The following is a 55,447-nucleotide window of genomic DNA, read 5'->3' as shown; positions in this document are numbered from 1 at the left end:
TGTCGACGCCGAAATCGGCCGGGCTCTTCTTGTCGAGCGGCTTCTTCTTCGCCTTCATGATGTTCGGCAGCGAGGCGTAGCGCGGCTCGTTGAGGCGAAGGTCCGTCGTGACGACCGCCGGAAGCTTGACCTCGATCGTCTGCAGGCCGCCGTCGACTTCGCGCGTCACCTGGGCAGAACCCGAACCGATCTCGACCTTGGAGGCGAAGGTCGCCTGCGCCCAACCGAGCAGCGCCGACAGCATCTGGCCGGTCTGGTTGGAATCGTCGTCGATCGCCTGCTTGCCGACGATAACAAGGCCCGGCTGCTCGGCTTCCGCCACGCCCTTGAGGATCTTGGCGACCGCCAGCGGCTCGACGGCGTCGTCCGTCTCGACCAAAACGGCGCGGTCCGCACCCATGGCGAGCGCGGTGCGCAGCGTCTCTTCAGCCTTCGCAGGACCGATCGACACCACAACCACTTCCTCAGCCTTGCCGGCTTCCTTCAGACGCAGCGCCTCTTCAACCGAAATCTCGTCGAACGGGTTCATCGACATCTTCACATTCGCAAGCTCAACGCCTGACCCATCCGCCTTCACGCGGATCTTTACGTTGTAATCAACAACGCGTTTGACGGGCACCAGCAGTTTCATGGATCGATCCTCAGGCCAGCGTATAGGCGGTTTTGACGGTGGTGTAGAACTCGGCAGCATAGCGGCCCTGTTCGCGCGGGCCGTAGGACGAGGCCTTGCGGCCGCCGAAAGGCACATGGAAGTCGACGCCAGCAGTCGGCAGGTTGACCATGACCATGCCTGCTTCTGAATTGCGCTTGAAATGGGTGGCGTGCTTGAGGCTCGTCGTGGCGATGCCGGACGAAAGGCCGAAGCTGGTGTCGTTGGCGACTGCCAGTGCCTCGTCATAGTCTTTCACTCGGATCACGGCAGCGACGGGGCCAAAAATCTCTTCACGGGCAATACGCATGTCGTTCGTCGCCTCGGTGAAGAGGGCAGGCGAAAGATAGAAACCGGGTGTATCCCGCTTCAGCCGTTCACCACCGAAAGCGAGCCTTGCGCCCTCCGCGCGGCCGACATCAATATAGGCTGCATCCTGCTTCAGTTGGCTTTCGTCAACCACAGGACCGATATGGGTGCCAGCCTTCAGCGCGTCGTCGACGATGAGACCCTTCAGGCGCTCGGTCAGCGCGGCGACGAAACGATCATGAATGCCTTCGGTGACGATCAGCCGCGAGGAGGCGGTGCACCGCTGGCCGGTCGAGAAGAAGGACGAATTGGCGGCTGCCTCGACGGCGACCGCGAGATCGGCATCGTCGAGCACGACGAAGGGGTTCTTGCCACCCATTTCGAGTTGGAATTTGCGATTGTGCTCGATGGAGGCCAGAGCCACGCGCTTGCCGGTGCCGACAGAGCCGGTGAAGGTGAGCGCTTGAACGTCCGGACTGTCGAGCAGCGTCTGGCCGACGACGCTGCCGCGGCCCATGACAAGATTGACGACACCCGCGGGCGCTCCGGCGCGATGGAGGATATCGACGAGCGCCCAGGCGGAACCCGGCACCAGATCTGCCGGCTTCAGGACGACGGTGTTGCCGTAGGCAAGCGCCGGAGCGATCTTCCAGGCGGGAATGGCGATCGGGAAGTTCCAGGGCGTGATGATACCGACGACGCCGACGGCTTCGCGCGTGATCTCGACGCTGACCCCCGGCCGGACGGAGGGCAGGACTTCGCCGGACAGGCGCAGGACCTCGCCGGCAAAGAAATCGAAGATCTGCCCGGCGCGAGTGACTTCGCCGATGGCTTCCGGCAGCGTCTTACCCTCTTCGCGGGCAAGCAAATGCCCGAGTTCCTCCTTGCGAGCGAGAATTTCATCGCCGGTCTTCTTCAGGAGGGCATGACGGTCGAGGATGCCGGAGCGCGACCATGCCGGGAAGGCGGCCTTGGCGGCGGCGATGGCGGATTTTGTATCCTCGGCACTCGCACGGGCATAGTCACCGACGGTGTCGTTGGTGTTGGAGGGGTTGATGTTCGCCGAAGCGTCGCCGGAGACCCATTCACCGGCAATCAGGTTTTTATGCAGCATCGTCTTTTCCGTTCAGTGCAGGCCGAGATAGGCCTTGCGGACGTCTTCATTGTCGAGCAGCGCAGCGCTTTCGCCGGAGAGATGGATGCGGCCGTTGACCATGACATAGGCGCGCTGCGACAGTTTCAGCGCGTGATTGGCATTCTGTTCGACGAGAAAGATCGTCTTGCCCATGCTGGCGATCTCGCGCAGCACCTCAAACACCCGCTTGACCACAAGTGGCGCAAGTCCGAGCGAAGGTTCGTCGAAGAGGATCAGCTCAGGCCGGGCCATCATGGCGCGGGCGATGGCAAGCATCTGCTGTTCACCGCCCGACATGGTGCCGGCGGTCTGGTTGCGCCGTTCCTTCAGACGAGGAAAGAGGTCGAACATTGTCGTCCGGTCTTCCTCGAAATGCGCCATGCCGATGGGCGTGGTGCCCATCATCATATTCTCCTCGACGCTCATCTCCTGGTAAATCTGCCGTCCCTCCGGCACGAGCGCGATGCCACGACGGGAAATCCGGTTGGTGGCAAGCTTAGAAATGTCCTCACCCTTGTGCAGGATCTTGCCGGCGGAGGCGCGCGGTGCGCCGAAGATCGAAGAAAGCAGTGTCGTCTTACCCGCGCCGTTGGAGCCGATCAGGCTGACGATCTCGCCCTTGAAGATGTGCACGTGAACATCCTTGAGGGCTTCGACAGGCCCGTACTGGGCTTGAACGCCGGAGAACTCCAGCAAGGGGGCTTCGCTCATGCCTCAACCTCTTCTTCGCTGACGCCGAGATAGGCGGCAATGACGGCGGGATCATTCGCCACATGCGCCGGCGTGCCGTCGGATATCACCTCGCCGTGGTCGAGCACGACGACATGGTCGGAAATACGCATGACCAGCCCCATGTCGTGCTCGATGACGAGCACCGTCTGGCCATGCTGCTTGCAAAGCCGCTGGATCACCTCGGAAAGCTCGTGCGTTTCCGCCGGGTTCAGGCCGGCGGCCGGTTCGTCGAGGCAGATAAGGCGCGGGCCGGTGCACATGGCACGGGCGATCTCGAGGCGGCGCTGGCGGCCATAGGGCAGTTCGCCCGCCAACCGGTTGGCGTCTGCCGTCAGGTTCATCTCGCCGAGCCAGTGATAGGCGCGGTCGATGGCCTCGCGCTCGGCCCGGCGGAAGGCCGGCGTGCGGAACACGCCGCTGACGAGATTGTTGGCCGTCACCAGATGCTGGGCGACCAGGAGATTTTCGACCACCGACATTTCCTTGAACAGGCGGATGTTCTGGAAGGTCCGGGCGATGCCGGCACGGGTCACCAGATGCGAACCGCCAGTGACCGGTCTGGTAATTAGCGTGCCGATATCCTGCGGCCCTGCAGGACCGTTGAGCAGGATCTGGCCCTCGCTGGCGCGATAGAAGCCGGTGATGCAGTTGAACATCGTCGTCTTGCCGGCGCCGTTCGGGCCGATCAGGGCCGTGACGCTGCCGCGCGCGACGGAGAAGCTCACATCGCGGTTCGCAACGATGCCGCCAAACCGCATGGTCACATTGCGAACATCCAGGAGCGGCGCGTTCATCGTGCAACCTCCGGGCTCGCGGACAGCGGCGCTGTGTCGTCCCGCGGCTCACTGCTTGGGAAGAAGGCCGGGCGCTGGATGCGCACGAGACCGCGGGGCTTCCAGATCATCATCACCACCATCAGCACGCCGAAGACCAGCACGCGATACTCGGCAAAATCGCGCAGCAATTCCGGTAGAATGGTGAGGACGAGGGCCGCGGCGATGACGCCGACCGTCGAACCCAGGCCGCCGAGCACGACGATCGCAAGGATCAGCGCGGATTCGAAGAAGGTGAAGGATGTCGGGTTCACGAAACCCTGGTGAACGGCGAAGAAAACGCCCGCAAGCCCGCCCGTCGATGCACCGAGCATGAAGGCGGTAAGTTTGGTGAAGACGTGGTTCACGCCGAGCGAACGGCAGGCGATCTCGTCCTCGCGCAACGCCTCCCACATGCGGCCAAGCGGCATCATGCGCAGGCGCTCGACGGCATAGACGACGAGGCAGACGACGAGGAACAGGACGAGATAGATGAACCAGAATTTGTAGTCGGCGCTGTAGGGGATGCCAAAGTAATCATGCAGTGGCACGCCGCCCTGCTTCGCCGTGCGGGTGAATTCAAGGCCGAAGAGCGTCGGGGGCGGGACGGACGCGCCATTCGGACCGCCGGTGAATTCCAGCCAGTTGTTGAGGACGAGGCGGATGATCTCGCCGAAGCCAAGCGTGACGATCGCGAGGTAATCGCCGTGCATCTTCAGGACCGGGAAAGCCAGGATCATGCCGCAGAGGCCGGCGAGAAAGGGGGCGATGATCAGCGCGCTCCAGAAGCCGAGGCCGAGATATTGCGCGCCGAGTGCAAGCAGGTAGGCACCGACCGCATAGAAGGCGACGAAGCCGAGATCGAGCAGGCCGGCAAGGCCGACGACGATGTTGAGACCGAGGCCGAGCAGACAGTAAATCAGCGCGAGGATCGCGATGCCGAGGAAGTATTTGTCGGCGAAGAAGGGGAGGGCGAGACCGGCAAGGAAAATCAGCACGAGGATGACGACGGGTGACTTTTCCGTGCCGGTCATGACGGTCACGCCGTTGCCGTTGCCGGCCACTTTGCTGGCGATCTTTCGACCGATGGCCGTCATGCCGACCAGCGACAAGGCAACCCGTCCGGCAGCGACGACCGCGGCAAGCAGCACGGCGCGCGTCAGTTCGTTGCGGAACGAGAAACCTTCCAGCACAAGGCCGGAAATCGGCGCAAACAGGATCAGCGAGACTGTAAAGGTGAGCAAGGCTTGCTTGGCGAGCGTGAGGAGGCGGGTCGTTTCCATGGCTCTTCCCTCACACTTTCTGGATTTCCGGCCGGCCGAGCAGGCCATAGGGGCGGAAGAAGAGGAGGATGATGAGCAGGGCGAAGGCGAAGACATCCTTATAGTCGGTACTGACATAACCGGCGAACAGCGCTTCCGTCAGGCCGAGCAACACGCCGCCGAGCACCGCGCCGGGCAGCGAACCGATGCCGCCGAGTACGGCCGCGGTGAAGGCCTTGATGCCCATGACGAAGCCGATGAAGAAATTGAACGAACCGTAATTGAACGTAACGAGCACGCCGCCGACGGCGGCCGTCGCGGCGCCGATCACGAAGACGGTCGAGATGATGCGGTCGGTGTCGACGCCGAGCACGGCCGAGATGCGGATGTTCTGCTGCACCGCACGGCACTCGCGACCGATCCGCGTGTGATTGATGACATAGGTCAGGATGCCCATGGCGATCAGCGAGGCGAAGAGGATTACGGTCTGCATGTAGGTGATCTGGGCAAAGTGCACACCGTCGCCGAAGCGGAACGCGCCGCTGATCAGCGTGGGTACACCCTGGTCACGTGCCCCTTGGGCGATCTGCACATAGCTTTGCAACATCAGCGAAATGCCGATGGCCGAGATCAAAGGGGCGAGCTTGGTGGAGCCGCGCAGGGGCCGGTAGGCGACGCGCTCGATGGCCCAGCCGTAGACGGCGGTGATGACACAGGTGATCACCAGCACCGAGATGAGCGCGAAGGGCACGGACTGGATGCCGAAGAAGGTAAGGACGGCAAGGGTAATGGCGGCGATATAGGCCGAGACCATGTAGACGTCGCCATGGGCGAAGTTGATCATGCGGATGACACCGTAGACCATGGTGTAGCCAACGGCGATCAGGCCGTAGATCGTGCCGAGCGTGATGCCGTTGAACAATTGCTGGATGAGGATGTAGACATCCATACGCGGACCCCCTGAATTTTGGGCACGGAGCCGACCGGACGATAGCCCGGCCGGCGTGAGCGGATCGCCCTTACTTCACGAGGACAGGGGTTCCCTTGTCGTCGAAGTTATAGAAGACGAACTTGAAGTCCTTGATGTCGCCCTTTTCGTCCCAGGTGATCTTGCCGATGGCGGAGTCGACCGTGTTGGCGCGCAGCCAGGCGGCCTGGGCATCGAGGTCTTCGCCGGCCTTCAGTGCCGCGACGACGGCCTGGGCATTGGCATAGCCGTAGAGCACATAATTGGCGGGCGTCACGCCGGCCTTGGTCAGCGCATCCTGCACGCCCTTCGTCGAGGGGTCGGCGAGCGGGTCCGGGGTCGCGGAATAGTAGACGTTCTTGAGGTTGGCCGGACCGCCGGCGGCTGCGACCAGTTCGGCCTGGGCGAAGGCATCGCCGGTCACGAAGACCACGTCGACGCCCTGTTCCTTCAACTGGCGTACCAGCGGGCCACCTTCCGGAATGAGGCCGCCGAAATAGACGGCGTTTGCGCCGGTGCTCTTGATCTTGGTGACGAGGGCGTTGAAATCGCGTTCGCCGCGCGTCAGACCTTCATAGAGGACCGGCTCCACACCGCGCTCTTCCATGGTCTTCTTGACGGCATCGACGAGGCCCTGACCATAGGTATCCTTGTCGTGGATGAGGGCGATCTTGTCCCGCTTCAGGGTGTCGAGGATGAAGCCGGCGGCGACGACGGCCTGCTGGTCATCACGGCCGCAGCCGCGGAACAGGTTGTCGAAGCCGCGGTCGGTCACAGCAGGGTTGGTCGAGGAGGGCGTCATTTCGAGGACGCCGGCGTCGTTGTAGATTTCGGAGGCAGGGATCGTGCTCGACGAGCAGAAGTGGCCGATCACCGCCTGCACCTTGTCCTGATCGACGAAGCGGTTCGCGACGGCCACGGCCTGCTTGGGTTCGCAGGCGTCGTCGCCCTTCACGAGCTCGACCTGCTTGCCGTTGATGCCACCTGTCGCGTTCACCTCGTTAACATAGGCGGACACGCCGTTATAGACCTGCTCGCCAAAGGTGGCGTTGGCGCCTGTATAGGGGCCGGCGACGCCGATCTTGATCGTATCGGCGGCAAAGGACGGTGCGAGGAACAGAGAGGTGGCGATGGCAGTCGCCGCCAGGAATTTCGAAATCTGTGTCATGTGCGGGGCTTCCCTCTGGTTAAGCCATGAATCTCTTCATTGGGATGCGGTGCGTTCCGCATCTCTTGTCATTGCAGGGGCAGATGCCGGCTTTTGCCGCGCCTTACCCCTGGAGGGACGGGAGAACAGGAGGTCGCGATGTTTCCATCCCGATCTGCGCCCCGTTCGCTTGCCGTGTGGGGATCGCCTGCAAGTTTCTTCGCCACTGGAGGGAGTATAGGACTGGCCCAGCCACGGACCTGCGTAAGAAATTCCGTCGATCGACAAGCTATCCTTGACGAAACGGCGCTATCGCGAGGCTGTAGCGACGAGCAAAAACCCGGGATATCCCGCGATGAAAGCCAGTGCGAGAGGATCGTTCGTCAAAGGATGCCTTGTTCTTCGACGGGCGGGTGCGGTTCAGTCCTTCGCCTTGGTGCCCGCAGGCTCTGCGAGCAGTGCGCGGTAGCGGTTGAGGCTTTCTTCAAGATGGGCGGAAAGCGCCTGTTTCGCGGTCTTGGCGTCGCCCTGGGTGATCGCCGCGAGGATCGCCGCGTGCTCCTTGTTGATCTTCTTCAGATAGGCATTGTAGGAGCGGCCGGATTGGCTGTGCTTGAGAACAAGATCGAAATTGATCTCGCCCATGACGGCTTCCAAAAAGCGCGGGAAGTGTGGATTGCGCGTCGCCTTGGCGATGGCGAGATGGAATTCGAAATCGGCGCGGGCCTCGACCTCGGCATCATCCGTATCGAGGTTTTCGATATGGTCGAAGGCGCGGGCGATCTCGGCCAAGGCTTCCGGTGTGCGGCGCTGGGCGGCAAGCGCAACGGACTGCATTTCCACGCCGAGCCGCAACTCCAGGATCTGCATGGCTGAGCGGATATCGTCGATGCGGCTGATTTCGAAATTCAGTGTTCTGGCATCCTTCTCCGTCACGTAGGCGCCGGCCCCCTGGCGGGTGATGACACGGCCCGCGACTTTCAGCGAGGTCAGGGCCTCCCGGATGACGGTGCGCGAAACGCCGAATTCCTCGCAGAGCTGCGCGCTGGACGGGATTTTTTCGCCCGGAGCATAAAGTCCGGAATCGATACGCTCGGTCAGCTTCGCGACGACGATTTCCCCAAGATTGCCGCGCTGCGTGATAACCGACATTCCGATACAGCCTCCGCCCTTAATCCTCTAATTTGTCATACATCATACGTCCTATGTCTCTACAGGGGAAGAGTGCGGGGTCTTGAGAGCGTTCAGGATGGTCTGAAGGGGATGGGGAAGTCTCACTCCCTCCATCAACTTAACCTGCGACCGGCAAGAAAATCCCGTGGCCATGACCAGATCGGCCCGGTCCGTCGCGGCCAGCGCGGGCTGCCAGCTCATGGCGTAGAGCTTTTCGGAAAGCGCCCGGTTGCGCACCTCATGACCGAAGGTGCCCGCCATACCGCAGCAACCGACGTCGTCGATGACGAGCTCCATGCCCAATTTCTCGAATACGACCTTCCACTGACCAACCGCCGCCGGCGCATTGGTGCGCTCCGTGCAATGGGCCATGAGACGGACGCGCCTGTGTTTACCAACAGCAGGTGAGGGAAGGCGGTCGAGGAGGTGCGCCAGCCACTCTTGCGGCAGGAGAACACGACCCTTCGCGCCGATGCCGGAATACTCGCTGCGGAAGGTGAGGGTCATGGACGGATCGATGCCGACCAGTGGCACGCCGGCCTCCGCCAGCCTGTCGATGGCTGCGGCAGTGCGTCGGGCCGCCTTCTCGAAGGCGCCGAGATAGCCGTGCACATGCAGCGCCTTGCCATTGATCAGCGGCGGCGCAATGAGGGGGATCAGTCCCAGCATCCGCGCCACTTCCACGGCATCGAGAAGCACCTGCGGGTCGAAATGCTCGGTGAAGGCATCCGGCACGAAGATAACGGCCTTGGCACGCGCCCCGGCATCGAGGCGCGCGAGCAGCGCCGGCGTGGCGACGGGCACGTTTTGGGCCGCAAGTGTTCGGCGCAACGATAGGGGTGGCAGAAGGGGCAGTGCGGTGAGTCCTGCGCGGCGCATCACGGCCTGGCCAAGCTGCGATCCGACCATGGCATTGTAGAACGGCCGCATCCGCGCCATCAGCGGCAGGGTGATTTCGATGGCGGCGACCAGCGGGTCCTTCAGTGGCCGCAGATAGCGCTGATAATAAAGCGCTAGAAACTTGGAACGGAACGACGGCACGCTGACCTTGACGGGACATTGCCCAGCGCAGGCCTTGCAGGCGAGGCAGCTATCCATCGCCGCGCGCACCTCATGGGAAAAATCGTCGCGATTGGCGGGGTTGAGGCTGTTCCACAGGCGGTTCACGATGCCGAATGGGTGCCGCCGAGCGACCTCGCGGCGCGCGTCGACACCCTTTTCGGCAAGGCGCCTCAGCCATTCGCGCATCAGCGAGGCGCGACCCTTCGGCGACTGGCGCCGGTCGCGTGTCGCCTTGTAGGAGGGACACATCAGGCTGTCCGCATCAAAATCGAAGCAGGCGCCGTTACCGTTGCAATAGGCCGCGTTGTCGAAGGCGGCGCGGATGTCATTGCCGATATCACGGTCGAGCGTGCCGCGCAGTTGGATGGCATCGATCTTCGGTAGGGTGCGGCCAGCCGGCGCGACGATCTTGCCAGGATTGAGCTGCGCGAGGGGATCGAAGGCCGCCTTGATCTCCTGCAGGCGCGGATAAAGCGGTCCGAAGAATTCCGGGACATATTCCGAGCGCATGCCCTTGCCGTGCTCCCCCCAGAGCACACCGCCATATTTGCGCGTCAACGCCACGACGGCATCGCTGATGCGGCGCACCAGTACGGTGTGTTCGGGGCGGGTAAGATCGAGCGCCGGTCGCACATGCAGCACGCCGGCATCGACGTGACCGAACATGCCATAACTAAGACCTTCCTGATCGAGAACCGCCCGGAACTCGCGGATATAGGCGGCAAGGTTTTCCGGCGGAACGGCGGTATCCTCGACGAAGGGCACCGGCCGCACCGGTCCTTCGACATTGCCGAGCAAGCCGACCGCCCGCTTGCGCATCATCCAGACCGCCTCGATTTCGGCTTTTCCCTGTGTGATCGTAAACCCCTTGCGGCCGGCAAAGGGGCGGTCTTGCAGGGCTGCCGTCACGACGGAAAGCTTTTCGGCAAGTTCCTCAGACGTATCCGCGAGGATCTCCGTGATGCTGATGCCATTGGCCGGCCCGTCGGCGTCGTCGGGGAAAAAGGTGGCGATGCGCGGCCATACGATATCGCTTTTTGCCAGCCGTAACACCGTTTCATCGATCGTCTCGACCGAGGCGACATGGAGCGCCACGAGATTGCGGGCATCCTCCAGCGCGGCGTTGAAATTGTCGTAGCGGATGTTGACGAGCGCGGCATGCGCCGGGATCGGCAACAGGTTCAGCTCCGCCTCGGCAATCATCGCCAGAGTGCCCTCCGAGCCGCAGAGCACCGCGTTGAGATCTAAAAGGCCGTCGCCGCGCCGCACGTGCGCGAGGTCGTAGCCGGTCATGAAGCGATTGAGTTTTGGGAAGATGCGCTCGATCTCGGCTTGATCGTCGTGGGTGATGCGTGCCAGCGTGCGGTAGATATCGCCGATCCGGTCACGTCGTGCCTGGAGCGCCCGCAGCTCCTCCTCGCGCACGGGCCGGGAGTGAAAATCGGTGCCGTCGGCCAGCACCACGCGCAGGCCAAGCACGTGATTGCTGGTCTTGCCATAAAGGCAGGAGCCCTGGCCGCAGGCATCGGTCGAGATCATGCCGCCGATCGTCGCCCGGTTGGAGGTCGAAAGCTCGGGTGCGAAAAACAAGCCATGCGGCGCCAGCGCCTTGTTGAGCTGGTCCTTGACGACGCCTGCCTCCACCCGGGCGACGCGGCGCACCGGGTCGATCTCGAGGATGCGGTTCATATGCCGCGAACAATCGACGACGATGCCCGATGTCAATGACTGGCCGTTCGTTCCCGTTCCGCCGCCGCGCGGGGCGATGTTGATATCGGCAAATTCCGGGCGGGAGAGCGCCTTGGCTATGCGCTTGAGATCGTTGGCATTCCTTGGGAATATGATGGCCTCGGGCTCTATTTGATAGATGGAATTATCTGTAGCAAAGACATTGCGTTCCGCCGCCGTTCGGCCAATTTCACCTTCGAGGCCCACGCTCGCCAGATGCGAAAGGAACGCCACTGTGGGGGGCGCATCAAGGTGGGCTGCGGTAAGGCGAGGGATCATCTCGACGTCCAGAAGGGGGCTTGTGCTTCATATAAGTTGGCATATAAGTGATAACATGCCAATATGGCGACGCAACCCGAAATCGCGAGGTCGGAACATGAAAAACCAGTCTGTTGTCATCGTCGGCGGCGCCTCGGGGCTGGGGCTGGTGACTGCCCGTCTGATGGTCACTCATGGTGCTGCGAAGATCGGGCTTATCGATCGCAACGAGGCACTGCTCGCCTCTTCCGCCGTGGAGCTTGAAGCGATGGGCGCTGAGGTCGCAACCGCGGTCGCCGACATTGCCCGCGCAGAGACGGCCCATGGGGGCTTCGAGGAGGTGGCGACGAAGCTTGGCCGCATCCACGCGCTGGTCAACAGCGCGGCGATTTATCCGCGAAAGCCGATCCTCGAAATTTCGGATGAGGATTGGGATCTCGAAAACGCCATCAACATTAAGGGCACCTATCACATGATGGTGGCGGCGGTGCGCCATATGCGTCAGTTCGTCAATGCACCGGAGGTGACCGGTCGCATCGTCAATGTGACTTCGGTCGATGCCTTCAAGGCTCATCCGCAGAACGCCCATTACGCCGCCACCAAGGCCGCTGTCGTCAGCCTCACCAAGTCCTTCGCGCAGGAATGTGCCGCAGATCAGATTCTGGTGAACTCCGTAGCGCCGGCAGGCTTCGCAACCGATCGCGCCAAGGAGCTTGGTTTCCTGCCGGAACTCGCCAAGGCGAGCGCGCTGGGCCGTGCGGCGGAACCCGTCGAGATGGCCGAGTGGATCGTCATGATGGCTTCTAGCCGCAACACCTATGCCACCGGCGAGAATGTCGTGATCAGCGGGGGCTACATCTATGTCTGAGGCCTACCGTATCGCCGTCGTCACCGGTGCCACCAGCGGTATCGGCAAGGCCATCGTACCCATGCTGCGCGCTCGTGGCCTCATCGTCTATGCCGTCGGCCGCAATGAAGCGCAGCTTGCTGCGCTGGCGGCGGCAACCGGTGCTATCCCCATTCAGGCCGATGTGCGCGACACCGCGCAAATCGCCGAAGCGCTCAATGGCGTTGAGGTCGACGTCCTCGTCAACAATGCTGGAATTCTTTCGACCCGCGCTGCGTTCCACGAGATTGATCCCGCCGAGATCGACGCGATGATCGACGTCAACCTGAAGGCACCGCTGCATCTGACGCGTATCATGCTGCCGGGCATGGTGGCGCGTAAGCGCGGCCACCTCATCTATATCGGCTCCAGCGGCGGTCAAGCGCCCTATCCGAACATGGGAGCCTATGGCGCTTCAAAGGCGGGTCTCAGCCTGTTCTGCGACAACCTGCGCTGCGACCTGCTCGGCACCTCCGTGCGGGTGAGCGAGATCGTGCCGGGCCGGGTGCAGACCGACCTCTACCGAAGCTCGATTGCCAACAATCAGGCGCAGGCCCTGCTTTATGACGGCTACCGACCGATCCAGCCGGAACATATCGCGCGTATCGTCAACGACGTGATCGCGCTGCCGGTCTATGTCGATGTCGCCCGCGTCGAAGTCTTCCCGACCGATCAGGCGACAGGTGGTGGCACAATGGTGAAATTCGAGGCACAGTGATGCCAGGGGGAGGAACGGGCATGACCAGCAAGGCATCTGAGAAGGAGTGTCGACCGGACCTCTTGCGGAATTATCGTCCCGTAGCGATCCGCTCCGTCGTTGCGGCGCATTCGATGATCCCGAAGCCGCGGCCTGAGGCTCATGCGGAACCGCCGGCGTCAATGTCGGGCTTCATGCTTCCGGCCGGTTTTCATAATCCCGTCGAGGATTGACTTTTCATGGCATTCCCAGAGCTCCGGCTTGGTTTCATCGGCACCGGCACGATCACCGAAGCAATCGTGACGGGTATCGTCTCCGGAGCCGAGCCGGCACCCGAAATCTTCGTATCGCCCCGCTCCGCAAAAACCGCCGCACATCTAGCAGCGCTCTCGCCTCAGGTGACGGTTGCTGCCGACAACCAGCATGTGGTCGACGTCGCGGATATGCTCTTCCTGGCGGTCCGGCCTGATGTCGCCGAAGAGGTCGTGCGCGCGCTCCGTTTCCGGCCCAACCAGAAGGTTGTCAGCCTGATCGCGACGATCGACCATGAGACCCTGCGCGCCTTGATCGACGTTCCTGTCAATCTCGTGCGTGCGGTGCCGCTGCCATTCGTTGCCACCCGTAGCGGCGTTACCACGATCTTCCCTCCTGACCCGGCCGTTGAAGCCTTCTTTTCCCGGTTGGGGACGGCCGTCGCCTGCGCGACGATCGAGGAGTTCGATATCCTCGCTGTGGCAAGCGCATTGATGGGCTCCTATTTCGGAATCATGGATCACATCGTCGGATGGATGCAGTCCAAGGGCCTGCCGCAAGAAAGTGCGCGTCGATATCTCGCACAGCACTTTCTAAGCCTCTCGACGGTCGCGTTTCGCAATCCATCCACCTCTCTGGCAGATCTCCGCCGTGAGTATTCTACCAAGGGCGGCCTCAATGAGCATATGTTTGCGGAGTACGGCGACAGTGGTGGCCTAGACGCCCTGTCACACGGGCTCGATGCCGTCCTGGCTCGAATCCAGACGCGCTGAGATTGGCCGGCCACATTCACAACGATGAACTGCGAGTGCGGAATCGCAGCGCTTCACGTGCATCGGAAAATCGGGAATATAATTCGTATCTTTTTGAAAGCTAAAATTCCAATAAAGCTAGGATTATGCAGTTGAAATAGCATGATCACCATAAGCGGAATGCAACTTTTACAGAAATGCTTTTGCCATGTTTTTACTCGGCTTTCTCTCCTGCTGCGTTCCCGCCGGCATCATTGCACTGTGGTAGACGTCGGTACCGCTGTGATCTTGCTCGTAAAGAGCCGTGTTCAGCCGCCGACATATTGAGATCCTTCAACGATAATGCCCTATCCAAGGGCTCCGGGCGTCTGGATCGAACCAGCTCCAGTTTCTGGTCCATGACAAATGGCGGCGGTGGTCGGCGCACGAGCTTGAGCAGATACTAGGCGGCACGCTGAAGACCACGAAATAAACGGATGTTTGAGCTACCGCGTGTTGATTATATATTTCGGTGAGGTCGTTGAGGAGGACGGCGCGATATTTTCGAAGCGCCCGTCCATCCCTACACGCGCCGGCTGATCGCCGCCACTTGAACGGAAAACGCCGCGGAGGATATCCGCGGCGTCGATTTTCGATAGAGCGGCTTAGCGCGCTGGTGGCGAATACATCAGGCCGCCGTCGTTCCACAGGCGGTTCAGGCCGCGGTCGATCTTGAGTGGGCTGCCCTTGCCGAGATGGCGTTCGAAGATCTCGCCATAGTTGCCGACGGCGGAGACGGCCTGATAGGCCCATTTCGGATCGAGGCCCAGCGCCTTGCCGGCCTCGTTTTCGATGCCGAGGAAGCGTTTCTGCGCGACCGTGCCGCTTTCGAGAAGCGAAGCGGCATTTTCCTTGGTGATGCCCATTTCCTCGGCCTCGATCAGCGCAAACAGCGTCCAGCGCACGACCTTGAACCATTGGTCGTCGCCCTGGCGCACGGCCGGGCCGAGCGGCTCCTTGGAGATGACTTCGGGCAGCACGACGAAACGGTCGGGATCGTTCAGCGTCAGGCGCTGGGCGTAGAGGGCGGAGGCATCCGTCGAATAGACGTCGCAACGGCCGGTGTTGAAGGCCTGGATCGTCTGGTCCGGCTTTTCGAAGGCGATGACCTGGTATTCGATCTTGTTGGCGCTGAAATAGTCGGCCATGTTCTGCTCGGTCGTCGTGCCGGTTTCCGTGCAGACGGAGGCGCCGGAGATCTCCTTGACGCTCTTCACGCCGACCTCCTTGTTCACCATGAAGGCCTGGCCGTCATAGTAGTTGACGCCGACGAAGCTCATGCCGAGATCGGTGTCGCGCGATAAGGTCCAGGTCGTCTGGCGCGAGAGAAGATCGACTTCACCCGATTGCAGCGCCGTGAAGCGGTCCTTGGTGGACAGCGGCACATAGGCCACCTTGTCCGGGTTGCCGAGGGTGGCGGCAGCTACCGCCCGGCAGAAATCGACGTCGAAGCCGCCCCAGACGCCGTTCTTGTCCGGTACGGAAAATCCGAGCACGCCCTGGCTGACGCCGCAGCGCACTTCGCCGCGCTCCTTGATGACATCGACCGTGCCGGCATGGGCGGTGCCGGCGGCAAAGGCTGCGGCCGCGAGGGCCAGAATTGTCGTCTTCATGGTGTTCTCCTCCTTGATTGGTTTTTTGGCATGCGTCTTCCCGGCCGGGAGAACGCTCCCCCGGCTGACAGGTTTGAAAATGTGGTGTTTCAGGCCTTAGCCGAGCGTCTTTTCGACGTCGGCGAAGGTTTCCTCGAGCACGGCGATGAGGTGATCGGCGTCGCGCTTCGAGAAGATCATCGGCGGGCGCATCTTCAGCACGTTGTCATGTGGGCCTTCGGTGCCCATCAGCACACCGCGGCGGCGTGCGCCGTTGGAGACGGCGCGGGCGAACTCGGTGGCGGGCGCCTTCGTCTTGCGATCCGTGACGAGCTCGATGCCGAGGAAGAGGCCAAGGCCGCGCACGTCGCCGATCGCCTGGTAACGCGTCTGCATGTCGCGGAAGGCGTCCATCAGGTAGTTGCCGACGGCGAGCGCATTGCCGCGCAGGTCCTGGCCCTCGATGACATCAAGCACGGCAAGGCCGACGGCGCAGGAGACCGGGTTGCCGCCGAAGGTGTTGAAATATTCCATGCCGTTGTTGAAGCTGTCGGTGACCTCGCGGGTCGTGACGACGGCGGCGAGCGGATGGCCGTCGCCGATCGGCTTGCCCATGGTGACGATGTCGGGCACGACGCCTTGCGTCTCGAAGGCCCACCAATGGCTGCCGACACGGCCGAAACCGACCTGTACTTCGTCGGCGATGCAGACACCGCCCGCCTCACGCACCAGCCGGTAGACCTCCTTGAGATACCCCTCCGGCAGGAAGACCTGGCCGGCGACGCTCGGGATGGATTCGGCGATGAAGAAGCCCGGACCCTCGCCCTTGGCCTTCATGACGGCGATCTGCTCGGCGACGCTTTCGGCGAAGCACTTGCCATGCTCTTCGAGAGGCCAGTCCGCCGGCGCGCGGTAGCTGTCCGGCACGGCGGCGATATGGATATGCGGCTTCGGTCCCTTGCCGCCCTTGCGGCGGAACTTGTAGGGGCTGATGTCGATCAGCTCCTGCGTCGTGCCGTGATAGGACCAGTCGAGCGTGATGGCGTTTTCGCGGCCGGTATGGGCGCGCATCATGCGCAGCGCCAGGCTGTTGGCCTCCGAGCCGCTGTTGACGAAGCCGGCGACCGTCAGCTCCTTCGGCAGCGTTGCCGTCAGGCGCTCGGCATAGGCGACGATGTTGTCGTGCAGGTAGCGCGTGTTGGTGTTGAGCGTCGCGGCCTGCCTGGCCATCGCCTCCACTACGGCCGGATGGGCATGGCCGATGTGGCAGACATTGTTGAAGCAATCGAGATAGGCCCGGCCGCTGTCATCGATCAGCCAGACGCCTTCGCCGCGCACGAACTTGATCGGCTTGTCATAGGAGATGGAGAGGTTCGGCAGCAGCAGTTCGCGCCGCTTCTTGACGATCTCCTCGTGCGAGCGACCCTGGCGCTCGAAGAATTCCCTGGCGACACCGGCGAAGGTGCGGGCATTGGGGAAGAGTTCCGCCCAGACATCGAGATAACGCGGCTCGCCGACGCCGAGGATTTCGGTGGCCGACAGCGTCGTGTCGGTGGAGATCTGCAGGTGGAGATGCGGCGCCCAGCCGCCGTTTTCCTTCGGTGCGCCCATTTCGCCGACCAGCGCGCCGGCTTCAAGCCGGTCGCCGGCCTTTAGACGGTTGACGGCCTCATGGGCGAGATGGCCCCAGAGCGAGATGAAGGACGGGCAGCCCTCCGGCTCGTGGCGAAGCGCGATCAGGCAGCCATAGCCGAGCGGATCCTTTTCGACCTCGACGCTGACGACGGTGGCGGCAAGCGGGGCGAAGACTTTGGTGCCGGCAGCCATGAAGAGGTCGAAGCCGAGATGGTGCGTGCGGCGCGCGCCCTCGATGAAGCGCGAGACGAACATTTCGCCGGCATAGACCGTGCGCGCCTCGGCGAAGGGGCCGATGCCGAGCTCGACGCCGGTCTCGCTGCAATAGGCGTCCCAGATCGCCTGCGCCTCGTCAGGGCGTTCGGCGGCGGAGGCGACGGTCATCGGGTGGGTCGGGTCGCCATAGGGCACGAGGGCGGCCGGGTAGGTCGCGGCCGGCTTTTCGAGGAGGGGGGCGAGCGACTTGCGGTTCGCCTCGATCCACGCGGCCACCACGCGGGCGCCGGGCACGGCCTCGAAGCCGCAGGCCTTGCGCAGGATGGCGGTGGCGAAGCGCGGGTTCATGCGGTCGAGCTTGCGCAGCAGCGTCCAGGCCGGGCGCTCACTGATCGCGAGATAGGGGTTGTCCTCGGCGTGGACGCGGCGCGAGGCCGACATGGTGACGGAGGTGACAAGGCGTGCTGCAATCAGGTCGAAGAGCAGATCGACTTCCTCTTCGAGCAGCGGATATTCCGCATGGAAACCGCGTGCAATGGCGGCGGCGGCGCCGATTGGGTCGGCATGATCGAGACCGGCATAGGCGGAGGCGATCGCTACTTCCGCGATGACCGGCGTATGCAGCGCATCACCGAAATCGATCAGGCCGGAAATACGGTCATGGTTGGCGGCATCGACCAGCACGTTCCAGTCGTTGGCGTCATTGTGAATGACGGCGGCGCGCAGCGTCGCAAGACGCGGCGCGATGGTGGCGAAGCGCTTGAGGAAGCGTTCGACGAGGGCGCGGTCTTCGGTATCCGCGATATGCGAAAGGCGGCCCGACGAGCGGCCGGCGGTGCGGATATCCCAGTCGAGATCGCGCAGTGCGCCGGGATGCATGAAACCTTTCAGGGCGGCGTCGAAGCGGCCGAGCATGTGCCCCAGCGATTCGAGTGCGGCCTCGCTGCGGCCCGTTTCGGCGAGCGGCTCCCCCTCGACCCAGCTGACGAGGCGGACGCGGTGCGCCGTGCCGCGGGCGCTCGTCGTGGTGGCGAGGCTTTCGCCCGAAAGCGTCGGGCGAATATGCGGCACCGGCAGATCGCCGGCATGGACGCCGAGATGGGCGAGCAGCGCCGTCTGGAAATCGCTCTCCACCGCCGGCTCGGCGGCGTTGACGATCTTCAGGATGAAGGTCCCCTCCGATGCTTCCACCTTGAAATTCTGATCGCGCTCGCTCGCAAGGGGCGAGAGCTTGCCGGCAAGGCCATAGTGCTGCTTGAGCAGGGCGGCTGCGGCGTCGAGGGAAAAGTCCGGGGTCGTCTTCAGCATGTCGTTCATGGCAATCCTCTTTTCGAGGCGAAGATTTGCATGGACGGCGCTTTGGTGCATCCGGCATTATGCCGGTTGTGCCGGCACTCTGTATATAATAACCGTCATCTTGTCGGCGCAGCGGAGAGAGGCATCATGCAGGGCACGGATAGTATCGACCGGACGATCCTCAGCATCCTCACGAAGGAAGCGCGCATCCCCATGAAGTCGCTTGCCGGGCGCATCGGGCTGTCGCGCAGTGCGACGACCGAGCGCGTCATGCGGCTGGAAAAGGCGGGCATCATCCGGGGCTATCGCGCGGATATCGGCCAGCTCGATGACGGCCAGATCCAGGCCTTCCTGCTGGTGACGCTGAAGCGCACGCCGTCGATCGGCGTGCTTGATCGGCTCGCCGGCTTTTCGGCGGTGCGCAAGGTGTCCTCGGTCAGCGGTCAGCTCGACCTCGTGGTCGAGGTCGAAGTCGGCTCGATCAACGCACTGAACGAACTGCGCGACGAGGTCGCGACGATGGACAATGTGGAGGACCTGACGACCTCCATCGTGCTTCGCCGCGACATCGAGCGCGTTTGATTGTCAGCGCCAGCCCAGTGCCGGCGCGACGTGCTTCAGAATCGCCTCGATCACATGGGCGTTGTATTCGACGCCGAGCTGGTTGGGCACGGTGAGCAGCAGCGTGTCGGCCTCCTGGATCGCCTCGTCGGCAGCCAGCTGCGCGATCAACCTGTCCGGCTCGTCGGCATAGGAGCGGCCGAAGATCGCGCGGGTCTTGTCGTCGATGAAGCCGATCGAATCCTCTTCCTTGCCGCCCCGGCCGAAATAGGCGCGGTCGCGGTCGTCGACCAGGGCGAAGATGCTGCGGCTCACCGAGACGCGCGGCGTGCGGCTGTGACCGGCTTCTTTCCAGGCCTCGCGATAGGCGCGGATCTGTGCGGCCTGCTGGACATGGAAGGGCTCGCCCGTCTCGTCGTCCTTGAGGGTCGAGCTTTGCAGGTTCATGCCATGCTGGGCGGCCCAGACGGCCGTGGCATTGGAGCCGGCGCCCCACCAGATACGCTCGCGCAGACCTTCGGAATGCGGCTCGAGACGCAGCAGGCCCGGCGGGTTCGGGAACATCGGCCGCGGGTTCGGCTGGGCGAAGCCTTCGCCCTTGAGCACGTCGAGGAAGACCTCCGCGTGGCGGCGGCCCATATCGGCGTCGCTCATGCCTTCCTGCGGCTCGTAGCCGAAATAGCGCCAGCCGTCGATGACCTGCTCGGGCGAGCCGCGGCTGATGCCGAGTTGCAGGCGCCCACCGGCGATGAGGTCGGCCGACCCGGCATCCTCCGCCATGTAGAGCGGGTTTTCGTAGCGCATGTCGATGACGGCGGTGCCGATCTCGATTTTCTTCGTGCGCGCGCCGACGGCGGCGAGCAGCGGGAAGGGCGAGGCGAGCTGGCGGGCGAAGTGATGGACGCGGAAATAGGCGCCGTCAGCGCCCAGCTCTTCGGCGGCGACCGCAAGGTCGATCGACTGGAGGAGCGTATCGCCCGCCGAGCGGGTCTGGGATTGCGAAGAGGGTGTCCAGTGGCCGAAAGATAGAAAGCCGATTTTCTTCATGATGTCCGCCTCGACGCTCAGCGTCCGTTACAAGATGTGTTGGACGGAACATGGTGCATTGCGCCGGGCTTGGAAAGGTGCCGCACGAGAACGCATTGTTCACAAAACGGCACTTGTAGACGGGGCTGCACTCGCCTGCCGCCCCGTTCCGTTGACAATCAGACCGGTACGACATGAACGGTGCGCGGCAGCGCGGAGAGGATTTCCGGGCCGTCGGCGCGCAGGATCACGATATCCTCCAGTCGGATGCCGAAGCGGCCGGGCAGGTAGATGCCGGGCTCGATGGAAAACACCATGCCCTCTTCCAGTACGGTATCCGAGGAGGCTGTAATATAGGGCGGCTCGTGGATGTCGATGCCCAGGCCGTGGCCGGTGCGATGCACGAAATAATCGCCGTAGCCGGCGTCGGCGATCACCGTGCGGGCGGCGGCATCGACGTCTCGGGCGCGGGCGCCGGGCTTTGCCGCCTTCAACGCCGCCTGCACGGCCTTTTCGACGATGGCGTGGATTTCGCCATAGCCTTCCGGTGCCGTGCCGATGACGGCCATGCGCGTCATGTCGGAGGGAAAACCGTCCTTGCGACCGCCAATGTCGATGACGACGGCCTCGCCTTCCTGCACGACCTTGTCGCTCGCCGAATGGTGCGGGAAGGCGCCGTTGCCGCCCGCGCCGACGATCCAGAACTGCGGCGAAGCGCCTTCCGAGGAGAAATGCGCGCGGATCTCGGCGGCGACCTCCTTCTCCGTCATGCCGGGGCGGATAGCGGCGAAGGCGGCCTGCATGGCGCGGTCGGCGATACCGGCATTCATCTTCAGCTTGGCGTATTCCGCGCCGTCCTTGCGCATGCGAATACCGCCGAGCGTCGCGGGCGTGAAGTCGCGGCGCGTTTCGACCGGCAGCGCGTCGAGCAGCAGCAGTGCGAAATCCGCGCGCATGGTTTCGTCCAGCGCGACAAGGCCGGGAGCTTCCGCGCCGATATCGGCGAGCGCTGCGGCGAGGGCGGCGGCCGGACCTTGGTCGTCGGCCCAGTTGTGAAAGGCGATATCGGTGAATTCGCGCGTGCCCTCGGCATTCAGCGCCGGCATCAGGAAGGCCTCCTTTTCCGGGCCGATCAACAGCAGGCACGGCCGCTCGTCGGGATGCGGGTGGAAGCCCAGCACCCAGTCCATATGGGAGCCGGGCGCGACGGCGACGAGGCCGGTGCCGGTATCGGCCATGCGCTGGCGCAGCGCCTTCAGGCGCGTGGCGGTCTGTTCGGTCATGATCTGTCCTTGCGATTACGGAGTGTCGGAAAAGGGGGATTTGCGTTTGACGACGAAGCTTGCGGGTGTCCGGCCCGCCGCTTCGGCGGCGCCGAAGACGTCCATGGTGCAGGTATGGAAGATCGTCGTCGGCGAGCTCGTATGGTTCCAGGTCGTGTGCGTCAGCGTCGAGAGGAAATGGGCGGAATCGCCGGCTTCTAGAATGGTGTGCTCACCGTCGATCTCGATGGTCAGCGCGCCCTCGACGATGAAATAGATCTCCTCGCCCTCGTGCGACATGGGCTCGCTGTGAAAGCCCGGCGGCGCGTGGATGAGCGTCGAGCACAGGACGCTGCCGGGGAAGGAGGCGGAAAGTCGTTCATAGGTGATTGCGCTGTCCGGCGTGCCGCCGAGACCATAGACGGCACGTCCGTCGTGCCGGGTGATCGGTGTTTCCAAACGCGGCGGCTGGAAGAATGAGCCGACATCGGCATTGAGGGCGCGGCAGACGGCGACGAGCGACGTCAGCGACGGAATGGTGATGCCGCGCTCGATCTGCGAGATGAAGCCGACCGAGAAGCCGGCGGCATCCGCTACCTCCTGCAAGGTCATCTTCAGGGCTCGCCTGCAGGCGCGCAGACGCGCACCCACCGCCTGCGTCTCGGCCGCCGGTTGCTTTGCAGAGCTTGTCATCGTACTCGCCGGGTTTTTTTAGTATTACTTCAATAGTGAGAAAGGTAGCGGCGTTGTCAAATGGTTTTTTTAGTGGTGCTAAAAATGGGGCGGACGTGACATGTTTCCAGCACGGCTCGACCCTCCTATCTGAAGCTTCTATGCACCATGAAGCAATTATGTCGCCGCGCCATGACGTGCTCACGCCGCGTAAACCAAATCCTTACGCCGAGCCACTAGCCTCTCGCGGATGGTGTAATGACCACACCTTATTCGTGTAGCGAGTAGCAAGCACATGAGCATGCCTGACACCGCAGTTCCGATCTCCCCGTCACCGGATGAGACCCATTCGCGCAGGTCGCGCCGGGAGGTGGACTTCTGGATGAACTGCGTTGGCGCACCGCTCGTGCTCATGGAAAAGCAGACGCTTTCGGTGCGCTATGCGAATGCCAACGCCGCGATCCTATTCGGCCGCGGCCTCGAGGGCTTTGGCGGTTGTTCGGTCGAGGAACTGGTCGGCCAGGAAGCGACCCTGATGCTCGGCCAGATCTGGAGCGTGGCACCTGTCGGCGTTCCCGGCGAGCCTTTCCTGATCCGCGCCCAGGTGCAGGGCCGGGAGCGCATGCTTATGGTACAGGTCACCAAGGTTGCGGTGGAAGGCGAGATCCTGCGTCTCTTCACCTTCCTCGATGCGCCGCCGCAGGGGTCCGTGACGCTTGCCGGCTGGCAGGAAAACGTCATCTCGCTGCTCAACTGGCTGCCGTTCGGTTTTGAGATCTCCGGCACCGACGACCAGATTCAGTTCGCCAATTCGACCTTTAAGGCCCTGTTCGGTTATACACAGGACGAGATTTCAAATATCGAGGACTGGTGGCGGCTCGTCTATCCGGATCCGGATTATCGCGAGTTTGCCCGCACGCAATGGTACGAGTCCCTCGCGGCCGCTCGCGCGGAAAACCGCGAGATGACACCCTTCGACCTCGATGTGACGACGGCGAGCGGTGAGACGCGGACGATCCAGTTCCGCCACCGCACGATCGGCAATTTCAACGTGAATATGTATATCGATGTAACGCGTGAGCGCAGCTACGCGAGGGAATTGAAGGTTCTCGCCGATACCGATCCTCTGACCGGCGCTATGAACCGCCGTCGCTTCTTCGAAGAGGCGGATCGTATCCATGCGGAGTGCCAAAAGAGCGGCGCGTCTGCCACTTTCCTGATGGTCGACATCGATCATTTTAAAACGATCAACGACCGCTATGGCCATGGCGTCGGCGATTCAGTGCTCATCGAGTTCACTCGTCGGTGCCGCGACGTGCTTTGCCCTGAGGACCGTTTCGGCCGGATGGGTGGAGAAGAATTCGCCGTCGTGCTCCACCGCCCGGATCATGCCTCGGTCCGTGCCATTGCCGAACGGCTGCGGCAGGTCGTCGGGGCTGAGCCTTTCATCATCGACACGGACACGCTGAAGGTGACGGTGAGCGTGGGCGGCGCGATCTGCGAGGGGACCGAAAGTGTCGGCTCGGCGATCTCGCGCGCCGATAATGCCCTTTATGACGCCAAAAAGTCCGGCCGGGATCGCGTTATCCTCCGCTGAGCCCCATACTTGGTCAACCGGCTTCCCTTGCGGATAAAACATGAGTAAAGACGTTATGTTTTATCGTGGTCCGGGACGCGTGTGCTCCTAGGCTGGAAGGAGGGGTCGTGCCTCGGTTCATTTCTTGCCTTCACATTGCGAAAGTTTCCTTGCTGCCGGCGATCACGCAGGGCTTCGCCGCCATAAAATGACTTCAGCCGTTTTCCAGCCATCGCAGCGCATAAACGTTATTGCGGGTCTCGGGCTCGCGGCGCTCGTTGTGCTGAGCCTTATTGTCGGCGTCAGCCCGCTGTCGCTCGACAAGGTCTTGAGCGATCCCGAAGCGATGCATCTGCTTGTCGTCAGCCGCCTGCCGCGCACGCTGGCGGCGGTGCTGTGTGGGGCAGGGCTGGCAATTGCCGGTCTCATCATGCAGACGCTCTCGCGCAACCGCTTTGTCGAGCCCGCGACGGCCGGCACGGCGCAGAGCGCTGAGCTCGGTATCCTCCTGGTCACGCTGCTCTTTCCCGCCGCGGCGCTATGGGTGAAGACGCTTGTCGCCGGCGGTGCGGCGCTCATTGGCACATCGATCTTTCTCGTCACCGCGCATCGCCTGCCACCTCAGCAACCTTTTCTCGTGCCGCTCTTCGGCATCGTCTATGGCGGGGTGATCGGCGCGGTCGCGACCTTCGCCGCTTGGCAGGCCGATCTCCTGCAATTCCTCTCCGTCTGGACCAATGGCGAATTCTCCGGCGTGCTGCGCGGACGCTATGAGCTGCTGTGGATTGCTGCCGTCATGGTCGCTATCGCCTGGCTCGTCGCCGACCGGCTGACGATCATGGCGCTTGGCCGGGAGGCCAGCATCGGGCTCGGCATCGATTATGCGCGCATGATGCAGATCGGCCTCGTCATCGTCTCGGTCATCACCGCGCTTGTGGTCGTCGTCGTCGGCATGATCCCTTTCGTCGGGCTTGCCGTGCCGAATATCGTCTCGCGGCTGATGGGTGACAATGTGCGCGGCACGCTGGGCTGGGTCGCGGCCGGTGGGGCAGGGCTGGTGCTCGCCTGCGACATTGCCGGCCGGCTCATCCGCTATCCCTATGAGATTCCCGTCGGCACGGTCATGGGCGTTGTCGGCGGGGCGGTGTTTCTCTGGCTGCTCTTCCGGCGGGGCGGTCATGGCTGATCGTCGTCTGTTCGGCCTTGGCCTCGGCGCCTTTGCAGTGGCTGCCGCCTTCCTCGCCATCGGCCTCAAGGGCAACATCGCCTTCGTGCTGGAACTGCGCCTTCTGAAGCTCGCAGCGCTGGTACAGGTCGGCGTCGCCATCGCCGTGTCGACGGTAATCTTTCAGACGGTCACCGGCAACCGCATCCTGACGCCCTCGATCATGGGCCTCGACGCGCTCTATCTGTTCGGCCAGATGCTGCTGGTCTTCCTGCTCGGCGGCGTCGGCTATGTGGCGCTCGATCCGCAGTTGAAATTCGGCCTGGAAGTGCTGTTTCTCATGGGGCTCGCCTGCGCCCTTCTGCTGCCGATGTTGCGCAGCCGGCTCGATATGGGACTGATGCTTTTGGCTGGCGTCGTCTTCGGCGTGCTGTTCCGCAGCCTGCAATCGCTGCTCGCCCGCCTGATCGATCCCAATGAGTTTTCCGTGGTGCAATCGGCAAGCTTTGCCAATTTCAATGCGGTGCGCACGGATCTGCTCGTCTTCGCCGCCATCGTGACGGTCCTTGCCATTATCATCGCCTGGCGGTCACGGCATGTGCTCGACGTCATCTCACTCGGCCCCGATGCCGCGACCGGGCTTGGCGTCAACTGGGCCGGCACCGTCGCCGGTCTCCTGCTGCTCGTGTCCGCTCTGGTCGCCGTCTCCACCGCGCTCGTCGGCCCCGTCGCCTTCTTCGGCCTGCTCGTGGCAGCACTGGCCGAGCGCATCGTCGATAGCCGCCGTCATGCCGTGCTGCTGCCGGCCGCAGCTCTCACCGGCATTGTCGTCCTCGTCGGCGGGCAGACGCTGTTCCAGCATGCGCTCGGCAGTGCGACGGCGCTCGGCGTCGTCATAGAATTCGTCGGCGGGCTAATCTTCCTCCTGCTGCTGGTCCTCGGGAGCCGCAAATGATCCGCATCAACAACGTCTCCTTCAAGCACCGGGCAACGCCCATCCTGCACGATGTCAGCCTCGACATCGCGAAGGGCGGCGTCGTCGCGCTGATCGGTCCGAATGGTGCGGGCAAATCCACGCTGCTGTCGCTCGTCGCGCGGCTCCAGGCGTTGCAGACCGGCACAATTTCGGTCGATGGGCTGCCGGTCGATACGACGCCGGGACGCGACCTCGCAAAGGTCCTCGCCATCCTGCGGCAGGATACGACGGTCGCAAGCCGCCTGCGGGTGCGCGAGCTTGTCGGCTTCGGGCGTTTTCCGCATGGCCGCGACCGGCTGACGGACGAGGACCACGCGATCGTCGACGCCGCCATGGCGCAGTTCGATCTCACCGATCTCAGTGATCGCTTCATCGAAACCCTGTCCGGCGGCCAGCGCCAGCGGGCTCTCGTCGCCATGGCCTTCGCCCAGGGCACGGACTATCTGCTGCTCGACGAGCCCCTGAACAATCTCGACATGTATTATTCACGCGCCCTGATGCGCTCGCTGCGATCGGTCGCCGATGCCGGAGGCAAGACCGTCGTCATCGTGCTGCACGACATCAATCAGGCGAGCGCCCATGCCGACCGGATCGTGGCGATGAAGGACGGCCGGATCGTTGCCGACGGCACGCCTGCCGACATCCTCACACCCGACCGGCTGGAGGCGGTTTTCGGCTTCCGCATGCGTGTGGAGACGATCGCGGGCAAGCCTTTCGCGCTGCATCAGCTTTGATATCGAGCTGAGATGTAGGACAACTTCCATCGTGTGCCTGCGGGCATGATCGTCAGTCCGGAGCGGATTCATAACGAATTTCTATGGGCTCATCTGATCGTTTCATGAGTTGCCCGTCTTGCCGCCCTTGACTTCGTCCGTATTCCGCTGACACACTCAGTTGTCAGACATCTTACATAAATGGGGATCCGAACTGACGGATCACAAGGAGGACCACATGAAAAAGCTCTTCATGCGCCTGGCCGTAGGCGCCGCCTTCGTCGCCGCCGCCGTTTCGGCTCATGCCGGCGAGACGCTCGACCGCGTCATGGAAAAGAAGGCGATGGTCGTCGCCACCAACAGCGGCTGGCCGCCCCAAAGCTATCTCGACGACAACAACGAGATGGTCGGCTTCGACATCGACGTATCGCGCGAGATCGCCAAGCGCCTCGGCGTCGAGGTGAGCTTCGAGACGCCGGACTGGCAGACGCTGACGGGCGGCCGCTGGCAAGGCCGTTACGACCTCGGCGTTGGCTCGGTCACGCCCACCAAGGCGCGCGCTCAGGTGATCGACTTCGTCGGCATCTACTACTACAGCCCCTATGTCTACGTCGTTCATAAGGACAGCGACGCCAAGTCCGTCACCGACCTCAACGGCAAGGTGATCGGCGTCGAAACCGCGACGACCTCGGAAGACTTCATCAACCGCAAGCTGGAAATCGACGCACCGGGCCTGCCGCCGATCGAATACAAGCTGGAGCCGGGTGAAGTCCGCACCTTCGCCGATTCCATGCTGCCCTTCGATGACTTGCGCCTCGGCAACGGCGTGCGTCTCGACGCGGTGATCGCGCCCGAGCAGACCGCGATGAACGCCATCAAGAACGGCTACCCGGTCAAGGTCCTCGAAGGTGAATATGCCTTCCGCGAACCGCTCGTCGTCATCGCCGAGAAGGTCGATCCGGAATGGACCGCCAAGGTCGGCGGCATCATCGAGGAGATGAAAAAGGACGGCACGCTGGGTCAACTCACCACAAAGTGGTACGGCAAGGACTACAGCGCCGACTGATACAAGACCGGCGCGGGCGATTTTTGCCCGCGCCATTTCATTCGAGGGGGAGCATGCGATGGCCTATCCGGACACCTATTACAAACGAACCATGGCGGACCAGACGGCGCGCCCGGCCCTTTCGGGCACGGTCGAATGCGACGTGGTCATCGTCGGCGCCGGCCTTGCCGGCCTCACCACGGCGCTGCAGCTGGCCCGCGCCGGCAAACGCGTCACGGTGCTGGAAGCCGAAAGCGTCGGCTTCGGCGCCTCCGGGCGCAATGGCGGTTTCGTCGGCCCGGGCTACGCGACGGGCGGAGACGACATTGCCCGCGTGACCGGCAAGGAGGCGGCGCGCAAGCTGCATCACCTCTCCATCGAAGGCATGGACTTCATCCGTGAGAACATCGCGTCGCTCGCCATCGACGATGCCAAGCCCGAACCGGGCATCATGAGCGTGCTGCGCTACGATGATGGCGCGAGCCTCAAGGCTTACGCCGAGGAGACCCGCCGCGAATACGGCTACGAGCTCGAATATATGGACCGTGATGCCGTGCGCGCGGTATTGAAGTCCGAGCGCTATTTCCAGGCGCTGCGCAATCCCCATGCCTTCCACATGCACCCGCTCAACTATCTGCGCGCCATCGCCGCCGAAATCGAGCGTCTCGGCGGGCGTATCTGCGAGCAGTCACCGGCGACAGCGGTGGATCTTTCCCGGTCTGAGAAGCAGGTCAAAACCTCGGGCGGTGTGGTGAAGGCCAGGGACGTCGTTTTCACGACTGGCGGCTATACCGGGTCGCTGAGCGGTAGGCTGAAGCGCTCCTACCTGCCTATAGCCACCTATGTCATGGTCAGCGAGGACGCGCCTGAGCTGATTGCCACGGCGATCGCCACGAAAAACGCCATCGGCGACAACCGCCGTGCCGGCGACTATTATCGCCTCGTCGATGGCGGACGCCGCATCCTTTGGGGTGGCCGCATCACCACACACGCCGCCTCCACAGACGGCCTCGTCAAGGAACTGCGCGCCGAAATGGTCGGCACCTATCCGCAGCTTGCCGGCCTCAAGACCGAACTCGCCTGGTCGGGCCTCATGTCCTATGCCCGCCACTTGATGCCCCAGATCGGGCGTATGAGCCCTGGCGTCTGGTATTGCACCGCCTTCGGCGGCCATGGCCTCAACACGACGGCGATCGGCGGCAAGGTCATCGCGGAAGGCATTCTCGGTGAAACCGAGCGCTACAAGCTTTTCGAACCGTTCGGCCTCGTCTGGGCCGGCGGACTCGCCGGGCTTGCCGTGGCGCAGCTCACCTATTGGAAACTCCAGGCGCAGGACTGGTGGCGCGAGCGCGCGGCGTAAGCGGCTTCAACGAGAACAAGGGGCGGAACATGATTGGCCGACTGATACTCACCTATCCCGAAGCGTCGCGCAGGGCCGGAGGCCTGCTCATCCTCGCCATCGTAGCGGCGTTGCTCTATTCCATTGGTGTCAGCTCCGCCTGGATCGGCCATATCCTACCGTCCTCGGTCGACTGGCTGAAGGAGAACGCGGCCGTTGGCCGTATCGTCTCGTCGGTGCTGATCGCGCTGATCGTCGCGGCGAACTGGAAGGCGCTGCGGCAGCTGCCGCGCCGCTGGCAGGTGGTTGGCGTCTGGGTCGAGCTCTTCGTTCTCCTGATGCTGTTTTTCTATTCCTTCGATCTCTCCTTCGCCTTCATCGCCAAGAAGATCGGCTTCCTGATCACCCAGGGCGTGACGACGACGCTCTTCATTTCCGCGGTCTCGATCCTGATCGCCACGATCATCGCGCTCGCCGGAGCCATTGCAAAACTCTCCAGCAACGGGGTCGTCTACGGCCTTGCGACCTTCTACACGTCTCTGTTCCGTGGCCTGCCGCTCTTGATGCAGATTTACATCATCTATCTCGGCCTGCCGCAGGTAGGCTATGTCATCGGTGCCATTCCAGCTGGCATTCTCGCTTTGTCGCTCTGCTACGGCGCCTATATGACGGAAATCTTCCGGGCCGGCATCCAGAGCATCAACCGCGGCCAGACGGAGGGGGCGACCGCGCTTGGCCTGAGCCCCGCCCAGACGATGACGCTCGTCATCCTGCCGCAAGCCATGCGCGTCATCATTCCGCCGACGGGCAACCAGTTCATCGCGATGCTGAAGGACAGTTCGCTCGTCTCCGTCGTCGGCGTGTGGGAAATCATGTACCTTGCGCGCACCCAGGGCCAGACCGAGTTCCGTCACATCGAAATGCTGATCACTGCCTCCATGATCTACTGGATCCTTTCGATCGGCCTGGAATATGCCCAGTCCCGCATCGAAGAAAGGTTCGGCCGCTTCAATGTCCGCTGACGCCTCCGTGGCAGAGGGCGACGGCACGCCGGTCGTGCCGTCGAACGGCAAGGGCGCTCTGATCGTGCTCGTCGCCTTCTTCGTGTTTTCCGCGACCGATGCCATCGTCAAGATCATGGCGGGCACGATTCCCGCGCCGCAGGTGACCTTCCTCATCACGGCCACGGCGCTGATCCTGCTTCTCACCCATTCGCTCGTCACCGGCCGCTTTCGCCGCCTGATTCCACGCCAGCCGTCGCTCGCCTTCTGGCGGGCGCTGCTACTGGCGCTCGATACGCTGCTGATTCACTACGCCTTCGCCACGCTGCCGATGGCCGAGGCCTATCTCATCGCCTTCCTGACGCCGATCCTTGTCGCCATGCTGAGCTTCGTCTTTCTGGGCGAGCGGCTGTCGCGCATCGGCTGGCTGGGCGTGCTGGTCGGTTTTGCCGGCGTCGCCGTGGCGCTGAAGCCGGGGGCCGCACCGCTCAATTTCGGCCATCTTGCCGCCTTCGCCTCGGCGGTGCTGTTCTCGCTGTCGCTGATCCTGCTGCGCCGGACCAAGATGGCGGAAACGGACGAGGCGCTGGTCGCGAGCCTTCTCGTGGTGATGACGCCTGTCGCCTTCGCCGTCGCGGCCATCTCCGGCGAATTGAAGCCGCTCGATCTTCCCCTGTTCGGCTATGCGGTAGCTGGCGGTGTGCTGATGATCGTCGGCAATGCGCTTCTGGTGCGCGCCTTCCGGGTCGGCGAAGCCTCTGTCGTCGCGCCGTTCCAGTATAGCCAGATCATCTGGGGCTGCCTCTACGGCTTCTTTCTGTTCTCGACACCCGTGGAAATGCACACGCTGATGGGCGCCGCAATCATCATCTTTTCCGGCTGGCTGGTCCTGAAGTAGCCTTCAGAGCGGCCTGGCGTCCTGCGGGAAGCCGCCGATATGGGTGCAGGTCGCCGCTGCCTGGTCGCGCCCGGCCGCAAGGCAATCGGGCAGGGGCTTTCCGGCGATGCGGGCGGCGAGGAAACCGGCGATGAAACTGTCGCCGGCGCCGGTCGTGTCGATCACCTCGACAGCGCGAATACCCGCCTCGAAACGCCCCACGCCATCGCTGACGATGGAACCCTTGCTGCCGCGCGTCACGACGGCGAGCGGCACGCCGTCACCAAGCAGACGCTCTAGCTGCCGGTCCGCCGCGCCGTCCTCGCTGCCCGCCGAAGCGAAGGCGATGGCAAGGCCGCCGGTGCCGAGATTGGTGGGATCGGCATTGACGGAAATGTCCTGCGAAACGCTGACGCCGGCGGCCGCAAGCGTGCGGCGCAGGGCGCCGCCATCGTCCATCCAGCCGATATGGACGTGATCCATGGTTTTGAGCACGGCGATGTCGTCGGCATCCGGCCGGTAGCCGGCGCAGACGCCGAAATCCTCATGGAGGAAGACGCGTTCACCGGATGACAGCACATCGATATCCGTATAGGCGGTGATGCCGTCGCGCTCCTTCAGGTGCCCGACATCGACACCGTTTTGCGCGAGCAGTTCGCGTATCCAGCGGCCGGCCGCGTCCGGGCCGACGGCGCCGAAATAGAACGACGCCTGGTCAAGCCGTGCGAGCTGGACGGCGACATTCACCGCATTGCCCCCGACGAGCGATTGCGCGACGGGCGGGCGGAAACGGTCGATGCAATTGTCGCCGACGGCGGCGAAGCGGAAGCTCTTCATGCTGATCTCTTCAGGGACGGCAAAGCCGCGAATACGGATAGGCGCATTCGCGGCTTGCAGGCGTTCACGTCAAGCCGTTGATCAGTAGGCGACGCGCTTGTAATAGCGGCGTGTCGTCAGCGGATGGTTGCGCATGACCTCGAGATGGGCGCTGATGCGCTCCAGCACCGTGGCCAGCAGGACCGGCGAGACGAGGCCGCGCACCTCGGGTGAAATGCCCGGCAGGTCGAACTGCGCGGTGTCAAGCACCGTCAGCTTGTCCGTATAGTTCGGCGCGAAATTCTCGATGCGCTCGGCGAGCGGCCGCAGGGCATCTTCGCCCTTGAACAGGATGACGCTGACGCCCTTCTCGACCAGCTCCAGCGTGCCGTGGAAGAAGTCGGAGGCGTGCACCGGGCGGGTGCGAATCCACTGCATCTCCTCGAGGATGCACATGCCGTAGTAGAAGGCTTCCGGCCAGACGTTGCCGGCACCGGTGACGATGTGGAAATCGGAGCCGGCCAGCACCTTGGCGAAGGCTTCCGCCTTCGGCTCATAGGCGCGCTTGACCTCGAGGAGCAGCGCCGGCAGGCGCGCCAGTTCCGCGACGATAGCGTCGTGGTTTTCGATCTCGCCGCGGTGCTTTAGGACAGCCAGCGCCACGAAGAGCGACTGGAGATAGAAGGATTCGCAGGACGTGTCGTCTTCGGCGAAGTTGACGAAGACATGATCGCCGCCTTTGCCGAGCGGGGTTTCCTCATGCCCGACGAGCGTCAGCACGGTCGCGCCGATTTCCTTGAGCTTGGCGAGAAGTGCGACGCTTTCCTTCGTCGTGCCCGACAGCGAAGGCATGACGACGATCGACTTGTCCGTCAGGTTCACTGAACCGGTCAGCACGAGCTCCGCCGGCATGTCGATGAAGGCGGGAAAGCGCGAGCGGCGCTGCAACAGTTGGGCGGCCGGCTGCATGAGGATCGCCGCACCGCCCGTGCCGAGGAAGAAGATGTTTTCCGCACCGGCCGCAAGGCAGGATGCGATCACCGTTTCCAGCCGCTTTTGCAGGCCGATGGCGCCGGACTGGATGCGCAGGAATCTCTGTTCGTCGAAGTTCAGCATGGACGTACCCTCGCGGTCATGCGTTTCAATGTTGTAAGACAACTGACATCATGGTTCGCCGCTGTCAAGCCGACCCGCGGATTTTCCCGATAAGCGGAAGCGTAACATATTGCACAAGGTCCCGGTGCTTTGGACGCCGACTTGACCATAAGGAATTTGTCAGACAAGAAAGGGGACGACAACGACGAACGAGGCATCCGGTGGAGGAACCCCTTCGCGATTCGCGCACCCTTGCGGTCCAGTTGCGGGACCGGGTTGCCGATCTGATCAAGGACGAAGGGTTGCAGCCGGGCGACAAGCTGCCGACCGAGGCACAGCTGACGCAACGCTTCAAGATTTCGCGGCCCGCTTTGCGTGAGGCGCTGAAGCTGCTCGAACAGGATGACGTCATCTACGTCGAGCATGGTCGTGGCCGCTTCGTCTCCGCGCTCTCCGCCGTGCAGGTCGACCGGCCGATCACCGTCTTCGAAAGCGTCACTGACATGGCGCAGCACTACGGTTATCGCCCGGTCAACAAGGTTCTATCGATTTCCGAGGAAGCGCCGGACAAGCGTGTCGCCGAGTGCCTGAAGCTCGCCTCGACCGACCGTGTGATCCGCATCGAACGCATCCGCCTGCATGGCGACGAGCCGATCCTCTATTGCATCGACTACGTGCCCCGCAGCGTCATCTCCGGCCGGCTCTATGATATCGAGTGGAGCGGGTCGCTGATGAAGATCCTTGAGGAACATGCCAACCGCCCCCGCATGTCGGCGGCGAGCGTTTCGGCCGTCATGCTGCCGGACGACGTGGTCGAGCGGCATGGTCTCAGGGATTTCGGTCCGGCGCTGCTGATCACCGAAACCTGTTTCAACGTCGCCGGCATCCCGGTGAACTATGCCGTTGATTATCATCGCGGCAGCCATTTTTCCTTCAGCCTCACCCGCAAGTGACGCGGGCGGCGACACATCCCTACAGAGGCAGACATGACCGATCAGGCGACCAGAAGAGTAGCGCTCATTGCCGGCGGGGCCGGCGGCATGGGGGCGGCGATTGCCGCCCGACTTTCGCGGGAAGGTTACGCCGTCGCCATCGCCGATCTCGATGGCGAGCGCCTGACACATACGGTTGAGACCCTTGTCGCGGGCGGCGGCGATGCGCTCGCCGTGCCGCTCGACATGCGCCGGATCGCCTCCTGTGCCGCTGCCGTCGAGGCTGTGCTTGCCTGGCGCGGGCGTCTCGATGTCGTCGTCAATTCCGCCGGTGTCTGGCGCGAAGGCGATTCCACGACCATGACGGAAGCGGACTGGGATGTCGTCTTCGACGTCAATCTCAAGGGCGCCTTCTTCCTGATCCAGGCCGCGATCCCGCATCTCGGCGCCGGCGCTTCCATCGTCAACATCGCCTCGGATGCCGGCCTCGTCGGCAATAACGGGGCTGCGATCTACTGCGCCTCGAAGGGCGGCCTCGTGCTGCTCACCAAGGCGCTGGCGCTGGAGCTTGCACCCCGCCAAATCCGCGTCAACGCCGTCTGCCCCGGCGACGTCGCGACCCCGATGATCGAATTCCAGGCGGAGCGCTACGGAGGCGGCGATCCCGACGGTTACAAGGCAAAGCTCTTGTCCAACTATCCGCAACAGGCGGCCGCACGCTTCATCAAGCCGGAAGAGATCGCCCGCATGGTGGCCTTCCTCTGCGAGCCCGATGGCGCGCCGATCACCGGCGCGGCCCTCTCCATCGATTTCGGCGTCACCGCTGGTTACTGAGGACAAGTCCATGCAGCGCAACACCGCGATCATCACCGGAGCCGGTGCCGCCGACGGTATTGGCTTTGCCTGTGCCCGAAGCCTGGCAGAGGAGGGGCTTCACGTTCATCTCGTCGCGACCAGCGACCGCATTTTCGCCCGCGCCGAGGAATTGCGCGCGGCGGGCTTTGCCGCAACCGGCCATATCTGCGACCTCACCGACAAGGCCGCCGTCGAGGCTCTGCGTCAGGCGACGGGCCCGGCCTCGGTTCTCGTCAACAATGCCGGTATGGGCAGTGTCGCGCAGCCGGCGCTGCAGCGAGAATTCGTCGATCTGGAGGAGGCCGACTGGGATCGCGGCATTTCCGTCAGCCTGAAGACGGCCTTTCTCGCCACGCGTATCTACCTGCCGGACATGTATGCCGATGGCTACGGCCGCATCGTCAACGTCGCCTCGGTGACCGGCCCCTATGTCGCCAATCCCGGCGAGACCGCCTATTCCGCCGCCAAGGCCGGCATGGTGGGCATGACCCATGCGCTGGCGCTCGAAGCCGGCCCGCGCGGCGTCACCGTCAATGCCGTCGCGCCCGGTTGGGTGGATACCGGCGCCTCGACCGAAGAGGAACGCCGGGCGGCGCAGGCCACCCCTTGCGGCCGGGCCGGCACGCCGGACGAGATGGCGGCGGCCGTCGTCTTCTTCGCCTCGGCCAAGGCGAGCTATGTCAACGGGGCGGTGCTCGTCGTGGACGGTGGAAACATCCTGCAGGAACGCAAGGCATAGGCCCAAAGCCGTTTCTTCCCGCGCCGTTTCGTACCATAGTGCGGGAAGCAATCCCGGGTGCCCTTTGCGGGCGCCGCGCAAATCCGAAGGTCCCGCCATGTATTCTCCCTGGCCCGAAGCCGGCACGCCGCTCGATCAGGTCGCAACCCCCATGCCCGTCATCGACGAGGACCGGATGGCCGCCAATATCCAGCGCACGCAGGCCTATTGCGACGCGCATGGCAAGGCGTTCCGCCCGCATATCAAGACGCACAAGATCGTCTCGGTCGCAGAAGCCCAGCGCGATGCCGGTGCTGTCGGCCTGAATTGCCAGAAGATCAGCGAGGCCGAGGTCTTCGCCGATGCGGGCTTCGACGACATCCTCATCACCTACAACATTCTTGGTGCGGCCAAGCTCCGGCGTCTCCGCACGCTGCACGAACGCGTGGCGCATCTGAGCGTCGTCGCCGACAGTGCGGTCACCGTCGAGGGACTGGCCGGTGCCTTCGATGCGGCGCGGCCGTTGACAGTGCTGGTCGAATGCGACACGGGCGGCAAGCGCTGCGGCGTGCAGACACCCGAAGCGGCAGTCGCCCTTGCGGAAAGGATTGTCGCCGCGCCGGGGCTGCGCTTCGGCGGCCTTCTCACCTATCCGGCGCCGGGCGGTGCGGCAGCTATCGAGGCCTTCCTGTCCGGTACGATGGCGCTTCTGGCGGCGAAGGGCATCGATTGCCCGGTGCGCTCCAGCGGCGGCTCGCCGGACCTGTTCAAGGCGCATCTCGTGCCCTCGGCGACGGAGCACCGGGCGGGAACCTATGTCTATAACGACCGCAGCATGGTCCGTGCCGGCCATTCCACGCGCGCCGATCTCGCCATGCATATCCTGGCGACCGTCGTCTCGCGCCCCACGGACACCCGCGCCGTGCTCGACGCCGGCTCCAAGGCGCTGACATCGGACCTGCTCGGCTTTTCCGACTACGGCGAGATCGACGGCTTTACGGAGGCGCGCATCCTGTCGCTTTCGGAAGAACATGCGGTAGTGGATATCAGCGCCTATGGTGCTGCATTTCCGCCGATCGGCAGTGTGGTGAGGATCGTACCCAACCACACCTGCGTCGTCAGCAATCTTTTCGACCGCATGGTCTTCCACCGGGACGGCATCGTTACCCGCGTGGAGGATGTCGCCGCGCGCGGTACGGTCTGGTAACAGCAAGGAGACAGCCTATGGCTGACAACAGCGCCCCTTTCTTCATCGAGGACACGGACGAGAGCGAGATTTCCTCCGATACGACAGGCCTCGGCAACCTTCTCTTCACGACGCATATCCCGCTGCGCGCCGACGGCTCGATCGAGACCGGTGACATCAAGACCCAGAGCATCGCAACGCTGGAAAGTCTGAAAAGCTCGCTGGAAAAGGCCGGCAGCAGCCTGGCCGACGTTATGCACCTGACGATCTATCTCACCGATATCAACGAGCGCCCGGCCTTCAACGATGTCTATTGCAACTACTTCAAAAAGCCCTATCCGGTCCGTTGCGCCGTCGGCGTCGCCGCCCTTGCCGATCCCGACATGAAGGTGGAAGTCACGGCCATTGCGGCCCGCCGCCGGCCGGCCTGATCTTTCGACGAGGACTGCCATGACCGATCTTTTCGACGCCGCGCCGCGCACCGGCTCCATGCCGCTTGCCGCCGAGTTGCGGCCGGCGACGCTGGACGATGTGATCGGCCAGGAAAAGGTGATCGGCGAGGGCACGATGCTGCGCCGGCGCATCGCCGCCGGCCGGCTCGGCAGCATCATCCTGTATGGTCCGCCGGGGCTGGGCAAGACATCGATCGCGCGGGCGATCGGCAACATGCTCGGCAAGAATTTCCGGCCGCTGCACGCTGCCCACAACAATGTCGCCGATATCAGGAAGATCGCCGACGAGGCGCGCATGCGCCCGACCCTGCTTTTCGCCGACGAGGTGCATCGCTTCAGCGCCACGCAGCAGGATCATCTGCTGGCGCTCTGTGAAGAAGGCGTCGCCGATTTTATCGGTGCGACCACCGGCAACCCCTATCACACGCTCACACCCGCCCTCATTTCCCGTTCGACGATCCTCAAGCTGGAACCGCTGACTCTTGAGGAGATGGAGGAGGTGGTGCGCCGCGGCGTCAGGCATCTGGCGGATCGCGGCATCGAGGTTCAGCTGGAGCCGGCGCAGCTGCGCCGCATCGCCGGCCGCTCCGGGGGCGATGCGCGCCGGGCGCTGACGGTGCTGGAAAGCCTCGCGGTCGGCCATGCGCCGGGCCGTCCTGTCGTGCTGACCGAGGCGATGGTGGAGGAGGCCTATGCGGCCGCACCTGTCAACCACGACCGCTCGGGTGACGCGCACTACGATGTCGTCTCCGCATTCGTGAAATCCATGCGTGGCTCGGACCCCGACGCGACGCTCTACTGGCTCGCCCGGTTGATCCACGGCGGGGAGGACCCACGCTACATCGCCCGCCGCATCATGATCCATGCCTCGGAAGATGTCGGCCTTGCCGACAACACGGCGCTTCAGACGGCGGTCGCCGCGCTTCATGCGGTGGAAAAGATCGGCTATCCCGAGGCGCAGATCATCCTTGCCCATGCCGCCCTGCATGTCGCGCGGGCGCCGAAATCCAATTCGGCCTGCCGCGGCATTTCGCTGGCGCTCGCCCATGTGGCGAACGAGGCGCCCTCGGCCGTGCCGATGCATCTGCGCGACGCGCACTACAAGGGCGCGGCGGCGCTCGGCCATGTCGGCTATGCCTTCCCGCATGATGAAGTCCGCGGCTGGAGCGAGCAGGTCTATGCGCCCGATGTGCCGCGCGGCGCCTTCTATCAGAGCGATGCGCGCGACGCCGCGACCTTCGAGCGGCGCGCGGACGAGCATTGGGAGCAGGTGACCGGCCGGCCGACGCCGGGCCGATTCAAGCGCTGAGATCTATGCTTCTGACAGCCCGGCGCGTACCCGGTTGACGACGGTCCAGGCGAGCAGCACGCAGGCCATCGGCTGGATATGCCATGTCCAGGCCGGCAGGGTGCCGAACACCGCAACGAGCGCCCCGAGTGCCCCGAACAGCAGCGCCCGGTCGCTCTTGCCCATCGGCCCTTCGTAGTTGCGGCCATTGCCATGCGCGACGCCAAGCACACCGGCGAATTCCGTAAGCGTGGCGAGGAAGATGATCGCCGTCAGCCATGGCAGCGAAAAGGGCGCGATGAGCGCGAAGGGCGCGTAGAGCGCGGCATCGGAGACGACATCGGTGATCTCGTTGAGATAGCCACCGAGCGCGCTTTTCTGGCCGTGCTCGCGCGCCAGCATGCCGTCGATGGCGTTGAAGGCCATGCGCAGGACCATCCAGACCGGAACGAGCGCGAAAAGGGCGGGTTCGGGCCGGGCAAGCAGCAGGCCGCCGATGCCGACGGAAACGACGGCGGCGACAAGTGTCACCTGATTTGCCGTGAGGCCCATGGCGGCGAGCCGCCCGACCAAGGGCCGTAGAAGGGTCTGGAAGGACGATTTCAGTTTATAGATCGACATGAATGCTTGAATCCGCTCGATTGCTCCGGCTGAAATGAATGTGCAATCGACGGGAAATCAACTGCAAATATGAGGCCTCATCCGTATAGGTGAGAATGACATTTGCATGAGGGGGACAGCATGATCGAAAAGGCCTTTGCGAGCCATGATGGCGTAGAGCTCTTCTATCGCTACTGGCCGGCCCGGTCCGGCACGGCAAAAGGCGCGATCGTGCTGCTCCATCGTGGTCACGAACACAGCGGCCGCGTCGCCCATATCGCCGAGGAGCTGGGGCTTGCCGATTTCGCTTTCTATGCGTGGGATGCGCGCGGTCATGGCCGCTCACCCGGCGAGCGCGGCCATTCGCCGTCCTTTGCCCATTCCGTTCGCGACCTCGACTGCTTCGTACGCCATATCCGCGAGACCGACGGTTTCGCGATGGATCAGGTCGTCGTGCTGGCGCAGAGCGTCGGCGCGGTGCTGGCCGCGACCTGGGTGCACGATTATGCGCCCGATATCCGCGCGCTGGTGCTCGCCTCGCCGGCCTTCAGCGTCAAGCTCTATGTGCCCTTCGCGCGCGAAGGCATCGCGCTCTGGCAGAAGCTGAAGGGCACGTTCTTCGTCAATTCCTACGTCAAGGCGCGTTTCTTGACGCATGATCCCGAGCGTATCGCCTCCTTCGAGGCCGATCCGCTGATCACCCGGCCCATCGCGTCCAACATCCTGCTGGAGCTTTACGAGGCGGCCGATCGCGTGGTAGCGGATGCCCGTGCCATCACCGTGCCGACGCAGCTTCTGATTTCCGGCAGTGATTTCGTTGTGCGCCATGGCCCGCAGCACCGTTTCTTTGAAAATCTTGGCAGCACGATCAAGGAACGCCATGTGTTGCCCGGCTTCTTCCACGATACGCTCGGCGAGCGGGATAGGGCCAAAGCGCTGGACATGGTGCGCAGCTTTATCCTCGCGCGCTTTGCCGAGCCACCTGTCGTTGCGGATGTCCGCCGCGCGCATCTTTCCGGCCATACCCGTGACGAGGCTGACCGGCTGGCGACACCGCTCTCGTTGTTTTCGCCGCGCGGCGCCTATTGGGCGCTGACGCGTGCCTCCATCCGGATCGGTGGGCTGTTTTCGAAGGGCATCGCGACGGGCGTGCGCACCGGCTTCGATTCCGGCTCGACGCTGGATTATGTCTATGAAAACGAACCGCGCGGCCTCGGTCCCGGCGGGCGGCTGATCGACCGGCAGTTCCTCGACGCCATCGGCTGGCGCGGCATCCGCCAGCGCAAGGTACATCTGGAGGAGCTGATCGGCAAGGCGCTTGCGCGCCTCAAGGGTGAGGGCAAGGCGATCCGTGTGCTCGACATCGCCGCCGGCCACGGGCGCTATGTGCTGGACGCGGTGACGGCCTCCGAAGCGAAACCGGACAGCATCCGCCTGCAGGATTATTCGCCGATCAATGTCGAAAAGGGCACGGCGCTGATCGCCGAGCGCGGCCTTCAGGACATCGCCAGTTTCCACCGTGCCGATGCCTTTGATACGGACGGGCTGGCATCGATAGAGCCGCGCCCGACGCTCGCCATCGTGTCCGGTCTCTACGAGCTCTTTCCCGACAATGCCCAGATCGAGGCGTCGCTTGCCGGCCTGTCGCGGGCATTGGAGCCGGGCTCGCTGCTCGTCTATACCGGCCAGCCCTGGCATCCGCAGCTGGAGATGATCGCCCGTGCGCTTACCTCGCATCGCGGCGGCGAGGCCTGGATCATGCGCCGGCGCACGCAGCAGGAGATGGACCAGCTGGTCGCCGCCGCCGGTTTCCGCAAGATCGAGCAGCGCATCGATACGTGGGGCATCTTCACCGTCTCGCTGGCCGAGCGCATCTGAGGGCGGCATGGGGGAGGGGATCGTTTCCGTGCCGACCGCCGATCGCCGCGCCGTCTTGCGCACGGCGGCGCTCTGGCTCGCCTTCCTCGCACCGTTCTTCTACCTGACCTATGGCGTGGCAAACTGGCTGGCCGCGCAGCGCGCTTACGTGCCCAACCTCGCCTTCGGATGGGAGCGGCACATTCCCTTCCTCGCCTGGACGATCGTGCCCTATTGGTCGATCAACGCCTTCTATGCGCTCTCGCTCTTCATCAACGCGACGCCTGAGGCCGTCGGGCGGCTGGCCCGACGCTACCTGACGGCGCAGATCGTCGCCGTCACCTGCTTCATCGCCTTTCCCTTGCAGGCGATCTTCGTGCGGCCGGAAACGCATGGCCTGCCGGGCTTCATGTTCGACGTGCTCGGCGGTTTCGACAAGCCGTTCAACCAGGCGCCCTCGCTGCATATCGCGCTGCTCGTCATCATCTGGGATCATTGGCGCTGCCGGCTGCGTGGGGCAGTGCTGGCGCTCTGGCATGTCTGGAGCCTGTTGATCGGCCTGTCGGTGCTCACGACCTGGCAGCACCATCTCATCGATATCCCAACCGGCGCGCTGCTCGGCCTCTTCGCGCTCTGGCTCTTTCCGGCGCAAGGCCCTTCGCCGCTTGCCGGTTTCCGCTGGACGCAGGACGCGAAGGCATGGCGGCTGGCACGCTTTTATGCCACCGGTGCGGCCGCCTTCCTGCTGCTGGCCGTTCTCGCGACGCGGGGTTCCGGCGCCGGCCTTCTTTTCGTGTGGCCGGGCGTGGCGCTTGCCATCGTCGCTCTCGGTTATGCGGGTGCCGGCCCTGATGTCTTCCAGAAGCGGGCGGACGGACGCATCAGCCTCGCCAGCCGCTGGCTGCTCTGGCCCTATCGTCTCGGTGCCCGGCTGAACGTGCTCTGGTGGACGCGAAACCTCGCCCCCGCCGTCGAACTCGCCGACGGGGTGTTTCTCGGCCGTACCCCCCGGCGCTCCGAGCTTTCGACCTATGTCGCCGTGATCGACATGACGGCGGAAATGCCGGCCATCGCCGCCCCCGGCCTGACATGGCACGCCTTTCCCTCGACGGACCTTCTGCCGCTCGAGGCCGGCCGCATCCGCGCGGCGGCCCTTGCCGTTGAAGACGCCAGCCGCCATGGGCCGGTTCTCATCTGCTGTGCCCTCGGCTTCCAGCGCAGCGCGGCGGTTGCCGCTTGCTGGCTGATCCGCGCGGGCCATGCCGCCAATGCCGCGATCGCCGGCGAGCGGATCAAGGCGGCGGGTCGCCCCGTGCATCTACGGCCGGAGATTTTTGCCGCCATCGACGAGGCGGCGCGATGAGCGACTGGAAGACGCTGACGAACGATGCCGTCAGGCGCCTGCGCCGCAACGCTTTTGCCGGCGGCGGAGTGGCCGTGCTGATCCTCGCGATCGCCCCGCCGACCGCGGGGGCGGAAGGCTTTGCCGGACCGCTCCCCTGGTGGCTGCTCTTCGCATTCTGCCTGCTGCCGCTTGCCGTCTCCGTTCATCTGCTCTTCGACGCCGCCCTGTTCCGTCTGGCAGCGTCCCATGACGATGAGACGGCGGGGCTTGTCGCAATCGATGACGTGCTCGTCCGTATGGGCCTGCGGTCCGCGAGTCCTGTTCCTGCACCCTTGGCCGATCGCCTTGCCGGTTGCGACCGGCTCCTCCGGTTGCAGCGCATCGCGCTTGCAATCGGTGTCGCGCTCTACCTCGTCCTGTTGCTCGACATGATTGCGGGAGGGGACGCGGTATGATGGACGGCGCCTCCCTTTTGCAAACGGCGGCCGGCGCGGTGCTTGCGGGTCTTTCCCGCGCGGTGACGGGCGTGCGGCCGATCTGGGCCGGCACGGGGCCGAACGGCCGGCAGCGCATCTATTTCGCCAATCATGCGAGCCATGGCGATTTCATCCTCGTCTCGACCTGCCTCGCGCCGCCCGAGCGCGCCCGCACCGCCGCCGTCGCCGGGGCGGATTACTGGAATGCCGGTGCCGTCAGGCGCTTCATCGCAGGAAAGCTGCTGCGCACCGTTCTCGTCGAGCGCAACTGGGTGGAGCGCGCGGCAGATCCCATGCAGGTCATGCTGTCGGCGCTCGATGCCGGCCAGTCGCTGATCTTCTTTCCCGAGGGCACGCGCAACATGACAGAGGAGCCGTTGCTTCGCTTCCGCTCCGGTCTCTACAATCTCGCCTGCGCGCGGCCCGATGTCGAACTCGTGCCCTGCTGGATCGAGAACATGTCGCGCGTGCTGCCCAAGGGTGCCGTGCTGCCGATCCCCTTGCTGTGTCGGGTCGTGTTCGGCACGCCCGTCGCGCTGCAGGAGGGCGAGGATCGCAAGGTGTTTCTCGACCGTGCCCGCAACGCTCTTCTCACGCTCGCGCCCAACAGGGATGGAACCCGCCGATGAACGACGACACGACCTGCCTTTTCTGGGGCCTCGTCGCCATCCTCACCACGGCAAGCCTCGTTGCCGCGGGGCTTTCCTGGCGCAGTCCCAAGCCACTCCCGGAAACGCTGGAAAATCTCAATGCGCGCATAAAAGCCTGGTGGATCATGGTGGCGGGCATCACTATCGCCTTCCTGTTTGGTTCCGGCGGCGTGATCCTACTCTTCGCCTTCGTCTCCTTCGCGGCCTTGCGCGAATATGTGACGCTCACCAACACGCGTCATGCCGATCGCTGGACACTCATCGGTATGTTCGTGATCATCATCCCCACGCAATATTACCTGATCTGGATCGACTGGTACGGGCTCTACTCGATCTTCATTCCCGTCTATTGCTTCCTCGCCATGCCGGCGCTGACGGCCATCCGTGGTGACACTTCCCGCTTCCTCGAACGGGTCAGCGAGCAGCAGTGGGGCATCATGCTCTCGGTCTATTGTATCAGCCACGTGCCGGCGCTGGTGACGCTGCCGATTCCCGGTAACGAGGGGCGCGGCCTGCTGCTCATCGCCTTCCTGATCGCAACGGTTCAGGGCAGCGATGTGCTGCAATACATTTTCGGAAAGCTCTTCGGCCGCCGCCAGATCGCGCCCAATGTCTCGCCCTCGAAAACCTGGGAAGGCCTGATCGGTGGCATCGTGAGCGCGTCGGCGCTTGGTGCCGGCCTCTACTGGTTGACACCCTTTTCGCCAATCGAGGCCGGCGTGCTGGCGGGCCTTGCCTGCATCATGGGTTTCTTCGGCGGCCTCGTCGCGTCTGCGATCAAGCGCGATCGCGGCGTCAAGGACTGGGGGCATCTGATCGAGGGCCATGGTGGCATGCTGGACCGTGCCGACAGTCTCGTCTTCGCCGCTCCCGTCTTTTTCCATATTGTGCGTTATGCCTGGACATGACGCGCGGCGCGGTTAAGGGCTTTTAACCATCATCGCTATCCGAATCTTAGGATAGTTGTGTGCATCTTCGATACTCGTCAGGCGTGCGGATATGATTCGGAAGTACACGCAAAGTACTACCCGCCGTGCGCTTCGGAGTTTTTGAATGCGCATTCTTTCGTGCCTTGTCGTGACGCATAATCCCTGGCTGATCCTGCTGGCGCTTGCGGTGGGCATAACGGGCAGCTGGGTGACATTCCGTCTGTTCCGGCAGGCGCGGGTGCGCGTCGGGCGCCAACGGGCGGGATGGGTGCTGCTGGCCTCGCAGGCCGCTGGGTCCTCGATCTGGTGTGTGCATTTCATCGCGGTCGTCGCCTATGATGCCGGCGCCGCTTTCACCTTCGATCCGGCTTGGACAATGGTGTCGCTTTTCGTCGCCGTGACGGGCTGCGCCTATGGTTTTTGGGTTGCGCTTTCGAAGGGTATCTACGCCGCGCCGGAGATAGGCGGCGTGGTCGTTGGCCTTGCGATCTCCGCCATGCACTATAGCGGCATGCTGGCTTTTCGTATCGACGGCCTCGTCGAATGGCAGGCCGGCTACATCCTGCTGTCGCTCGCCTTCTCGGTGTTTTTTGGTATGCTCACCATGCGCCAGGCGGTTCGACCCTTTATCCGGGATGCGGGTTATCTGGCGGTCGCACTGTTCATGCTTGCCGTTCTCAGCCTGCATTTCACCGGCATGGCAGCTCTCGCGGTGACGCCGATTGCGGTCGGCAGCCAGTCGGCGTCCTCTTCGGCGCTGGCCGCGTTTGCTGTTGTGGGCGTCGGCATGCTGGTGGCCGGCTCCGGTGTCATCAGCTATCTGCTTGACGAACAAGCCTCGCAGGAAACCGTGCGGCGTCTCGAGCATCTGGCTCTGCACGACGCGCTGACGGGCCTTGCCAATCGCCCGAAGGCACTCGCTCATCTCGACCGCACATTTGTCGAGGCTCAAAAGAGACAGGAGAAGGTTGCGGTCATCGGCATCGATCTCGATCGCTTCAAGGAGGTCAACGACGTCTACGGTCATAAGGCTGGTGATGACGTGTTGGTAACGATCGGCCGCCGGCTGGCCGGCCTTCTGCGCGAGGACGAGTTCGTCGCGCGTATCGGTGGCGACGAATTCATGGCGGTAAAGCGGTTTTGCGATCGCACAGCGCTCGACAGTTTTCTCGCCCGTCTCGATGCTGCGCTCACCACACCGCTCTCCGTGGCCGGCAATGTCCTGCCGAGCATAGCGAGCATCGGCGTTGCAGTCTTCCCCGATGACGGGGCGGACCGCGAAATACTGATCTGCCATGCAGATCTGGCTATGTACCAGTCCAAACACGATCTTTCCCGCCGCATCTCCTTCTACGAGCCGGCAATGGAGCAGGCCACCCTCGAACGTTATGCGCTCGCCCAGGATCTCGGGCGCGCATTGGAACTCGGCCAGTTCGCCTTGCACTATCAGGTGCAGAAGGATGTGGCATCCGGCCGCATCGTCGGCCACGAGGCACTGCTGCGCTGGAACCATCCGCTGCATGGCAGCATCTCGCCAGCGGTCTTCATCCCGATCGCTGAGGAGACCGGCCATATCCTGGCGATCGGCGAATGGGTGCTGCGCGCCGCCTGCGCGGAGGCTGCGACCTGGGACGCGCCGCACAGGATCGCCGTTAATCTTTCTCCTGTTCAGGTCATCAATAGCGATGTCCCAGCGCTGCTGCGCGCCGTGCTTCTCGAAACAGGACTGCCTGCGAAGCGGCTCGAACTCGAAATCACCGAATCGACCTTCATTGCCGATAAGGTCAAGGCTTTGCATGCGTTGCGGCAGGTCAAGGCGCTCGGCGTTTTCCTGGCGATCGACGATTTCGGCGTCGGTTATTCATCCTTTGACACGTTGCGCACCTTCCCCTTCGACAAGATCAAGATCGATGGCTGCTTTACGCGCGACGCGGAGCGCAGTTCCGAGGCGCGGGCGATCCTGCGCTCCGTGCTTGCCCTCGGTCGCAGTCTCGGAATTCCCGTACTCGCCGAGGGCGTTGAGACATCGGAACAAATGGCGCTGTTGCGTGCCGAAGGCTGCGCGGAAGCGCAAGGATACTATCTCGGGAAACCCGCGCCGATGGAGCGGTCGAGGCCCATTGCCATGCGCGCGGGCTAGTCCAAAGCGACGGTTGGGCTTCACCGACATGTCTGGCTGGAGCAGCGGCGTCGGCCGGATTGCGGCGCGCGCGAACAGTTCGGCGGTGAAAATGGCGGCGCTCAGCGGCAAGTTGCGTTCGCTGTGCATTTCCGGCATTGATGCCGCGCTGCCATCGCCGATCGGCGCGGAATGCGCCCTTTCATTTTGTCGGCCTCTGGCAAACCATTCTCTGATCATAACCATGGGAGACTTTTCATGATCAAGCGTATCAAGCCTGGCAAGCGTTTCTGCGGAGCCGTCGTCGTCAACGGTATCGTCACCACAGCTGGGGTGACCGGCGATGGTGCCGACACGACGGCCCAGACCCGCGATATCCTTGCCCAGATCGACGGATTGTTGGCCGAAGCCGGAACGACCAAGGCCAAGCTGATCAGCGCCAACATCTGGCTGCGCGACATCGCGCATTTCAGCCAGATGAACGAAGTTTGGGACCAGTGGGTCGACAAGGACAATCTGCCGGTTCGCGCAACCGTCGAGGCCCGCCTCGCCGCGCCGGAGCTGCTGGTCGAAATCCAGGTCACCGCACTCGTCTGAGCTCTTTAAAAGTGAGTTTCGGGGCGAGGCCGCACGCGTGGCCTCGCCCTTTCCGTTCAGAGCGTCTTCAGAACGTCGGCGAGGGCGTCGATCAGCATGTCGGCATTCTCGCGTGAGAAGACGAGCGGCGGGCGGATCTTCAGCACGTTGGCGCGCGGGCCGGACGCGCTGATGAGAATGCGCCGCTCGCGCAGGCCGTTGACGATGCGGGTCGTCAGCGCTGCGTCCGGGCTTTTGGCGGCGGGATCGGCGACGATCTCGACGCCGATGAACAGGCCGGAGCCGCGCACGTCGCCGATGGCGTGATAGCGCCCGGAAAGCGCCTTCAGGCCCTCCATCAGATAGTTGCCGACCTCAAACGCATTCTGCTGCAGGCCATCGATGCGGATCGTGTCGAGCACCGCCTTGCCCGCTGCCGCCGCGACCGGATTGCCGCCGAACGTATTGAAATAGCGGGCGCGCGGGCCAAATTCGGCGATCACTTCCGGACGCAGCACGATGCCGGCCATCGGATAGCCGTTGCCCATCGGCTTGCCGATCGTCACCATGTCGGGCGCCACGCCATGGCGTTCAAAGCCCCACATGGTCTCGCCGGTGCGGCCGAACCCGGGCTGCACCTCGTCGGCGATGAACAGGCCGCCGGCCGCGTGAATGGCGTCCACGGCCGGCTTCAAAAAGCCCTTCGGCCCGGCGAAGATGCCGTCGCTGGAGAAGATCGTATCGGTGATCAGCATGGCCGGCTTGATGCCGTGGCGCTTGAGATCGGCGATGGCGGCGCGGACGTCGCGGCCGAATTTCTCCATCATCTCCTCGGGCGAATGACGGTAGCTGTCGGGTGCCGCCACGGTGCGCACATGCGGGCCGAGCGTGACGGATTCGCCCAGCGACGGCGAGAATTCTGCGACTGCGCTCGTCAGGCCGTGATAGGCGAGATCGGTGCAGATGATGCCGGTGCCGCCGGTGACGTAGCGCGCGATGCGCACGGCAAGGTCATTCGCCTCGCTGCCTGTGCAGGTGAACATCGCCTGGCTGAGTGCTGCCGGGAAGGTCGCCGTCAGCGTCTCGGCATAGTCGACGATGCCCTCATGCAGATAGCGCGTATGGGTATTGAGCACGGCGGTCTGGCTGGTGATCGCCTCCACCACGCGCGGATGGCAATGGCCGAGTGAGGCGACATTGTTATAGGCGTCGAGGTATTTTTCGCCCGCGGTGTCATAGAGGAAAACGCCTTCGCCGCGCACGAGATGCAGCGGCTTTTCGTAGAACAGGCGGTAGGCAGGGCCGAGCACCTTTTCCCGGCGCGCGATCAGCGCCTGTTCGGCGTCGCTCAGCCGTTCGAAATCCTCGCGCGAAAATGCATTCACCATCGACATGATCAGGCCTCGGTCAGGTTGGGCGCGAGCCGTTTCAGCCCGGCGGGAGTGAGATCGGCAATATTCTGCAGGCCGCGCCAGGCGGTGGCGTGGTTGCGCATGATATAGGCCCGGTTTTCCGGGAAGCGCGCCGAGCGCCATTCGGCGATGATGATCGACATGGCGAGGCGGCAGCGCATGAGGAGGGGCAGCAGTTCGACTTCCGGACGTAGCAGCGGACGCGCGGAAAGGAAGCCGTCGAGGAAGGCGCCGGTGCGGGCGGCCCAATTGTCGGTCGCCATGTGATAGGAAATGCCGACAGCGAGGTCGTTGATCAGCGTGGCATGCACCATATCGCCGAAATCGATGATGCCGACGACTTTCGTCGGCTCCGCCGGGTCGAGCAGGATGTTGTGTGGGTTGAAGTCGTTGTGGATGATCTGACGTCGTTCAAGCGCGGCAATCGCGGGCAGCGAGCGCTCGAATTCGGCAAGCACGGCTTCCACCTGCGCGCGCCGCTCTTCCGCCACGTCGCCCACGACGGCTTGCAGATCGAGCGTGTGGGAAATGTCCCACATCAGCTTCCCCTCGGGCGGACGGCCGTCGTAGTCCTTGAGGCCGAGCCCGAGTTCGGCAAGGGCGCGCCCGACATTGCGGCTCTGCGCTTCCGAGGCTTCCGTTCGGTATTGCAGCTCGCCGTCGAGGAAGGTGAGCAGGCGCATGATGCGCGGACCGTCCGGTGTGGAGAGCGTGCGGCTCGGCTCGGCCGACAGCGTCGGTACCAGTCGGGGCACGGGCACGGCGGGTGCTACGGCTTCGAGATGCAGCAGGGCGCCGTCCTGGAATTCCAGCGCGGCCGGATCTTCGGCCGGGTTGGCGATTTTCAGGATGAAATCGGTGCCGTCGGCGCGTTTGAAAAGAAAGGTCTCGTCCCGCTCGCTGGAAAGCCGCTTCACAGCGCCGGTCAGCCCATAGACATCGGCGACGGCCGCCTCGGCGTCCTCGATTGCGGTCACGCTCCATGTCACCGACATCGAGTCCGGTTTTTGGGCGGCGGGCGCTTGCTCCGTCATGCTGGCTCCGTTCTGGCGGTTTCCCGCGGTTTCGTCGAAGACGGTTTCCGGCGCTGTTGACAGCGCCCCGGTCACCATTGCCACGGGCGTTTCTTCCCCTGAGAATACCTGCGGCGGCGGCCCATACTTGAAACACGTCAAAAAAGATGCATCAAGTATCTTGTTACTCGATTTTGCGGACCAGTTCCATGCCCGAATTCGCGACACTGGAATATGAGAACCTCAACAGCGTGGTCTATGCGGCGCTTTGCGATGCGCTGATGCAGGGGCGGTTCCAGCCGGGCGACCGACTGAAGATCCGCGATCTCGCGGAGCAGTTCGGCACCAGCGTCACGCCGATCCGCGATGCCATCCTGCGTCTTGCCAATGACGAAGCCATCACCTTCCGCTCGCCGCGCGACATCCGCATCGCCGGTCTGAGCGAGGCGCGTTACCGCGAAATCCGCGCCATCCGCGTGCGCCTCGAAGGGCTCGCCGCCGAAACGGCCGCGCAGGTGGCGACGAGCGCCGATGTGCAGGTGCTGGAGCAGATTTTGCGCGAAAACGAGCAGGCGATTGCCGATGGCGACCGGTTGAAGGGCACGCAGCTCAACCAGGCCTTCCACTTCATGCTGCCGCAGATCGCCGGCCTGCCGGTGCTCACCACCATCCTGCGGCGGCTCTGGTTGCAGATGGGCCCACACATTTCCGACGCCTATCTGGCCGGCGGCCGGGCGATGATCGATCATCACTATCCGGTCGTCGAGGCCTTGAAACGCCATGATTCACCGGCGGCCTCCATGGCCATCGTCGATGACATCCTGCTGGGCGGAAAACCGATCCTCGACCGCATCGCGCAGGGTGAAGAACGACAGGCGCGTCGCGCCTGAGACCGTCTTGAATGAGAGGCTTGCAATTCGCGGGCCGCCGATTACGATGTATCAAGCATCAAGGGAGAACGCTCCGCATGACCGAAGAACGCCGCTACATGTTGCTGACGGGAGCGAGCCGCGGCATCGGCCATGCCACGGTCAAGCTCTTCCAGTCGAAGGGCTGGCGCATCCTTACCGTCTCCCGCCAGGCCTTTTCCGAAGAATGCGCCTGGCCGTCCGCCCGTGAAAGCCACATCCAGGCCGATCTCGCCGATCTCTCGCAGATCGACCGCCTTGCCGCGACCGTGCGCGAGCGCCTGCCGAACGGCCGGCTGCATGCTCTCGTCAACAATGCCGGCATTTCGCCGAAGGGACCGGGAAAAAGCCGGCTCGGCGTGATGGGCACGGACGCGGATGTCTGGACGCAGGTACTCAACGTCAATGTCGTCTCGACGGCGCTGATTGCCCGCGCCCTCATGCCGGAGCTCGAAGCGGCCAAAGGCTCGATCGTCAACGTTACCTCGATTGCCGGAACGCGTGTCCACCCCTTTGCCGGCGTCGCCTATGCGGCCTCCAAGGCGGCGCTCGGCTCGCTGACGCGCGAAATGGCGCATGAATTCGGTAAGCGCGGCGTGCGGGCCAATGCCATCGCGCCGGGCGAAATCGAGACTTCGATCCTCTCGCCGGGGACCGATGAACTGGTGGCGGCGGAAGTGCCGATGGGACGGCTGGGCGATCCGCGCGAGGTCGCGGAGACCATCTATTTTCTGTGCACCGAGCCGTCCTCCTACATCAACGGCGCGGAAATCCACATCAATGGAGGGCAGCACGTCTGACAAGGGTCAAAAGGGGAAAAATCCCCGTTGACCGGCAATGACCGGAATGCATCAATCGGACGAACGCCCAGGGGAAAGGGCGCGACGGCCGGAGAGGCCGCCGCCGACGCCGGAAAGGCGGGGTGAGCGGTCCGCATGAGATCGTCATCGGAGCGAAGGCTCCATCACAATGAAGAAAAGGGGAGTGCCATGAAGACAATTCTGAAATCGGGTGTTCTGGCGGCCGCCGCCATCGTCCTGTCGGCCAGCATCGTCGCGCCCGCATTTGCACGCGACCTGACCGTCGTGTCCTGGGGCGGTAACTATCAGGATGCCCAGCGCAACATCTACTTCAAACCGTTTTCCGAAAAACTCGGCAAGCCGGTGCTCGACGAAGCCTGGGACGGTGGCATCGGCGTGATCCAGTCGAAGGTCAAGGCCGGCGCCCCGAACTGGGATGCCGTTCAGGTGGAAGCCGAAGAACTGGCGCTCGGCTGTGCCGACGGCCTCTATGAAAAGATCGACTGGGACAAGATGGGCGGCAAGGACAAGTTCCTCGACAGCGCCGTCAATGACTGCGGCGTCGGCGCCATCGTCTGGTCCACCGCGATCGCCTATGACGGCGACAAGTTGAAGGAAGGCCCGACCTCCTGGGCGGACTTCTGGAACGTCGAAAAATTCCCCGGCAAGCGCTCGCTGCGCAAGGGCCCGAAATACACGCTGGAATTCGCCCTGCTCGCCGATGGCGTCTCCAAAGACGAGCTCTATGACGTGCTCGGCACGGAAGAGGGTGTTGCCCGCGCCTTCAAGAAGCTCGACGAGCTGAAGTCGAACATCGTCTGGTGGGAATCCGGCGCGCAGCCGCTGCAGTTCCTCGCCTCAGGCGAAGTCGCGATGACCTCGGCCTATAACGGCCGCATCACCGGCATCAACCGTTCGGAAGGCAAGCACTTCAAGGTCGTCTTCCCTGGCAGCATCTATGCCGTCGACAGCTGGGTCGTGCTGAAGGATGCCGAGAACAAGGACGCTGCGCAGGACTTCATCGCCTTCGCCAGCCAGCCGGAAAACCAGGCCAAGTTGCCGGAATTCGTCGCCTACGGCCTGCCGAACAAGGACGCCGCAGCGAAGGTGCCGGCGGAATTCGCCAAGGACCTGCCGACCGATCCCGCCAACATGACGGATTCGATCCCGCTCAATGTCGATTTCTGGATCGACAATGCGGAAACGCTGACGGCCCGCTTCAACGCCTGGCTCGCCCAGTAAGAACATCCGTGGTGAAGGGCGCTCCAAAGAGCGCCCTTCCTGCATGGCCGGATGCGTCTGCGTCCTCCGCCTCTAGCGATGGAGTCTTCCGTGGCCGAATTCATTCGATTTGAGCGCATCACCAAATTCTACGGCCCCCTCTGCGTGGTCGAAAATCTCGACCTCGGCATCGAGAAGGGCGAGTTCGTCAGCCTGCTCGGCCCCTCCGGCTCCGGCAAGACGACGCTTCTGATGATGCTTGCCGGCTTCGAGCAGCCGACCTCGGGCAATATCCTGCTTGACGGAACCGCCATCAACGCCGTGCCGACACACAAGCGCGACATGGGCGTGGTCTTTCAGAGCTACGCGCTCTTCCCGCACATGTCTGTCGGTGAAAACATCGCCTTTCCCCTGCAGATGCGCGGCATCGGCAAGGCGGAGGTTGACGAGCGGGTCAAGCGGGCGCTTGGCATGGTGCAGCTGTCCGCCCTTGTCGACCGGCGTCCCTCGCAGCTCTCCGGCGGCCAGCAACAGCGCGTGGCGCTCGCGCGTGCGCTCGTCTTCGAGCCGCGCGTTGTCCTGATGGACGAGCCGCTGGGCGCGCTCGACAAGAACCTGCGCGAGCAGATGCAGCTCGATATCCGCGATCTGCATCGTCGTCTTGGCCTGACCATCGTCTTCGTTACGCATGACCAGTCCGAAGCGCTCACCATGTCGGACCGCGTCGCCGTGTTCAACAAGGGCCGGATCGAGCAGATCGGCACGCCACGGCAGGTCTATGACGAGCCGGCGACGCGCTTCGTTGCCGAGTTCATCGGCGAGACCAATCTCGTCGAGGGCGTGGTGGAAGCCGTGCAGGGGCAGGAGGCCACCGTGCGCCTTCCCTCCGGCGCGCAGATCGTATCGGCGGTGTCCGGCACGGTGGCCCGCGGGCAATCGGTCTTCCTCTCCATCCGCCCGGAACGCGTCGATCTCAGTGAGGCCCGCGGCGAGGCGCGCAATGTGCTGGAAACGGAAGTCACCGACAGCGTCTACCAGGGCGATCACCTGCGCGTGCAGTTGCAGAACGCTACCCATCCGCTGATCGCCAAGCTCGGCCGCCGGTCGCGCGAGTTTCCGCCGGGCACCAAGGTCTTCGCGGCCTTTTCGGCCGGCGACTGCCGGGTCATCGCGCCATGAGTGCAGCCTCATCCCGCACCGGGCGCTCGCTCATCCTGCTGGCGCCGCTGCTTCTCTTTCTTATCGGCTTCTTCGTCTGGCCGCTGTTCAGCATGATGTCGCAGGCCGTGTCGGATCCGGCCGTGCTCAAGCTTCTGCCGCGCAGCGCCGAGGTTCTCGCCGACTGGGACCGCAAGTCGCCGCCGTCGGCAGCCATGCAGACGGCGCTGATGGAGGACCTGAAGGCCGTCGATGACGACCAGGCTCTCGGCGATATGGTGCGCCGCCTCAACAGCGCCCGGTCGGGGTTCCGCACGCTGATGGGCAAGACCACGAGCGCGCTCGACGAAACGGCAAACCCGCCCGCCGACCTCGTCTCCATCGACAAGCGCTGGGAAAAGCCGGAATTCTGGCTGGCGATCGCTGATGCGCTGTCGCCCTATACCGACCGCAACCTGCTCGCCGCCGTCGATTTCGGCCGCAATGCCGCCGGCGAGATCGAGCATCTGCCGCCGGACCAGTCGGTCAACAGCGTGATCCTCGCGCGGACCTTCTGGATTGCCGGGCTCGTCACTTTCTTCTGCGCCCTGATCGGCTTTCCCTACGCCATCATCGCCGCGTCGCTCGATGGCTGGAAGCGTGACCTGATGCTCGGCGCGGTTCTCCTGCCGCTCTGGACCTCGCTTCTGGTGCGCACCGCCGCATGGTTCATCCTGTTGCAGGAAAAAGGCCTGATCAACGATCTGCTTTTGACGCTCGGCATCATCAATTCGCCGCTGGCGCTGATCTTCAACCGCACCGGTGTCATCATCGCAATGACCCATGTGCTCTTACCCTTCATGGTGCTGCCGATCTATTCCGTGCTGATCACCATCCCGAAGAACCTGATGCCGGCCGCAGCCTCCCTCGGCGCGCCGCCGCTACGCGCTTTCCTGCGCGTGCTCCTGCCGCTCAGCCTGCGTGGCGTCGCCTCCGGCGGCCTGCTCGTCTTCATTTCGGCGATCGGCTACTACATCACGCCGGCGCTGATCGGTGGGCCGGGCGACCAGATGATCTCGTCCATCATCGCCTTCTACGCCACGGGATCGGCGAACTGGGGCATGGCCGGCGCGCTCGGCATGGTGCTGCTCGTCGCGACGCTCGTGCTCTACAGCGTCTATGCGCGGCTCTCCAGCGAAGAACCAGGGAGGCGTTGACCATGCCGATGAAAATCGCCAAGGCCACCTTCGCTACGCTGACGATCCTGTTTCTCGTGGCACCCCTCATTGCCATCCTGCCGCTCGCCTTCACCTCGAGCGTCATCCTGACCTATCCGATCCCGTCCTGGTCGCTGCGCTGGTTCGAGGAACTGTTCTTTGCCGATGCCTGGCGCCGCGCCATCGTCAACAGCCTGATCATCGGCACGGGCACGACACTGCTCGCCACCATTCTCGGCACGGCGGCGTCGCTCGGCCTGCGCAACCGGCTGATTCTCTTCCGCGGCACGATGCGCACGCTCTTCCTGCTGCCAATGGTCGTGCCCGCCGTCGTGTTGGGCGTCGGCATGCAGGTTCTGCTGGCGGGTTTCGGCCTGACGAACAGCTATCTCGGCGTGATCATCGCGCACACGGTCGTCGCCGTGCCCTTCGTTGTGGTCAGCGTCACCGGTGCGCTTGCCGGCATCGACGAGCGTGTGGAGCTTGCGGCGCAGAGCCTTGGTGCCGCGCCGATCACGGTGTTCCGCCGCATCACGCTGCCGCTCGCCATGCCCGGCGTACTCTCCGGCGCCGTGCTCGCCTTCGCGACCTCGCTCGATGAAGTGGTGCTGACGCTCTTCGTCGCCGGCCCCAACCAGCGCACATTGGCGCGGCAGATGTTCTCCTCGATCCGCGAGAATATCAGCCCGGCTATCGCCGCCGCCGCCTTCCTGTTCATCGTCGCGACCGTCGTCATCGGCCTTGTCGTGGTCCTGTCGCGCTCGATGCTGGCGAAGCGGCGCTAGGGAGCCTTTTCAGGGCTCGGGCCAGCACTTCGTAAATGCGCGGGTCGTCCATATGGGCGACGTTAAAGCGCATGAGGTTGCCGGCTGTTTGCGAGACGCTGAAGACATTGCCGGGCGCAAACACCACGCCTTCGGCGACTGCGGTTTGCGCGACCTCGCCGGAATCCAGCCCGTCCGGCAACCGGCACCAGAGATTGAAGCCGCCGCGCGGCGAAAGCCAGGGCGTAATACCGAGCCGCCCCAGCCGG

52 protein-coding genes (1 of these 52 only partly in view) are annotated in these 55,447 nt (G+C 63.7%); 32 read left to right on the top strand and 20 right to left on the bottom strand.

Annotated elements, in window-relative coordinates:
- From D0Y60_RS13200 to D0Y60_RS13160, 9 genes are all read right to left on the bottom strand, one after another.
- On the bottom strand, positions 1 to 631 hold a 631-nt coding region (locus D0Y60_RS13200; protein WP_147324526.1), incomplete at its 3' end, for an electron transfer flavoprotein subunit beta/FixA family protein.
- 10 nt (positions 632 to 641) lie between these two features.
- Positions 642 to 2,072 (bottom strand): aldehyde dehydrogenase family protein, encoded by a 1,431-nt coding sequence (locus tag D0Y60_RS13195; RefSeq protein ID WP_117370396.1) that lies wholly within the window; start codon positions 2,070 to 2,072, stop codon positions 642 to 644.
- A gap of 12 nt (positions 2,073 to 2,084) precedes the next feature.
- On the bottom strand, positions 2,085 to 2,804 hold the full coding sequence (locus D0Y60_RS13190; protein ID WP_117370395.1) for an ABC transporter ATP-binding protein: 720 nt from the start codon (positions 2,802 to 2,804) through the stop codon (positions 2,085 to 2,087).
- Positions 2,801 to 3,619: an ATP-binding cassette domain-containing protein gene (locus D0Y60_RS13185; protein ID WP_117370394.1), complete on the bottom strand. Its 819-nt coding sequence runs from the start codon at positions 3,617 to 3,619 to the stop codon at positions 2,801 to 2,803. Before D0Y60_RS13185 ends, D0Y60_RS13190 begins: the two co-directional genes overlap by 4 nt.
- The gene (livM, locus tag D0Y60_RS13180; protein ID WP_117370393.1) at positions 3,616 to 4,920 is read right to left on the bottom strand and encodes a high-affinity branched-chain amino acid ABC transporter permease LivM; all 1,305 of its coding nucleotides are present in this window, start codon (positions 4,918 to 4,920) and stop codon (positions 3,616 to 3,618) included. Before livM ends, D0Y60_RS13185 begins: the two co-directional genes overlap by 4 nt.
- 10 nt (positions 4,921 to 4,930) lie before the next feature.
- A complete protein-coding gene (locus D0Y60_RS13175; protein WP_117370392.1) occupies positions 4,931 to 5,848 on the bottom strand; it encodes a branched-chain amino acid ABC transporter permease LivH in 918 nt (305 codons plus the stop codon).
- Between the two features lie 70 nt (positions 5,849 to 5,918).
- Positions 5,919 to 7,034, bottom strand: a complete 1,116-nt coding sequence (locus D0Y60_RS13170; RefSeq protein ID WP_117370391.1) for a branched-chain amino acid ABC transporter substrate-binding protein — start codon at positions 7,032 to 7,034, stop codon at positions 5,919 to 5,921.
- A 399-nt stretch (positions 7,035 to 7,433) separates the two neighbouring features.
- A complete protein-coding gene (locus D0Y60_RS13165) occupies positions 7,434 to 8,165 on the bottom strand; it encodes a FadR/GntR family transcriptional regulator (protein WP_117370390.1) in 732 nt (243 codons plus the stop codon).
- Between the two features lie 51 nt (positions 8,166 to 8,216).
- Entirely contained in the window at positions 8,217 to 11,255 is a 3,039-nt protein-coding gene (locus D0Y60_RS13160; protein ID WP_117370389.1) for an FAD-binding and (Fe-S)-binding domain-containing protein, read from the bottom strand.
- A gap of 97 nt (positions 11,256 to 11,352) precedes the next feature.
- Between D0Y60_RS13160 and D0Y60_RS13155 the strand changes: the two genes are divergently transcribed.
- The 3 genes from D0Y60_RS13155 to D0Y60_RS13140 all read left to right on the top strand — a co-directional run bounded on the left by D0Y60_RS13155 (position 11,353) and on the right by D0Y60_RS13140 (position 13,842).
- The gene (locus D0Y60_RS13155) at positions 11,353 to 12,102 is read left to right on the top strand and encodes an SDR family oxidoreductase (RefSeq protein ID WP_117370388.1); all 750 of its coding nucleotides are present in this window, start codon (positions 11,353 to 11,355) and stop codon (positions 12,100 to 12,102) included.
- Positions 12,095 to 12,838 carry an SDR family oxidoreductase gene (locus D0Y60_RS13150; RefSeq protein ID WP_117370387.1) on the top strand — a complete coding sequence of 248 codons (744 nt, stop codon included), beginning with the start codon at positions 12,095 to 12,097 and terminating at the stop codon, positions 12,836 to 12,838. The genes D0Y60_RS13155 and D0Y60_RS13150 overlap by 8 nt, the downstream gene beginning before the upstream one ends.
- A gap of 218 nt (positions 12,839 to 13,056) precedes the next feature.
- Positions 13,057 to 13,842 (top strand): pyrroline-5-carboxylate reductase, encoded by a 786-nt coding sequence (locus D0Y60_RS13140; RefSeq protein WP_117370385.1) that lies wholly within the window; start codon positions 13,057 to 13,059, stop codon positions 13,840 to 13,842.
- Between the two features lie 623 nt (positions 13,843 to 14,465).
- Here D0Y60_RS13140 and D0Y60_RS13130 read toward each other — a convergent pair.
- Together D0Y60_RS13130 and D0Y60_RS13125 are read right to left on the bottom strand one after the other, a co-directional pair.
- The gene (locus D0Y60_RS13130) at positions 14,466 to 15,473 is read right to left on the bottom strand and encodes an amino acid ABC transporter substrate-binding protein (RefSeq protein ID WP_117370384.1); all 1,008 of its coding nucleotides are present in this window, start codon (positions 15,471 to 15,473) and stop codon (positions 14,466 to 14,468) included.
- Between the two features lie 96 nt (positions 15,474 to 15,569).
- Positions 15,570 to 18,620, bottom strand: a complete 3,051-nt coding sequence (locus D0Y60_RS13125) for an aminotransferase class III-fold pyridoxal phosphate-dependent enzyme (protein ID WP_117370435.1) — start codon at positions 18,618 to 18,620, stop codon at positions 15,570 to 15,572.
- A 126-nt stretch (positions 18,621 to 18,746) separates the two neighbouring features.
- Between D0Y60_RS13125 and D0Y60_RS13120 the strand changes: the two genes are divergently transcribed.
- Complete coding sequence (locus tag D0Y60_RS13120) at positions 18,747 to 19,181, top strand: Lrp/AsnC family transcriptional regulator (protein ID WP_199564174.1); 435 nt, start codon at positions 18,747 to 18,749, stop codon at positions 19,179 to 19,181.
- A gap of 3 nt (positions 19,182 to 19,184) precedes the next feature.
- On the opposite strand, the gene D0Y60_RS13115 is transcribed toward D0Y60_RS13120, so the two are convergent.
- The 3 genes from D0Y60_RS13115 to D0Y60_RS13105 all read right to left on the bottom strand — a co-directional run bounded on the left by D0Y60_RS13115 (position 19,185) and on the right by D0Y60_RS13105 (position 22,141).
- Positions 19,185 to 20,207, bottom strand: a complete 1,023-nt coding sequence (locus D0Y60_RS13115; protein ID WP_117370382.1) for an LLM class flavin-dependent oxidoreductase — start codon at positions 20,205 to 20,207, stop codon at positions 19,185 to 19,187.
- Between the two features lie 158 nt (positions 20,208 to 20,365).
- Positions 20,366 to 21,469 carry a M24 family metallopeptidase gene (locus D0Y60_RS13110; protein ID WP_117370381.1) on the bottom strand — a complete coding sequence of 368 codons (1,104 nt, stop codon included), beginning with the start codon at positions 21,467 to 21,469 and terminating at the stop codon, positions 20,366 to 20,368.
- Between the two features lie 15 nt (positions 21,470 to 21,484).
- Positions 21,485 to 22,141 carry an XRE family transcriptional regulator gene (locus D0Y60_RS13105; RefSeq protein ID WP_117370380.1) on the bottom strand — a complete coding sequence of 219 codons (657 nt, stop codon included), beginning with the start codon at positions 22,139 to 22,141 and terminating at the stop codon, positions 21,485 to 21,487.
- Positions 22,142 to 22,502: 361 nt separating this feature from the next.
- Here D0Y60_RS13105 and D0Y60_RS13100 point away from each other — a divergent pair, with 361 nt between their 5' ends.
- The 8 genes from D0Y60_RS13100 to D0Y60_RS13065 all read left to right on the top strand — a co-directional run bounded on the left by D0Y60_RS13100 (position 22,503) and on the right by D0Y60_RS13065 (position 30,833).
- Complete coding sequence (locus D0Y60_RS13100) at positions 22,503 to 23,717, top strand: sensor domain-containing diguanylate cyclase (protein WP_158565479.1); 1,215 nt, start codon at positions 22,503 to 22,505, stop codon at positions 23,715 to 23,717.
- Positions 23,718 to 23,904: 187 nt separating this feature from the next.
- Positions 23,905 to 24,882 (top strand): iron chelate uptake ABC transporter family permease subunit, encoded by a 978-nt coding sequence (locus tag D0Y60_RS13095; RefSeq protein ID WP_117370378.1) that lies wholly within the window; start codon positions 23,905 to 23,907, stop codon positions 24,880 to 24,882.
- Positions 24,875 to 25,816, top strand: a complete 942-nt coding sequence (locus D0Y60_RS13090) for an iron chelate uptake ABC transporter family permease subunit (RefSeq protein WP_117370377.1) — start codon at positions 24,875 to 24,877, stop codon at positions 25,814 to 25,816. The genes D0Y60_RS13095 and D0Y60_RS13090 overlap by 8 nt, the downstream gene beginning before the upstream one ends.
- A complete protein-coding gene (locus D0Y60_RS13085; RefSeq protein ID WP_117370376.1) occupies positions 25,813 to 26,571 on the top strand; it encodes an ATP-binding cassette domain-containing protein in 759 nt (252 codons plus the stop codon). Before D0Y60_RS13090 ends, D0Y60_RS13085 begins: the two co-directional genes overlap by 4 nt.
- A 217-nt stretch (positions 26,572 to 26,788) precedes the next feature.
- Complete coding sequence (locus tag D0Y60_RS13080; protein WP_117370375.1) at positions 26,789 to 27,616, top strand: transporter substrate-binding domain-containing protein; 828 nt, start codon at positions 26,789 to 26,791, stop codon at positions 27,614 to 27,616.
- A 58-nt stretch (positions 27,617 to 27,674) separates the two neighbouring features.
- Positions 27,675 to 28,955, top strand: coding sequence for an FAD-binding oxidoreductase (locus D0Y60_RS13075; RefSeq protein WP_117370374.1), 1,281 nt, complete (start codon positions 27,675 to 27,677; stop codon positions 28,953 to 28,955).
- A gap of 29 nt (positions 28,956 to 28,984) precedes the next feature.
- Positions 28,985 to 29,956, top strand: coding sequence for an amino acid ABC transporter permease (locus D0Y60_RS13070; RefSeq protein WP_117370434.1), 972 nt, complete (start codon positions 28,985 to 28,987; stop codon positions 29,954 to 29,956).
- Positions 29,946 to 30,833 (top strand): DMT family transporter, encoded by an 888-nt coding sequence (locus tag D0Y60_RS13065; RefSeq protein WP_117370373.1) that lies wholly within the window; start codon positions 29,946 to 29,948, stop codon positions 30,831 to 30,833. The genes D0Y60_RS13070 and D0Y60_RS13065 overlap by 11 nt, the downstream gene beginning before the upstream one ends.
- A 3-nt stretch (positions 30,834 to 30,836) precedes the next feature.
- Here the strand turns inward: D0Y60_RS13065 and D0Y60_RS13060 are convergent, their stop codons facing one another.
- On the bottom strand, positions 30,837 to 31,649 hold the full coding sequence (locus D0Y60_RS13060) for a PfkB family carbohydrate kinase (RefSeq protein WP_117370372.1): 813 nt from the start codon (positions 31,647 to 31,649) through the stop codon (positions 30,837 to 30,839).
- A gap of 81 nt (positions 31,650 to 31,730) precedes the next feature.
- Entirely contained in the window at positions 31,731 to 32,744 is a 1,014-nt protein-coding gene (locus D0Y60_RS13055; protein WP_117370371.1) for an SIS domain-containing protein, read from the bottom strand.
- Positions 32,745 to 32,944: 200 nt separating this feature from the next.
- Here D0Y60_RS13055 and D0Y60_RS13050 point away from each other — a divergent pair, with 200 nt between their 5' ends.
- From D0Y60_RS13050 to D0Y60_RS13025, 6 genes are all read left to right on the top strand, one after another.
- Positions 32,945 to 33,676: a GntR family transcriptional regulator gene (locus tag D0Y60_RS13050; RefSeq protein WP_117370370.1), complete on the top strand. Its 732-nt coding sequence runs from the start codon at positions 32,945 to 32,947 to the stop codon at positions 33,674 to 33,676.
- A gap of 33 nt (positions 33,677 to 33,709) precedes the next feature.
- On the top strand, positions 33,710 to 34,489 hold the full coding sequence (locus tag D0Y60_RS13045) for an SDR family NAD(P)-dependent oxidoreductase (protein ID WP_117370369.1): 780 nt from the start codon (positions 33,710 to 33,712) through the stop codon (positions 34,487 to 34,489).
- 10 nt (positions 34,490 to 34,499) lie between these two features.
- The gene (locus D0Y60_RS13040; protein ID WP_117370368.1) at positions 34,500 to 35,249 is read left to right on the top strand and encodes an SDR family NAD(P)-dependent oxidoreductase; all 750 of its coding nucleotides are present in this window, start codon (positions 34,500 to 34,502) and stop codon (positions 35,247 to 35,249) included.
- A gap of 97 nt (positions 35,250 to 35,346) precedes the next feature.
- Positions 35,347 to 36,435 carry a D-TA family PLP-dependent enzyme gene (locus D0Y60_RS13035; protein WP_117370367.1) on the top strand — a complete coding sequence of 363 codons (1,089 nt, stop codon included), beginning with the start codon at positions 35,347 to 35,349 and terminating at the stop codon, positions 36,433 to 36,435.
- A 17-nt stretch (positions 36,436 to 36,452) separates the two neighbouring features.
- Positions 36,453 to 36,845: a RidA family protein gene (locus D0Y60_RS13030; RefSeq protein WP_117370366.1), complete on the top strand. Its 393-nt coding sequence runs from the start codon at positions 36,453 to 36,455 to the stop codon at positions 36,843 to 36,845.
- A 19-nt stretch (positions 36,846 to 36,864) separates the two neighbouring features.
- Positions 36,865 to 38,175 carry a replication-associated recombination protein A gene (locus D0Y60_RS13025; protein WP_117370433.1) on the top strand — a complete coding sequence of 437 codons (1,311 nt, stop codon included), beginning with the start codon at positions 36,865 to 36,867 and terminating at the stop codon, positions 38,173 to 38,175.
- 3 nt (positions 38,176 to 38,178) lie between these two features.
- On the opposite strand, the gene D0Y60_RS13020 is transcribed toward D0Y60_RS13025, so the two are convergent.
- Positions 38,179 to 38,775, bottom strand: a complete 597-nt coding sequence (locus D0Y60_RS13020) for a CDP-alcohol phosphatidyltransferase family protein (protein WP_117370365.1) — start codon at positions 38,773 to 38,775, stop codon at positions 38,179 to 38,181.
- 120 nt (positions 38,776 to 38,895) lie between these two features.
- On the opposite strand from D0Y60_RS13020, the gene D0Y60_RS13015 reads away from it, so the two are divergent.
- From D0Y60_RS13015 to D0Y60_RS12985, 8 genes are all read left to right on the top strand, one after another.
- Positions 38,896 to 40,632: a bifunctional alpha/beta hydrolase/class I SAM-dependent methyltransferase gene (locus D0Y60_RS13015; RefSeq protein WP_117370364.1), complete on the top strand. Its 1,737-nt coding sequence runs from the start codon at positions 38,896 to 38,898 to the stop codon at positions 40,630 to 40,632.
- Between the two features lie 7 nt (positions 40,633 to 40,639).
- Positions 40,640 to 41,974, top strand: a complete 1,335-nt coding sequence (locus D0Y60_RS13010; protein ID WP_117370363.1) for a phosphatase PAP2/dual specificity phosphatase family protein — start codon at positions 40,640 to 40,642, stop codon at positions 41,972 to 41,974.
- Positions 41,971 to 42,411, top strand: coding sequence for a hypothetical protein (locus D0Y60_RS13005; protein WP_117370362.1), 441 nt, complete (start codon positions 41,971 to 41,973; stop codon positions 42,409 to 42,411). The genes D0Y60_RS13010 and D0Y60_RS13005 overlap by 4 nt, the downstream gene beginning before the upstream one ends.
- Complete coding sequence (locus D0Y60_RS13000; RefSeq protein WP_117370361.1) at positions 42,408 to 43,061, top strand: lysophospholipid acyltransferase family protein; 654 nt, start codon at positions 42,408 to 42,410, stop codon at positions 43,059 to 43,061. Before D0Y60_RS13005 ends, D0Y60_RS13000 begins: the two co-directional genes overlap by 4 nt.
- A complete protein-coding gene (locus tag D0Y60_RS12995) occupies positions 43,058 to 43,990 on the top strand; it encodes a phosphatidate cytidylyltransferase (RefSeq protein WP_117370360.1) in 933 nt (310 codons plus the stop codon). The genes D0Y60_RS13000 and D0Y60_RS12995 overlap by 4 nt, the downstream gene beginning before the upstream one ends.
- 145 nt (positions 43,991 to 44,135) lie before the next feature.
- Positions 44,136 to 46,151, top strand: a complete 2,016-nt coding sequence (locus tag D0Y60_RS12990; RefSeq protein ID WP_117370359.1) for an EAL domain-containing protein — start codon at positions 44,136 to 44,138, stop codon at positions 46,149 to 46,151.
- Between the two features lie 13 nt (positions 46,152 to 46,164).
- Positions 46,165 to 46,392 (top strand): hypothetical protein, encoded by a 228-nt coding sequence (locus tag D0Y60_RS24620; protein WP_147324525.1) that lies wholly within the window; start codon positions 46,165 to 46,167, stop codon positions 46,390 to 46,392.
- A complete protein-coding gene (locus D0Y60_RS12985) occupies positions 46,389 to 46,727 on the top strand; it encodes a RidA family protein (protein ID WP_117370358.1) in 339 nt (112 codons plus the stop codon). The genes D0Y60_RS24620 and D0Y60_RS12985 overlap by 4 nt, the downstream gene beginning before the upstream one ends.
- 56 nt (positions 46,728 to 46,783) lie before the next feature.
- On the opposite strand, the gene D0Y60_RS12980 is transcribed toward D0Y60_RS12985, so the two are convergent.
- Positions 46,784 to 48,100 (bottom strand): aspartate aminotransferase family protein, encoded by a 1,317-nt coding sequence (locus tag D0Y60_RS12980; protein WP_117370357.1) that lies wholly within the window; start codon positions 48,098 to 48,100, stop codon positions 46,784 to 46,786.
- A gap of 2 nt (positions 48,101 to 48,102) precedes the next feature.
- The gene (locus D0Y60_RS12975; RefSeq protein WP_117370432.1) at positions 48,103 to 49,152 is read right to left on the bottom strand and encodes a phosphotransferase enzyme family protein; all 1,050 of its coding nucleotides are present in this window, start codon (positions 49,150 to 49,152) and stop codon (positions 48,103 to 48,105) included.
- A gap of 188 nt (positions 49,153 to 49,340) precedes the next feature.
- Here D0Y60_RS12975 and D0Y60_RS12970 point away from each other — a divergent pair, with 188 nt between their 5' ends.
- The 6 genes from D0Y60_RS12970 (at position 49,341) to D0Y60_RS12945 (ending at position 55,199) form a co-directional block, all read left to right on the top strand.
- Positions 49,341 to 50,021 (top strand): GntR family transcriptional regulator, encoded by a 681-nt coding sequence (locus tag D0Y60_RS12970; protein WP_117370356.1) that lies wholly within the window; start codon positions 49,341 to 49,343, stop codon positions 50,019 to 50,021.
- Positions 50,022 to 50,098: 77 nt separating this feature from the next.
- A complete protein-coding gene (locus D0Y60_RS12965; protein ID WP_117370355.1) occupies positions 50,099 to 50,839 on the top strand; it encodes an SDR family oxidoreductase in 741 nt (246 codons plus the stop codon).
- Between the two features lie 216 nt (positions 50,840 to 51,055).
- A complete protein-coding gene (locus D0Y60_RS12960; protein WP_348627859.1) occupies positions 51,056 to 52,081 on the top strand; it encodes an ABC transporter substrate-binding protein in 1,026 nt (341 codons plus the stop codon).
- Between the two features lie 90 nt (positions 52,082 to 52,171).
- The gene (locus tag D0Y60_RS12955; protein WP_199564173.1) at positions 52,172 to 53,239 is read left to right on the top strand and encodes an ABC transporter ATP-binding protein; all 1,068 of its coding nucleotides are present in this window, start codon (positions 52,172 to 52,174) and stop codon (positions 53,237 to 53,239) included.
- Positions 53,236 to 54,414, top strand: a complete 1,179-nt coding sequence (locus D0Y60_RS12950; protein ID WP_117370352.1) for an ABC transporter permease — start codon at positions 53,236 to 53,238, stop codon at positions 54,412 to 54,414. Before D0Y60_RS12955 ends, D0Y60_RS12950 begins: the two co-directional genes overlap by 4 nt.
- 2 nt (positions 54,415 to 54,416) lie before the next feature.
- Positions 54,417 to 55,199: an ABC transporter permease gene (locus D0Y60_RS12945; protein WP_117370351.1), complete on the top strand. Its 783-nt coding sequence runs from the start codon at positions 54,417 to 54,419 to the stop codon at positions 55,197 to 55,199.
- On the opposite strand, the gene D0Y60_RS12940 is transcribed toward D0Y60_RS12945, so the two are convergent.
- On the bottom strand, positions 55,147 to 55,447 hold the end of the coding sequence (locus D0Y60_RS12940; RefSeq protein ID WP_117370350.1) for a PLP-dependent aminotransferase family protein. It continues 1,109 nt past the right edge of the window; only the last 301 of its 1,410 coding nucleotides appear in the window; its start codon lies beyond the right edge, outside the window — the gene reads right to left on this strand; the stop codon is at positions 55,147 to 55,149. The genes D0Y60_RS12945 and D0Y60_RS12940 overlap by 53 nt on opposite strands.

Source organism: Shinella sp. WSJ-2, from assembly GCF_003432075.1.
Taxonomy (GTDB): domain Bacteria; phylum Pseudomonadota; class Alphaproteobacteria; order Rhizobiales; family Rhizobiaceae; genus Shinella.
This window is presented reverse-complemented; position numbering and strand designations above follow the sequence as displayed.

Excerpts from the sequence above, each read along its gene's own strand:
- D0Y60_RS13185 (WP_117370394.1), bottom strand. The coding sequence starts at position 3,619 with ATGAACGCGCCGCTCCTGGATGTTCGCAATGTGACCATGCGGTTTGGC.
- D0Y60_RS13150 (WP_117370387.1), top strand. The coding sequence starts at position 12,095 with ATGTCTGAGGCCTACCGTATCGCCGTCGTCACCGGTGCCACCAGCGGT.
- D0Y60_RS12995 (WP_117370360.1), top strand. The coding sequence starts at position 43,058 with ATGAACGACGACACGACCTGCCTTTTCTGGGGCCTCGTCGCCATCCTC.
- D0Y60_RS13110 (WP_117370381.1), bottom strand. The coding sequence starts at position 21,469 with ATGACCGAACAGACCGCCACGCGCCTGAAGGCGCTGCGCCAGCGCATG.
- D0Y60_RS13015 (WP_117370364.1), top strand. The coding sequence starts at position 38,896 with ATGATCGAAAAGGCCTTTGCGAGCCATGATGGCGTAGAGCTCTTCTAT.
- D0Y60_RS13065 (WP_117370373.1), top strand. The coding sequence starts at position 29,946 with ATGTCCGCTGACGCCTCCGTGGCAGAGGGCGACGGCACGCCGGTCGTG.
- D0Y60_RS12970 (WP_117370356.1), top strand. The coding sequence starts at position 49,341 with ATGCCCGAATTCGCGACACTGGAATATGAGAACCTCAACAGCGTGGTC.
- D0Y60_RS13190 (WP_117370395.1), bottom strand. The coding sequence starts at position 2,804 with ATGAGCGAAGCCCCCTTGCTGGAGTTCTCCGGCGTTCAAGCCCAGTAC.
- D0Y60_RS13165 (WP_117370390.1), bottom strand. The coding sequence starts at position 8,165 with ATGTCGGTTATCACGCAGCGCGGCAATCTTGGGGAAATCGTCGTCGCG.
- D0Y60_RS13060 (WP_117370372.1), bottom strand. The coding sequence starts at position 31,649 with ATGAAGAGCTTCCGCTTCGCCGCCGTCGGCGACAATTGCATCGACCGT.
- D0Y60_RS12985 (WP_117370358.1), top strand. The coding sequence starts at position 46,389 with ATGATCAAGCGTATCAAGCCTGGCAAGCGTTTCTGCGGAGCCGTCGTC.
- D0Y60_RS12990 (WP_117370359.1), top strand. The coding sequence starts at position 44,136 with ATGCGCATTCTTTCGTGCCTTGTCGTGACGCATAATCCCTGGCTGATC.
- D0Y60_RS13090 (WP_117370377.1), top strand. The coding sequence starts at position 24,875 with ATGGCTGATCGTCGTCTGTTCGGCCTTGGCCTCGGCGCCTTTGCAGTG.
- D0Y60_RS12950 (WP_117370352.1), top strand. The coding sequence starts at position 53,236 with ATGAGTGCAGCCTCATCCCGCACCGGGCGCTCGCTCATCCTGCTGGCG.
- D0Y60_RS13125 (WP_117370435.1), bottom strand. The coding sequence starts at position 18,620 with ATGAACGACATGCTGAAGACGACCCCGGACTTTTCCCTCGACGCCGCA.
- D0Y60_RS13155 (WP_117370388.1), top strand. The coding sequence starts at position 11,353 with ATGAAAAACCAGTCTGTTGTCATCGTCGGCGGCGCCTCGGGGCTGGGG.
- D0Y60_RS12980 (WP_117370357.1), bottom strand. The coding sequence starts at position 48,100 with ATGTCGATGGTGAATGCATTTTCGCGCGAGGATTTCGAACGGCTGAGC.
- D0Y60_RS13040 (WP_117370368.1), top strand. The coding sequence starts at position 34,500 with ATGCAGCGCAACACCGCGATCATCACCGGAGCCGGTGCCGCCGACGGT.
- D0Y60_RS13170 (WP_117370391.1), bottom strand. The coding sequence starts at position 7,034 with ATGACACAGATTTCGAAATTCCTGGCGGCGACTGCCATCGCCACCTCT.
- D0Y60_RS13000 (WP_117370361.1), top strand. The coding sequence starts at position 42,408 with ATGATGGACGGCGCCTCCCTTTTGCAAACGGCGGCCGGCGCGGTGCTT.
- D0Y60_RS13085 (WP_117370376.1), top strand. The coding sequence starts at position 25,813 with ATGATCCGCATCAACAACGTCTCCTTCAAGCACCGGGCAACGCCCATC.
- D0Y60_RS13080 (WP_117370375.1), top strand. The coding sequence starts at position 26,789 with ATGAAAAAGCTCTTCATGCGCCTGGCCGTAGGCGCCGCCTTCGTCGCC.
- D0Y60_RS13025 (WP_117370433.1), top strand. The coding sequence starts at position 36,865 with ATGACCGATCTTTTCGACGCCGCGCCGCGCACCGGCTCCATGCCGCTT.
- D0Y60_RS13055 (WP_117370371.1), bottom strand. The coding sequence starts at position 32,744 with ATGCTGAACTTCGACGAACAGAGATTCCTGCGCATCCAGTCCGGCGCC.
- D0Y60_RS12975 (WP_117370432.1), bottom strand. The coding sequence starts at position 49,152 with ATGACGGAGCAAGCGCCCGCCGCCCAAAAACCGGACTCGATGTCGGTG.
- D0Y60_RS13095 (WP_117370378.1), top strand. The coding sequence starts at position 23,905 with ATGACTTCAGCCGTTTTCCAGCCATCGCAGCGCATAAACGTTATTGCG.
- D0Y60_RS13130 (WP_117370384.1), bottom strand. The coding sequence starts at position 15,473 with ATGAAGACGACAATTCTGGCCCTCGCGGCCGCAGCCTTTGCCGCCGGC.
- D0Y60_RS13030 (WP_117370366.1), top strand. The coding sequence starts at position 36,453 with ATGGCTGACAACAGCGCCCCTTTCTTCATCGAGGACACGGACGAGAGC.
- D0Y60_RS12945 (WP_117370351.1), top strand. The coding sequence starts at position 54,417 with ATGCCGATGAAAATCGCCAAGGCCACCTTCGCTACGCTGACGATCCTG.
- D0Y60_RS13010 (WP_117370363.1), top strand. The coding sequence starts at position 40,640 with ATGGGGGAGGGGATCGTTTCCGTGCCGACCGCCGATCGCCGCGCCGTC.
- D0Y60_RS13075 (WP_117370374.1), top strand. The coding sequence starts at position 27,675 with ATGGCCTATCCGGACACCTATTACAAACGAACCATGGCGGACCAGACG.
- D0Y60_RS13035 (WP_117370367.1), top strand. The coding sequence starts at position 35,347 with ATGTATTCTCCCTGGCCCGAAGCCGGCACGCCGCTCGATCAGGTCGCA.
- D0Y60_RS13160 (WP_117370389.1), bottom strand. The coding sequence starts at position 11,255 with ATGATCCCTCGCCTTACCGCAGCCCACCTTGATGCGCCCCCCACAGTG.
- D0Y60_RS13045 (WP_117370369.1), top strand. The coding sequence starts at position 33,710 with ATGACCGATCAGGCGACCAGAAGAGTAGCGCTCATTGCCGGCGGGGCC.
- D0Y60_RS13070 (WP_117370434.1), top strand. The coding sequence starts at position 28,985 with ATGATTGGCCGACTGATACTCACCTATCCCGAAGCGTCGCGCAGGGCC.
- D0Y60_RS13005 (WP_117370362.1), top strand. The coding sequence starts at position 41,971 with ATGAGCGACTGGAAGACGCTGACGAACGATGCCGTCAGGCGCCTGCGC.
- D0Y60_RS12965 (WP_117370355.1), top strand. The coding sequence starts at position 50,099 with ATGACCGAAGAACGCCGCTACATGTTGCTGACGGGAGCGAGCCGCGGC.
- D0Y60_RS13115 (WP_117370382.1), bottom strand. The coding sequence starts at position 20,207 with ATGAAGAAAATCGGCTTTCTATCTTTCGGCCACTGGACACCCTCTTCG.
- D0Y60_RS13105 (WP_117370380.1), bottom strand. The coding sequence starts at position 22,141 with ATGACAAGCTCTGCAAAGCAACCGGCGGCCGAGACGCAGGCGGTGGGT.
- D0Y60_RS13175 (WP_117370392.1), bottom strand. The coding sequence starts at position 5,848 with ATGGATGTCTACATCCTCATCCAGCAATTGTTCAACGGCATCACGCTC.
- D0Y60_RS13140 (WP_117370385.1), top strand. The coding sequence starts at position 13,057 with ATGGCATTCCCAGAGCTCCGGCTTGGTTTCATCGGCACCGGCACGATC.
- D0Y60_RS13195 (WP_117370396.1), bottom strand. The coding sequence starts at position 2,072 with ATGCTGCATAAAAACCTGATTGCCGGTGAATGGGTCTCCGGCGACGCT.
- livM (WP_117370393.1), bottom strand. The coding sequence starts at position 4,920 with ATGGAAACGACCCGCCTCCTCACGCTCGCCAAGCAAGCCTTGCTCACC.
- D0Y60_RS13020 (WP_117370365.1), bottom strand. The coding sequence starts at position 38,775 with ATGTCGATCTATAAACTGAAATCGTCCTTCCAGACCCTTCTACGGCCC.
- D0Y60_RS13120 (WP_199564174.1), top strand. The coding sequence starts at position 18,747 with ATGCAGGGCACGGATAGTATCGACCGGACGATCCTCAGCATCCTCACG.
- D0Y60_RS13100 (WP_158565479.1), top strand. The coding sequence starts at position 22,503 with ATGAACTGCGTTGGCGCACCGCTCGTGCTCATGGAAAAGCAGACGCTT.